We start from the raw sequence: 55,965 nt of genomic DNA, 5'->3' as shown, positions 1-55,965 counted from the left end.
TCGGCACCAACGGAGTCGAGATGCTGTGGTGTGCTGAGTGAGGCGTTGAGGATCTCCGCCTCGGGGAAGTGCGCGGCCGCCGTACTGGCCGGCGCGATCAGGGTGACGGGCACCGTTCCTGCTTTGTCGATGACCTCGGCGAAATCCCAGGCCGCGTCCGCGTCCAACGACGATGCGCACAGCAGCAGATAGGGCTGGTGACTGGTCTCGGGCAGTTGGTGCGCTTCCAGCAGCCGCTCGCTCAGATCGCGCAGCGCGTGCGCAGGCTGCCGCATGTGCGCGATGCGCGCGGTGGGCAGCAGGTGGGGCAGGTCCTCGCCGAACCCCACGGTGACGACTTCGACATCGCTCGCCCACGGACTCATCCCGAGTTCCAGGGCGAGGGAGATGCACACCTCGGTGATGTGGACCGGGTTGCCGTCCAGGAGCACGGCGGACACGCGGGCCAGGTTGAGCAGGACCAGGTCACCCGCTTCGGTACTGCCGATCGTGGCCAGCCCCGGATACGGCGCCGGCACCTGGCGGGCGCTTTCCTCGTCCAGGAGATCGGCGTTGGTGGCCAAGACCCACCAGCCCGCCTGCCCGGAGGTGAAGGGCGCCAGCGGCTCCTGGGAGAGGTCCTCGGGCAGCACCTCCACCGCGCGCGCACCGATGCGCGCGGCACGCAGCGGCGGCAGGTCCGCCTCGTCTCCCTCCTGAGCCATCTGGTAGGCCATGGTGCGCAGGGCCACGTCCAAGCGGACCGCGCCGCCCGGTTCGGCGGCCGCCGCCAACTGGGCCTCGGCCGGAGAGGTTTCCGGTGCGATGGCGATCGTCTCACCTGGCCTACGGCGGCGACGCTGCAGCGTCCTGCGCAGCGCTAGAGCACCGGTGATGGCGGCCGCCAACAGTGCGCCGGCGCCGAGAACGGTGCGCAGGTTCAGCGGATTGCCAGCCGGAGTCGATACCGGCGTAGCGGACGCCATGGCAGTGGGGGAGGAGGCAGCGGAGCTCGACGCCTCGGCCGACGCCGACGGAGAGGCAGCAGAGGCGGCGGAGCTGGTGCCGGGCGTAGGCGTCGCGGAAGAAGACTGCTCCTGCCCGGGCTGCTCGGCGGGACGGCTGCTCGGGATGCTGGAGGGCTTGGACTCTGGCGCGGGCGCCGTGGTGGTTCCCGGCGGTGGTGCCTGCTGCTCATCCCCCGCGTCATCGTCCGGCTTCTGACCGTCAGGCGTCTGGGTGGCCGGGGGAGTGACCTCCTGGCCGCCCGTCTTCGCGTCATCGTCCCCCTCGCGCGACGGTGCATGCTGGTCGGAGGGGACGCCGGGCACGGTGACCTGCTGCCCTGCGAAGACCACATCCGGATCGGAGATGGCGGGCAAGCCGCCCGGCTGCGCCTTGCCGCGGCTGGCCGCGTACAGCTGCGGCCACTCGTTGCCGTCACCGAGCACCTCCTGCGCGATCTTCGACAGATAGTCGCCCGGGTGGACCGTGACGACGTGCTCACTGCCGTCGACGGCAGCCGGGGCGGCGTCGCCCAACTGCGTACGGAGACCTCCTGCAGTGGCGGCGGCATGCGGCATCCTGAGCTGCCATCCGGGCTGCAGGAAGCTGTTCGCGCGGAAGACCTCGCCGTCCGCCATGATGCGGCCCTCGTTGAGGTCGGCGATCTCCCGCCACCGCTCGCCGTCGCCGAGTTCCTTCTCGGCGACGCTCCACAGGCTCTCCGCTGGCCGCACCTGGCGCACCGTGTACGTCGCGTCCTGCGTGTTGTCGGCGGCCGACGCCGAACGGTCTGCGTCGGCGCTCTGCGCGCCCATCTGCCCCGGCAATTGGACGGCTGTGGTGCTGGGCGCGGCCTGCGCGGGGGTGGCTAGCGCTGAGCCGGTCGGCAGCAGCACCAGGATCCCGCCGATCAGAACGGCCGCGGCGCGCTGCGAGACCCCCAGCCCGCGCGGGGCGTGCCAGGATCGCCCGCGCAGTTGCGCGCTCAACTCCCTTATCGCGCAGAACGCGAACTGCGCCCACCCGATCCAGCCCACGGCAACGAGCAGCAGCAAGAACGCCCCGCCGGTGTCCTGCCGGTCCAGCAAGTGGGTGAGGTCGTCGCGGCCAGAAGCCCACAAGAGCGGGGTCACCCAGGCCAGCAGCAGCGGCAGCCCGGCAACCGCGCCGACCAGGACCAGCAGGCTGCCGGCCGCCGTGACGATCCGGGCCGTCAGGGAGCGCGTGGCGGCGGGGGGATGGGGAGTGCGCATTCAGTTTCCTTCAGGTGCGGTGACGCCGTGCAGAAGAGTCGCTTCGCCGTGGCCGGTCACCGCGAGAGAGCCAATCCCGGCCACGGGCAGAAACTTCGTGGCATAGCTGTCGGTGACCGTCACGCTCAGCGTCTTGCCGTCCTCGGACACGCTGACCGATCCCGTCGCACCGGCCGAGCGTAGATAGGCCTGAGCGGCGGCCTGCGCATCCTGGGGGTCGACGACGATCGCCTTACCGGGGATAGCCTGCGCCGGGTCGATGGCCTGCCCGCCCGCGCGGGCGGCTTCACCGGCGATGTAGTCGGCGCGCTCGGTGGCGCGCATTTTGCTGCCGCCGTCGACGGAGATACCGATGATGCCGATCAGCGCGACGACACACACGGCCACGAACACGGTGACCCCGCCCCGGTCGTCCAGCCGCCCTTGATACCGGCCTGCCAGCCACGCGATCATCAGTCCCCCCGCTGCCGGTACTGATCGACGACCGACGTTGCCGTCGACGTCAGCGTCCGGGCGCCGGGCACTCCCGGAAGCAGAAGATCCGACAGATTCACCGTGCAACTCACGGTCACGGTGACCGTTCCCACCCGCCCTACAGGCACGTCGAGGCCGCCGGTGTTCACGCTCACGCTGGCGGACGCACACGTGATGCCCTGATCGTCCAGAGACTCGAGGGCGGCCGTGTGCGCGGCGTCCTGCGCGGCGGCGACGGTGCGGTGGATGGATGCCTCCCGCGCCGCGTCCTCGGACGCCGCGTCGATCTTCGCGCTGGACATGACGAGGCGTCCGCCGGCGATCGCCAGACACAGAAACATGATCAGCGGCGGAAGGACGATGGCGGCCTCGATCGCGACACTGCCCTCGTCCCGGCCGGCCGCCCGCTTCCAACGGGCCCTGATACGCAACGGATTCACCCCCCTGCAGTCGTCCAGCGTTCGAGGGGCCCTGACGCCGACTGCGTGATTGTGAGGCCCGACAGGCCGGGGATCATGGACAGGGCTGTACCAGACACCTGTATTCGCACGCGCTGGCCGTCGTTGCTGGCCGAGACGCCGTAGCCGCGCAGACTGTCACCGGCACTGCGCGCGAGGACCTCCTGCGCCCGGGCCGTACCGTCGGCGGGAGATGCCTGGTAGGCGCGGGCCGCGGTGAGGCCTTCGCGGGCCGCGGTCAGGGCGATCTCCCGGGCGTAATACCACATAGAGGCCTGGATGACGGCGATCGTGGTGAGCAGGATGAACGGGAAGACGATCGCCATCTGGATGGAGGCGTCGCCGCGGTCATCGCACCAGCGCCGCTCGTGCCACCAGGCCCGGATACGGGCGCCGCCCGGCATCAGATCCCGCTCAGGTTTCCGTTGTACTTGGAGATCACCACGGCGATGGTGCCGGCGATCAGCAGGGCGCCGGTGACGGCCGCGACCCAGATGATGACGGTGGTGATGCTGATATCGCCACGGTCCGGCTGGCTGGAGGCCTCCTCCAGGCGCGTGGCCAGCCAGCGGACGGCGCGGTAGGACCTAAATGCGGTGTACTTCATCGGGCGTGCTCCTCCACCAAGTTGAGCGAGTTCGAAGATCGAAAACGGGTCAGACGGTGAGCATGCGGATCACCGCGGGGAAAGCCATCAGCAACATGACCAAGACGGCGAGAAGAGCGCCGGGGGCGGTCATCTTCTCGCTGGCGGCGTTGGCTTCGGCGGCCTGGTCGGCGAGGAGTTCGGTGTTCAGTGCGGCGGTGCGGCCCCGCAGGGCTTTGTAGACGGCGGCGCCGTCGGTGGCCGAGCCGCGCATGATGTCGGCGACATCGCTCAGGACGGGCAGGTCGTACTCTTCGGCGAGTTCGGACAGTGCCTGGTAGGGCGGGATCTTCTCCAGCCGGGCCCGGCGCAGTGCACTCTGCAGATACAGGAACGGCCAGCCGCGCCCGACTGCAGCGGCTTTCTCCAGCGCCTCTGCCGGTCCGGCGTCGGCGGCCCGCTTGAGCGCCACCAGGTCGAGGTAGGCGGACAGGGCGTGCGCGAACTCCTCCCGCGCCCGTTTGGCCTGGTCACGTACGGCAAGGTCGGGAGTGATGAACAGCAGGGCGGCGATAGCCAGTCCGGCAGCTGCGGGGACGTAGAAGGGCAGAGAGACACCCGCGATGATCCACGGGACGGACGCCAGTACGGGGCACAGCAGGCCGAGCGCGCCGAGCGCAAACTTCTTCAGCATGAACTGGCCCGGCCCCTGACCGAGCAGGGCGAGGTCCTTAGCGGGAATCCGTACGCCGGGCAGATGCCCCAGGTGGGCCAGCAGCCACCTGCCCCACCGTTCCTCCTGGTCCAGTTCCGGCTCGGGCATGCTCAGGCTTGCCGGACCGGTGCGCTGCAGGGCCGGCGCCAACGCGGGCTGTGGCTGCAGCAGTTCACGGACCAGCAGGGCGACCCCGGCGCCCACGGTGCCCCCGGCAAGGAGTTCGGGAAGCAGATTCATTGTGCGACCCCTTCCAGCTCGCGTTCCCCGGCCGGTTCTGGAGCGGGTGTGGGCAGGCGGACGGCGCTGCGCGCATCGGTGCTGAGGAACCGGGCGATGTGCCGGAAGGTGCCGAGCGAACGCATCAGTGCGAGCGTGGCGAAGAATCCGGCGGTCAGGAACGCCAACACCAGTTGGCCCAGCAGGGTGTTGTAGGGGCGGGTGAAGGACGGCACGAAGAACCCGGCGACGACGATGCCTAGGGTGATAAGGGTCATCCACCGCACGGTCGTCCGCGACTTGGCTCGCTCCGCCTCGACCTTCCGCTTGCCGGCGACCTCTTCGCGGACGGTGCCCGCCAGGTCTTCCAGCCCCTGGGCGAGGCCAGGACCGCGGTCATTGACCGACAGGATCAGCGCGGCCGCCACCTTGTCGGCGGTGATGTCGTCGAGTTCGTCGGCGAACGCGCGTAGGGCCTCCTCGGGCCGCCAGCCAAGGCGCAGCCGGTCGGAGAGGTTGACGATCTGCCCGGCCAGCTCCTCCGGGGCACCGCGACGACTGGTGATCATCGCCTGTTCCAGGCCCATACCCAACCGCAGCAACCCGGCCAGCCGCTGCGTCCACTCGCTCAAAGCCTCCAACTGCCCGATGCGTTCCTTCGCGATCTGCGCCGGCGAGATCAGCCACGGCACCCCAACCACCGCCGCACCCAGCAGGGCTGCGGCCACGAAGTTTCCGGAGAGGAGCCACACGGCCACGAACACCATCACTGCCCCGATGGTCAGGGTGCGCCGCCGCAGCCGGACATCCCCGCCCTGCTCCGTTCCACCGCGCGCCGTCTTCCACCGCTCGCGCAACGGGGCCCAGCGCGGCGCCGTCGTCCCCACCACGCCGGCGAAGACGCCGATCAGACCGCCGATGACAGCCATGCCACTGAGAAGAGCCCACAACAAGATCACCGGCCCGCCCCAACCTTCAGCTCCAGCGGCTTCTCCCAAGCCCCGTAAGCCAGCTGGAGCAGTCCGGAGTCGAAGCCCACGCGGCGCAGGTCATCCACGCAGCCCGGATCCATCCGCGGCACCGCCCGCAGCTCCCCGAACTCCCTACCCGGAGCGAAGATCTCATTGGTCGCCGGGCGCCCCGACTCGCCGATCCCGGTCACCTCCAGGACGTGCGAGACGTAGCGGTGGCGGCAGCCGCCGATCTGCGTCTCATCCGTCATGTCAACGAACACAACGAAGTCCAGGCCGTTGGCGGTCTGCCGGTAGGCAAGCTGCTCGGACAAGTTGCCCTGGGCCAGCGCATACAGTTCGGCGATCCGGTCGAAGATGATGTCGGGGCGACGCGCGTGGATGGTGCACAGGTTGCCGCCCGAGCCGTTCGTCAGCGCCTGCATCATGGCGACGACTTCGGGGCCGCGGACCTCGCCGACCACGATCCGCTCCAGCGACATCCGCAGCGCGGGATGCATCAGGTCCAGCAGGGTGATCTCGCCGGCGCCGCGGCCGGTGACGTCCTTCTCCCCGTTGGACTCGCGCCCGACCAGGGAGACGACCTGGCGGTGGTAGCCGTTGTTGTGGGCGAACAGTTCGTCCTCGGTCTGGATGGTGGCGAAGCGGCACTCCGGGCCGAACTCGCGGAGCATGGCCCGCAACAGTGTGGTTTTCCCGGCCTTCTGCTTGCCAGCGATCATGACGTTCTTCTCCGCGCGCACGCAGGCGCCGAGGAACTCCCGCAGGATGGGGTCGATCGTGCCCAGTCGCACCAGATCGTCGAGGTTGGCGTGGGAGACCCGGTGGCGGCGGATGACCGCGTACGTCATCGGGCCGAGTCCGGTGATCGCCTGGAGGCGGGAGCCGTCAGGCAGTGAGAGGGCGAGGGTGGGGTTGGCGGTGGAGATGGTTCGCTCGGTGTGTCCGGAGTCGCGGGCTAACTCCCTGACCAGTTCGAGGAGTTCCTCCTCGGAGTCCGTGATCGGGCCGACCATCTGGCGTGAGCCGTCGCCGTAGTCGAGCCACACCTCGTTCGGGCCTTGGATGATGATGTCCTCGACCCGATCGTCGTCCAGATACGGCTGCAGCCGCCCGGCCCGGTAGAGCAAGTCGTAGACGGCACGCCGCAGCGTCCCGTCCTCCGCGGGCGTCATAGCGTTCGCGTCCGACCACAGCGCGACCGCCTCGTTGATCCAGTCCAGGCAGCGCTGCTCCTCGCTGTCCCGGTCCATGCCCGGCGCGGTCTTCAGCAACTCCTCACGCTGCCGAGCGACTTGGGCCGCGATGTCCCGTGCAGCCTGGTAATCGACGGTGATCTGCGGTGCTGCGGCGCCCACCGCGTGCGGACTCGAAGGAGTTCCGGCCGGAGTCCGTTTCGCCTGCTGAGGACGGCCGGGCGGGGGAGTCACGGAGGGATCGGGGTGCAGAGGCCTAGCGTCCACGGTTCACCTCCCCGCCGGCGAAGGGGCGGCGCTGATCGAGTCGGGCACGGCGTACGGCGGCCCGCTGCACCAGCAGGGCACTGCTCGTGCGGGCGGCCCTCATCAACGGCGACTTTGTGAAGCGGCGGGACTGCTCGGCGCCGTCGGACAGCACCCGGGCCTCCTGCGGCGCGTACGGCAGTGTCGCCACCACCGGCACCTGCAGCACCCGCTGCACCTCACCCGCAGGGTAGGGGCCTTCGTCGATCACCAGCAGGCCGACGTCTCCGACGCGTTCTTCCAGCGCCGTCACCCGGGCCTGCGCGGCCTGCAGGCTGCGCAGCGTGTTGCGCACGACGACGATGACCGCGTCCGCCTGTTCGGCCAGCACCCCGGAGAGGCCGAAGGCGCCGCTGCGGCCGAGATCGATCAGGACGTCGTGGCCGTGGTCGGTTTCGATGCCCCGGAACATGGCCGCCAGGCCCTTCCACACTGAGCCAAGGCTCGCCGCCTGGGCGGGGTCGGTGATGCCGGGCAGCAGCAGCCGGTCACGCGGTGACTCCGGTTGTCCGTCCTTGCCGTCCGTGCCGTTCAGGGCGATGAGCTGGCGCCAGAAAGCGTCGCCGAACTCCCCCTTGCGGGCCGCCACCGAGAGGTTGCGCAGCCCGTACCGGTCGCTGAGCGTGCCCTGGAGCAGTCCATGCAGCACGGCTCCACCGTCCGGGTCGCACTCCGCCAGGATCATCTTCCGGCCCGGCTCCAGCGGCCACGACAGCAACAGCGCGAGTGCACTGGTTGTCACTCCCGGTGCGCCGGTGCAGCCGGCCAGCGCGATGATGCCCATCAGCTGCCGTCCGGAGCGGTGAGGACCAGGCGTAGTGCGCTCGCCGACATCCACGCGGCGACGGTCGGACCGTCAGCAGCGGAGGTCGCGACGTCGACGACCACGATCCCCGTGCCGGGGGCGGCTGCGGACGCTTTCACGACGCGTCCGGTGATCGTCTCCGGAGCGGTGGACGTCTTGTCGGTGTCTGTGTCGCCCTGCGCGGGAACGTGAACCAGCTCGACTCTCTGGCCGGGCACCAGGCTGGTGGCGGGAACCTGTTCGGGTTTGAGCCCGATCGGCACCAACTGCTCGCCGGCCTTCACCAGCGAGTCCTTGGTCACCTGTGATCGCGTCAACAGTGAACCGGGCTTCAGCTCCACGGCAGCCCGCTTGCCCACCACCGCCTTCACGTCGTCCGCGTGTACGGCCTTCACCGCCGGGTCCAGGGAGATCGAGGCTGTCCCCAGGTCCTGTTCGGTGAGGACCTGGCCGACCTGTACATCGCGGACCACGGTGACCACCTGCGTGCGGTGGCCGACCTGAAGCAGCAGGACGGCCACCCCGGCACCACCGGCAGCGATCAGCGCCAGCGACAGGGCGATCACGCCCGGCCGGCGCCTGCGGGCCGACACCCGCGGCGGAGTGACCGGTGCGGCCACCTGCCCCTGCTGGGGAACACTGCTCGCGCTCGTTGCCCCTGTGAGTTCTTGGGTCTTGCTCAACGTTCATCCTTCCGATGGCGTTACCTGACGACCTGGAGCTCGCCGATCGCCACCTGCGTCTGGGTCTGCCGGATTTCGGTGAGCTGGCCGGTCTGTCCGCCGCCGGCCGTGACCTGCCAGTCGATCGTCCATGTGGAGGTCGCGGTCACCTGGTACTTGCCGCCGTCCGCGCCGGCCGAGGTCGTGGTGTAGAGGTGGTCGCAGGTCGGAGACTTGCTCATACCGGCGGAGGCCGCGTAGACCGTGCCGGGGCCGGTGCACGTCACCGTGGCGCCGTCCCCCATCCGCCATACGATCTTCGATACTTTCGCGGTCGCCGTGACGGTCACGGCCCCGGCCGTCGCCGTCGCGGACTGCGGTCCGTACGTTGTTGCGCTCTGGTTGACCCACATCCACATCGGAACCCCGATCGTGTATGTCCCGGCCGCACGGGGGTTGGCGATGTCCGGGCCGCGCAGCGTCATCTTCTTGACGGCCTCCAGGGCCAGCACCGCGGGGTCCACCGCCGGGCCTCCGGCCGGTGGTTGGGCGAACCAACTGCTGTTCATGTTCGGGTTGTCGGGGCAGTACGCGTCGTAGACGGCGCCGTCGGCGGGGTCATGGCCATCCCAGCGGGGATCGCCCGCGGCCGGTTGGGGGTCGGCCTGCTGGAAGTAGCAGTTGCGGCCGTTGGCCCAGTAGCCGTAGTTCTTCAGATAGCAGGGGACTTCCTGGTTGCCGACGAGGCTGTCGTAGCACTTGGGCTTGGTGGCAGTGCCGTCCGAGGCCTGTTGGCCGCCACCGGACTGGCCCGGTGTGGAGACGGTGTCGTCGGCGACGACACGGCACAGGCCTCTCTCATTGCAGACGACTTTGCCGCCATCCGCATACGCGGTGGCGCCTCCAAACGCCAGGACGAGTGCGGCTAACAGGGCGCCTCCCTGGGCGCGTCGGCTCAGCATTTCTTCGCCTTGTCTGCCTTCTCGTCGGTCACCAGCCACCGGGAGCCCTGCTTTTGAAGGCGAGCGACGGTTGTGTACCGCTTGACCTGGTTGGGCGGGGTGACGCTCTTGCCCGTCTTCTTGTCGACCGACTCCCACGTGTTCAGGTCGAAGCACACCGTGAGGGTTGCCCGCTTGCCGCTGGTGTCGATCGCAACGTCGTCCTCGGCGATCGTCAGCTTGGGCTCACCCTTGACGATGATGCCGTTCTGGAAGTTGACGAAGACCGTGTCCTTCGTATCGCGCAGCGCGGCACCGGTCGCGTACTTGGTGATGTTGCTTCCGTCGAGCGAGGACTTTGCATAGGCCTTGACCTGCTCATCGTTCATGCCTTGGTATGCGGCGATGGCGTCCTTGCGGGCTTGAGCCTCGGCAGCGGACACCGTAGTCGTGGGCGACGCGGTAGTCGGGCTCGGCGACTTCTTCGCCGAGTCACCGGCGCTGGATGAACAGCCTGCTGTCACAGCGATCGCAGTGAGTGCCATCAGGGCCGCGGACACCGTGCACCGATTTCGGATGCGAAGGGCCGTGAGCCGTGGCATGCGCTGATCTTCTCGTGTCATGTGGTCTCCCCGAACGACGCGATGTGCGTGGAGACCGCAGCCGGGATCTGTTCGCCCTGCCCAGCCTGCGGCCTGGTCGAGCTGCGATGGTGCGTTTGCGCAGCGGCAAGAATACGCATATGCCAGTCAACTTCCCAATGAAATAGGCGAGTTCAATCGCCGCACTCGGGTCCGGGCGGTGATTTCCTGTAGCGAATATGGATTCGTAGTCCCGGGTCTTCGCCCAGCCCAGCCCCCATGCACCCACGTCGGCTCCGACCTCACGGTTGCCAGCTCCCTGTCCGTGCGAAAGAGATCTCTACGCGCCGGTTCTGTCTCCGGCCGGCCTCCGTGCTGTTCGACGCGACCGGATACCGCTCGCCGCATCCCCGGGTTTCGAAGACGGCCGTCGACGGGAGACCGCCGGCCAGAGCGGTCCGCACGGCGTCGGCACGGCGCAGGGACAGGACGTCGCCGTGCGCGGAGGAGCCGAGATCGTCGGTGAACCCGACGACACGGATCGTCGTCGGCCGCTGCTGACTGATCTCCCTGGCGATCACGGCGATGCGGGCCCGGGCCGAAGTGCCCAGCTGTGCGCTGTCCTTGGCGAACAGCACCTCGGCCTGCAGCTCGTACGTCACGTCCTCGTTCGTGTCCCTGCGGCGTTCCGAGCCGTCCTGGTCCCCGACAACCTGGCTGAGAGCGGCAGGATCCGAGCCGATACCGAGAATCCGGGGCGGCGCGAGGACCCCGCCGTCACGCAGCGCGAGGCCGGAGCCGCTCCCGTACGGGCTGGCGGCTGCCTGCTCCATTCCGGGCGGGACCGCGCTGAGCACCACGGTCAGGCCGGTCAGGGCGAGCACCAGAATCGCGGGGCGGGGCCGGATCGGGCGCATGGTCACCTCACCTCATCCGGAGATTGTGATGGTCGCGGTGTCGAACAGGGGCAGTTGGAAGCCGACCTTCGTCGTGCTCGCCGGCGGCGCGGGGAACTGCATGAAGACGTCGACGTCCTCACCGGCCTTCAGCGTGGTCAGCCCGGTCATGGTGAGGGGGTGGCCGCTCGTGTCCCGCAGCACGTAGTAGCGCTTGCGCTGCGCGAAGTCGGTGACGGTGGCCCCAGCCAGTGACGGTCCGGTCTTTAGGACGGCGAGTTCGTCGCCGCGCAACTCGGCGGGCACGACAGCTGGTTGGGACCCGTCGTTGCGCAGATCGCCGCGGACCGTGAGGTATCCGGCCGGATCCCGCTCGGCCGAAGTGATCGTCAGCGTGAGGTCGTTCTGGCCCTGGAGTTCAGCCAGCGGCGTGCTGGCCAGACCCTGTTGCTCGCGGGAGGCTGAGCCGCTGACCGCCGTCATCACGCCACTGCGCAAGGTGCCGTCGTCCGTGCATCCAGCGGCCGCCAGCATCAGACCCACCGCGACGGCGGGTATGAGGAGCCGTCTGGTCAGCGACATGGCCGACTGCGTTCTGGTCTGTTCCTTCTGGCAGATGGGCCTGCGCGCGGGCACTAGGCACCCCCGCCAGGCCAGAGGACAAGAACGTTGTCGTCGAGCGTGATGTGGCGGCCGGGATGGCTCGTACGGACGTCAGTGAAGTCCTTCTCGGAGATTGCCCCGTGCACAACGACCGCCGTGTTGATAACCGTGGCGCTCTTGGTGGTGGACTTCGCGGCGACGGTTTCCAGCGTGCAGCGCCCTTTGTGTGTGGATGCGGGGCAGGTGAAGGCGGCCTTCGTCTGCGGCTGGCGGGAACGGAACATGGATTCTCCTCAGCCCGTGAATGCGGGGGCCTGGCGCTCGATGCGTACACGTACAGGGCCGGCGTGGCTGCCTAGCCAGCCACGCCGGCCTGCCTGTGGCTCCCGGTCCCGACCGGTGCGGGCGCCGTGCGAGCCGGGAGCAGTCAAGGAGGCCTCTCAGACCTGTGCGGTGCAGGCGAGGGCTACGACGGGCTGCAGGCCCGAAGGACCGCTGGCGCGACCGCATCCGAAGACGGCGGCCCGGGTGACCGGCCGCGTACATGCGCCGTCGTCAACTACGTGCGCAGGGCGGATCTCTGACGCCGCGCTGCCGTCCGCCGTCGGCGCAGTCGGATGTGCAGGTCCGTCGTAGCCACCAAGGACGATCGTGTAGTCACCACAGGCGAGGGGACGCACCTCGTTGCGCGTCCAGCCGGCACCGATCGTGCCTAGTTCGCCCTCCTTGAGTCCGAGATCGAACGCGGTCGGCTCTGCGGAATCCGGGCTGCGGAGCTGTCGTTCGGCGACGTCGCGGTCGGCTCGTCCGTTGACCTGCACGAGCGCGTAAAAGACGCCGTTGGGCCTCAGCCAGCGCCCCACGTCCGTGAGGAGTCGGCCCGGTTCGAGAAACGGCAGGCCGTAGCGGCATGTGACGACATCTAAGCTGCCGGGTGCCAGATCGCGGGGGATCGGGTCGGCGACGATGTCCCAGAGCGCGTACGACGGGCTGTCGCAGGGGGCTGCCGCTTGGGCCTGCCGCAGGGCTTCGTCGGAGAAGTCATAGCCGGTCACCGTGAGGCCCCAGGAGGCGAGCTGGCGGGTCCACTGGCCCGTTCCGCACGCGAGATCGACGGCGGTCATGCCCGGGCGCGGGTCGACGGCCTCGCAGAAGCGCGCGCTCTCGGCGGGATGGACAGCGCCCGGCGGTACAGCACAGGCCCACGCGTTCCAGTCCGACGCCGACAGCCTGTGAGTTCTCAACGCCATGCTGTTCATGGGCTGTTCTCCGGCGGGGCGTCGGTGCAGCGGACCCGGCGGAGCCGCTTGAGGTCGAAGGCGGGGTTCGTGACCTCGCCCGCGGCGACTCCGAACAGGTTCACCGGCTCGGGCTCCTCGGGCAGGTCCGGTACCAGGGCGGACAGGGCGGCCTGGGGTTCCCGCACTGGGAGGTGCTCCTGGACCGGCGGTATCCGGGGCGGGGGAGTCTGGGTGGCCGGGAAGGCGCGCCACCGGCTTCTCCGGTGGCCTGGCCTGCGGCCGTTCTTCAGTGGGAACTTGCTCACGAGCGCTTCCTTCCTGGAGTGGGGCGGCGGGAGAGGCGCATGAGGCGGTCCGGCGGCCGGTCTGCGATGCCGGACGATGCTGCACGCGCTGTCTTCCGGGCGGACTGACCGCTCGGTGACGCTGGCGCATACGCGGATGGGGCCGGATGCGTGAGCACGGCTGGCGGAGCAGACGACGGTTGTGTGGCCGATGGCGGGGGCCGGTCCTGCGACGCTGGACGGCCCCCGCCCGGTACTCCTGGGCGTTCCCTGGTTAGGGGGAAGGGACGCCCAGGAGCAGTAGAGGGTGCCCGGCGGTGTCCGGGCAGGAACGGCACTGCGTGGGGCGGGTGCCGCTCGGCGCGCGTGGCGCGTGCAAGGGGTGTCTCCCTGTGGTGGAGGCATGGTCAGGACAGCACCGGCGATGGTGATCACGCCCGGTAGCCGGACGATTCACCTCCGCCGTCCGGTGATATTGCTACGCGCAAACGCCGGGTGTCAACGACAGTTCTGATTTTCCGAACGATCGTTGGTGTAGCCCGTCGGGTGCAAGGGGCCGTCTCGCCGGAGTCTGGGCGCGGGTCTGCCCCTATCTGGGGGGAACGCTGGAAATCTAACGATCGCGTGCAGCTGAGAAACGATCGTTGTGAACCGGGGGCGTTTGCACGTACGCTGCCCTGCACATGTGCGGGAGCCGCCGCCCCCACGGGCCCGTAGGGAGAACCTCGTTGGAGCCATCCACATCACTGCCTGAGACGCTGCGACGTCTGAACGAGCTGATCACCGACCGGGGCCTGAACCGCGCGGAGGTCTTCGACGTGCAGACTCTTGCCGCGAAGACGGCCCTGCCGGTCACCGTTGTCAGACGCCTGGTGAAGGGCGGTAAACCGACGCCCGATACGGTCTCCGACCGTGTCTGCGCTCGTATGAAGGTGGTCAGTGACGCCTATCTCGCCGACACCGGCAAAGAGATGAAGAACCTGGCCGCTGATCTCCACAAGGCGCTGGGGATCTCCGACGTCTGGGCGCGCAGCGTCTGCGAGGGCAAGAAGATGCCCAACGTCGATCTCCTGCACCATCTGGCGGCGTACTTCCGCGTCGACGGTGGCGAGCGTTTCTTCACCGCGCCGGCCGACGAGGCGCTCAACCGCGTACTGCTTCCCGTGCTGCAGAAGCTGGAAGGCCCCGACACCGATCCTCTGTCGCAGCTCATGCGCGAGTACGGAGTGGAAAGCGCGCACATGAGGCAGGACGGCGACCTGACGCGGGATCAGCTGGAACGGGTCCTCAAGGGAGTGCTGCAATCGGTGTTGCCGCAGAAGGGTGAGTCCGGCACATGAGCACCAGGGCGATGAAGGCGCTGCTCAGCGACTTAGGGGAGGAGGTGTCGAATTCACTTAAGCGTCCGGCCGAACCCCGGGCCGTGATGGAGGAGTTCTGCCGGGCCATGAGTGTCCGCAAAGGCCGGCCCATCGAGCTCAAGTTCCACACGTTCCCTCCGGAAGCCGGGATGTCGGGCGTACGCCTGGACTTCGGGGGCCGTTCCCTCATCGTCGTCGAGGCAGCCACCGCTCCCGCGGCCCAGTTCGTCATCCTCGGCCACGAACTGTGGCACGAGGAGGACGGCAACGCGGGCCATCACACGGCCGGGATGCCCGCGGCCGCCCGCACGTTAGGCGCCCCGCAGTCGCCCGAAACTGTGCGGCGTGCTGTGGAACAGATCCTCGACCAGTACGACGCGTCGAGGGAGTCCGTCCTCACGGTGACGGCCCGGGCCCACTCCGCCGACGACCACGAAGTGGACGCGGAGACCTTCGGCCTCCTCTTCGGCCGGGCGGTGCGCACCTGGATGACCGGGGAGTACGCGCAGGGACCGGTCAGCGACGCGACCATCGAGGGCCGGATAAACCTCTCCCTCCTCAACCGCGGCGGGCGCCTGTCGTGAGTGCGTACTTCCACATCCCGTACGCCCTCCCCACCGCGTTCCTCGCGATCGCCCTCCTCCTCAAGCTGCCCACCATCATGCGGGCCTGGCGAGATCCCAACGTCAAGGCCACCACGCTCCTGCTGTGCTTCGCCACCGCCGTGCTCGTCGTCATCACCCCCGTCAACATCGAACGCCTCAATCAGTGGACCGGCGTCCCCAACATCGCCTCGCCCTGGGCCTACTCGTTCCTGACCGCGTTCGGCGCCACCGCCCTCACCATGATCATGCGATGGCGGGAGGAGCCTTCGGCCGGGCGCCAGCGCCGGATGCGCCTCATCTATTGGATCTACACCGGCATCATCGTGATGCTGTGGGTGACCTTCCTGCTGGCCCGCGTGCCCGAGCCGAGGATCTACGACCTCGACACCTACTACGCCAGCACCCCCTGGATGAGCGAGCACATCCTCCTGTACCTGGGCGCCCACATGGCGACGTCCCTGGTCGCCACCTACATGCTGATCAAGTGGTTCCCCGAGGTCGAGAACCGCTGGCTGAGATCGGGCGTCGTCTTCCTACAGCTCGGCTTCGCCTCCGGACTCGTCTTCGACGTGGTGAAACTGATCGCGATCGGCGCCCGCTGGTCGGGCCGCGACTGGGACGTACTCAGCACCAACATCGCACCGCCCTTCGCGCTCCTGTCGGGCATCCTCGTTGCCATGGGGTTCATCGTTCCCCAGGCCGGCCCCCTCCAACAGAAATGGGTCCGTGACCGGCGCGAGTACTGGCGTCTGCGCTCCCTGTGGCGGGCCGTGCGCGAGGTGACCCCCTCCTCCGCCCCCGCCCGGTTCGGCCTCTGGATGCCGCTGGACCTCCGCCTGGTACAGCGCCAGCAGCGCATTCACGACGCGCTGCGTGTCCTGGTCCCCTACTTCGACCAGGGCCTCTACCAAAGAGCCCACCAAGCGGCACCCTCCAGCTACACCGAGGAGAAGGCCCGCGACGTGGCCCGCGCCGTCACCGTGCGCGCGGCCATCGACGCCCACCGCGCCGGTGTGCCCCGCCCCGAGACCCTCACGGACCGGCAGCTCGAGTTCGGCACGGACATCCACGAGCACATCGACACGATCGCGCAGGTCCTGCACCATCCTCGCCTAGTCGACGGCATCCGCCAGCGGGTGACCGGCACAGAAAGCGCCGATACACATGCCTCGTAATGCCACCAACAGCCGACCCACCGCCGTCGTCATCGGGGCAAGCGCAGCCGGGCTCTTCGCGGCAGCCGCCCTGGCCGAGTTCACCGACGTCACCATCGTCGAACGCGACCTGCTGCCCGACGGACCCGAACCCCGCCGCGGCGTCCCACAAGCCCGCCACGCCCACCTGGTGTGGAGCGGCGGAGTACAAGCCTTCAACGACCTGCTTCCCGGCGTCACCGACGACGTGGTCGCCCAGGGCGGCCGGCTGATCCACATCATGGGCGACATGGTCTCCCGGGCACCCAACGAAGTCTGGTTCCGGCGCTTCACCGCGACCCATCACCGCAATCTCGTCTGCTCCCGCGACCTCCTCGACTCCGTACTGCGCACCCGCGTCCGCGCCCTGGAGAACGTCACGTTCCGCGAGAACACCACCGCGCTCGGACTCGTCGGCGATGCCACCCGCGTCACCGGCCTCCACGTCAGCACCGGCGAAGACGAACTCACCCTGGACGCCGACCTCGTCGTCGACGCCTCCGGCCGCGGCTCCCACACTCCGGCATGGCTCGAACGCCTGGGCCTGCCCAAGCCCCCCGAACGGGAGGTCAACGCCGGCGTCGCCTACGCCACCCGCCTCTACCGAGCCCCGGGCACCACCGCCGACCGTAACTTCCCGCTCATCAACGTCCAGGCCAACCCCGCCAAGGCCCCCGGCCAGGGCGGCATCATCCTGCCCATCGAAGACGACCAGTGGATCGTCACCCTCGCCGGAACCCGCGGGGGAGAGCCGACCGGCGACCTCAGCTCCTTCGAAGCCTTCGCCCGCAATCTCGGCGACCCCGTCATCGGCCGGCTTCTTGAGCACGCCGAACCGCTCGGAGACATCGCCACCACCCGCAGCACCGCCAACCACCGCCGCTACTACGAGAAAACGCGACGCTGGCCCGACGGTTTCACCGTCCTCGGCGACGCCATCGCCGCCTACAACCCCGTCTACGGCCACGGCCTGACCGTCGCCGCCCAATGCGCGATAGCCGTCCGGGACATCCTCAACACCACCAGCATCACCGCACCCGGCACCGCCAAACTCCTCCAGCGAGCCGCCGCCCGCCCCGTCGCCGCCGCCTGGGACCTCGCCGTCGGACAGGACGCCCTCTACCCCGGCGCCACGGATACACCACCCACCGCCGTGGAGCGGATCCTCGCCCGGTTCGTCGACCAGGCCGTCTCCACCGGCGCCCGCAACCCCCGTGCCCTGAGCGCACTGCTGGACGTGATGAGCCTGGAAAAGCCAGCCACCCGACTCTTCTCACCGGACATGCTCATCCCTATGCTCCTCGGCCCGAAGAAACCGCACCTGCCCAAGGCACCTCTGAGTGAGCAGGAATGGAAAAGCGCTTCCTAGCTGCCGAGTCAGGCCACCGAGCCCATGGGGAGACGAACGTGGACCACGACAGAGGATCGACTACCGGCGCTGCCGTCCACGTCACCGTTGCGACCCTTACGGCCGGCGCCACTTATGACTACCGGGACCGTCCGTGCGCCCAGTGCCTGTGGCGTACGGACAGCGACCTGACCGCCACAACCGAACACGACATGCAAATGCTGGCCCGCGCCGACGGCCGACCACGCGAGCTGGCGTCCTTCACGGCCCCTGTCGTGGACTGCCCGCTCGACCGGCCGGACGGCGCCCAGCCGCTGCCCTGGTGCGCTGGCTGGCTCGCAGTGGTCGGACAACACCACCTGGCGGTTCAACTGGCGATCGCGTTGAACGCGCTGCCCCCCAACGCCTTTGCACCACGCGGTACTTGGCCTTCCCTGTACTCCAGCCTGGCGGCGCTTCTCGAAGCGCGTGAAGAGCAGCTACAGCGCCGCCGAGCCGGCCGCGAAATGCAGGGCTGACGGGCGGTGGCGAGCCGCGCCCGGAGGAACTTGCAGCTCCCGTGATCAGCCACTTCACGACGCACATCGCTCAGTGGCCCGAACTGGTGCGTCGACAAAGGCGGGTCTATCGCGGTCGAAAGACACGTGAACCGCGTGGAACACTCAACGAGGCCATGTACGCGGCAGTCGGCCCAGGGGTGCGTGGCTACCTTCGGTCTCGGCCTGAACCGATCATCTGTCTGTCCTCGTGGGTGCCTGGGGCGAGGCGGTGAACCTCTGCCAGACCGGGGCATCGTGGTCGACGCCGAGGAAGTTCTGGAAGTCCCAGTAGACGCCTCCCTCAAGGCGGCCGTACGCATCGCTCGGACGGACGGGGCTGTTGAGAGGGTCGTGCTCGTCCTCCCAGTCGATGTCCTCGTACCCGGGGTCGTCGATGCTGTAGTGGGTTAGATAGCCCCGGGCATGCTCGATGTTCAGGTCCAGAGCCGGGAACTGGGCCATTAGAAGTTCGGGGCGCCCCTGGCACGGAAGATCGCCGAAGAACGAGCCAATGATGTCGGTCTCCTGCTGGAACTGGTCGATCGCTCTGCCGTGATGGAAGAGCTCGCAGCCCCAGAAGTCGTCGTCGTAGATGAAGACCAGCAGCCCCGGACAGTCGTAGGCGCGTGAAACGTGAAGCTGGGCGCGCCGACGCAGGTCCCACTCCCAACCTCGGGTCCATTCCAGCACGGTCCAGTCGCCGCGCCGCTCGCGCAGCGCGTACGAGTCGAGGTTGAGGTCGTGGACGTCCTCCAGGTCGAGCGTGTGCTCCTCCTGATGCCAGAACTCCTCCAACGCGGCGTACACCTGCTGGTGGTCGACGCCGTAGAACAGATTGACGCGCTTGAACGTCCCCATGTGCGCCCCCGAGGCATGTGGTCGGCGCCGGCGGCTGGCGCTCTCGCCTGGCAGTGTCGCAGCCGCCCAACTCGAACTGGTGACCGGCCCGTTGGCAACGTCGGCCGACTCTGGGGACGTCGAGACCCGCTACGCACCCATGAACTGCACAAACGCGCCTGCGGAGAACGGCCTGCGCAGCTACTCCCTCCGCGGCAACGAAACGGACATCACCTCACACGCCGCCTTCTAAGGACCAGCTTGCACGGGGTGTTGTCAGAGGTATCGGGCACACTGCGCCGTATGAACTCGGTGACTGCGCACGACTATGCCTGGATCCGCACCTCGCCGGTCTTCCGCCACATGACGGGGAGCGGGTACACCCTGACACTGATACGGGGGTGGGCCCCGCGAGAGGTGCTGCGCGTGATGGAGGCGGAACCGCGCGGCATCGGGGAGGGCACGGCCGGGCTGATCGAGGCGGACGACGCTCACAGCGCCGAGGTGGACGATTACTGGGACGAGTCGCACGTCGCGGGGGCCTTCAGCGTTCCGGGCGAGAGCGGCGACTGGACACTCGTCCTCGGGTTCGACGGCGGTCTGGGGATCGCGGCGCCGTGCGTGGAGACGCTGTCGAAGGGCGGCCGGGTCGTGGCGCACTCGACCAACGGCGGCAAGCCCATCGACCTTTTCCACTGGTTCGAGGATGGTGAGCTCCGTACGACGTTCGAGGGCCCCTCGGCGCGCGATGGCAGGACCCCTGATGAACTGGTCCCTCTGCTGCGGGAAGTCGGCTTCCCTCTGACTTTCGAGGGAGAGCACGACGAGAGCGCTCCGGATGTCGACCGGAAGGCGGCGGTCCTCGCTCTGGCCGAGAGACTCACCGGCGTACGCATCACCGAATCCCTCCTCCAGGACGCTACATACGAGCTGGGGCTCGTCCCCGAACAGCCCGCCGAGGAGTGGACCAAGGTGGTCATCGACATCACCGATGCCCATGGGGAGCGCTTCTACAGGGAGTGGACCTACGAGGAGGTCGCGGCGGCGTCGGACCGGGCACGCGCGGAGGCAGACGCGCCGGTGGTGATCACCTACAACGGGCCGTCGCCTATGGATCATTCGGAGCACGAGGCAGATGAATAGCGAGCGAGCGCGTGCAGGGTGGCAGCTGCGGAGCTGCGACCTTCAACCGGGACGGGCGGTGCGTCACAGACCGGTCCACGGCCGACGCTCGCCGCCGACAAGAGGCACCCAGACGTCACCGGTGGCTCCGTGCTCTTCGAGGTCCTCCAGGACCGCCGCGCCCATAGGAACCTGCCGGGCCAGCGCGCCCACCAGAGGGTGCTCCGCGACCATGGCCTTCAGATCATTGATCCGGTTGCCCAGGACGTACCCGGAGGCCCCGGTCAACACGAACAGGACTCGAGGGAACACGGGATACCAGCGCAGCCACACCGGTCCAGCAGCAGCGGGCTGCCGCGAGCGCGGGCGGCCGATGAGCTGCGGCTCGTAGGCCCACAGCCGCGCGTACTCAATCAATTTGGAGGCGAGCCGCTCGCTGCCCATGGTCGTCCGGTCGACCTCGACGAACGCCCGCAGCTTCGTCCGCTCTCCGCCGGCGATGAAGGTGTAGTGCATCACCGCGTCCGCGATGATCCGCTCGCCGTCGCTGAGCGGGTGAGCCACCTCCGGTGTCCAGTCCAGGTGGCCGTGCTCGTCGCCGCGCCGCCGGGCGTCGGTGACGAACGCGAGATGGCTGCGGAGCACCGTCAAGGTGTGCGGCGTCTTCAGCGAGGCAGCGGTGGCTGAGCTGATCGGGTACGGGGGCCGTCCCCGCAGAGCGGGGAAGTCCCGGGTCAGGCGGGCGCCATCGCCGGTGAGGAACCAGACGCGGGACCGGTTGGACCGCGGCAGCACGGTGTAGTCGACCAGGCCGTCGCGGCGCAGCTTGTTCAGCGGCGCGGAGAGAGTCTGGTGTGCAACGCCGGGCCGCAGCAGTTCGTGGAGCTGGTTCGTGGTTGCCATCCGGTGCTGGCCCAGTACGGCCAGGATCTGATGCGGCAACGGTTCGACGGGGCTCGGCTTTCCGGCGGTCGTCACGGTCTTGAAAGTGGCGGTCACTTGTATCCCTTCTTGGTCAACTGAACGTTTGACGGGGTGGCGTTGGCGTGCTGGGCGAGGAAGCCGCTCACGCGGGCGAGCTGGTCCGTGGCCCGGTCCGTGAGCGTCGTAAGCGGTGCGGCGCCGGCCGTGGCCCGGGCGGCGCGCTCCAGTGCCGCAGCCCGGCCTGGACGGGCGAGGTCGGCGAAGACCTTGTCCAGGTGGGGACCGGTGATCCGGACGGGACCGACACGACGGCCCTCGACGGTCAGCGACATGTAGTGCTCGAACCGGTCCAGGGAGGCGACCACGTCCGAGGTGGGGCGGTCGCCCCACTCCGCGGTGATCGGTGCGATCGCGGACTGAGAGCCCGCAGTTGACGCCAGGGTGGAGGCGTTCTGTACCAGGGAAAGCCGCACCGGGATGGGAAGTCGGGCCAGCAACTGGGTCATGCCGTGGACGTGAACCCGGTATTTGCGGAAGTCCTCGAACATCGCGGCGATCGTCTCCGGGGCCGCACCGGTGAGGGTGATCAGCTCGTCGAAGTAGGGGCGGAACGGAACCCGTTGACCTTCCGGGGTGTCCCGGCGGGAGCGCACGGCACGCAGCAGGTCGCGGGCAAGAAGCGCGGTGATGAGCCGGTCGGTGGGCCCGTTGCCGCCCGGGCACACCCACACGACCATCCGGGAGTCCATCGCGGCCCGGATGTTGTAGACGCCCGCCGGCTGCCCCAGGAACGCCCGGGTCACCGGGTTCGCGGACAGGCGCGCGACCGGGTTGAGGACGACGCCGAACGCGTCGGCCGGCAGGGTCGGGAAGACCGTCTTCCACCAGGAACGGGTCTCCTCGTCCAGGCGCCCCTCAACCGCGGTGAGCGCCGCGACACGGAAGTCATGGTCGGTGAGCAGCGAGCGCAGGTGGAAAATGGTGGCCTGGTCTTCAGGCATCCCGGCCTGGCAGGCGGCCTCGTTGACGGCCACCAGCACCGTCAGGGCGGCGGTGAAAATGGTGAGCGCGCGGGGAGCGGTGGCGTCGTCCCAGCCGAGCACGGACGCGTACGCATCCGCGGTCGCCTCGACGACCTCGTGCGCCACCTGTCCCTGGTGCATTCCGATCGGATTCCAGCAACTGAGCTGCGGGGCAGGCCCGTTGGCGTTGAGGTCGATCAGGGCGATGCGCTGCACGAGGTGGTCGTGGGCGAGGAACGGCAGGGCCCGTGGCCAGGAGTCACGGTGCGGGTCGACGAACATCAGCCCGCCGCCGGCGTGCGCCCAGCCGATCGCCTGGGCGAGCGCGCGTTCAGTCTTGCCGCCGCCCGCCTTGCCCACCCCGACCTCGAACAGCGTCTCCTTCGCGTAGGTGGCGACCAGGCGTCGGCGGCCGTCGGGTCCGCGGTAGATGCCCTGCAGCAGCAGGTCGGGATTCCCGTGCTCGAACGTCGGCAGGTCTCCGGCGAACAGCGGCAGACGGCAGTGCACCGTGGGCGGCTTGAGCAGCCCGGTCAGCTCATCCAACCGGACCCAGTTCGGGCGAGGCGGCTGGCACTGACCCAGATTCCAGCGGCGTTCGAAACTCCGCCTGGTGGGCCAGTGATCGGCGCCGAACCGCCACGGCCCCGCCCTCCAGCCGCGCATCGCCCAGCGCGATCCGCCGCCGAACACGTCGAGCCCGGCCTGGAGTTGAGCCAGACGGGCCTCGGCACGCCCTTCCAGGTTGGACGCGCACATCACGAGCAGCTGCACGCGCACCAAGTGGTCGTCCTCGAAGAGCTTGCCCAACGCCTCCTGCGGGTCCACCCGGCGGGGGACCGGCGGCATGACCAACCGGCGCCCGCCCCCGCCCTGCTTCCCGGCCACCAACTGCTGCAGCTGCCAGGACAGCGAGTCCTCGATACCGGTCGCGTCCTGCCGTACCCAGCGTGCTGCCCGCGAAGCCTCGCGCCGCTCCGCACGCCGCGCGTCCGTCATCAGCTGCAAGCGACGTGCTCGCAGCGTCCACTTCGGCGCGCGCTGGATGTCGAGCCGGATCTCGGCCAGGTCACCCAGCTCGGCGCGGAGGTCGGAGACGGCGTCGATCAACGGCTGCAACGGGTCGGGGGCCAGCGGGACTTCCCGCAGCGGTGCGGTCGGCTTGCCGCGCAGGACGAACTCCGCCCGCACCACATGGTCACGGCGCTTGTCGGACAGAGGACGGACCCGGTTCACGGTCACGGCGGGACCGAACGGTGTGATCGACAGCAGACGCTCGCCGCCCGCAGGGCCCTCGATCCGGTACCGCAACGGGCTCGAGCCATCCGCGCGCAGCCGGACCTGCACCGACTTCGACCGGCGCGGCGCCCACCACGGCATCGAGGTCGAGGCCCGGGCGAGCTGAACACCCCGGCGGAAGATCTCCTCGAATCCGGGGTCGAAGTGCCGCGACGGCACGAGCTCCAACGCCATCCGCTCAGCGGAGGCCTTGCGCGCCAGGCGGCGCACCACCATCTCGACCGCCGTCCAGATGACGACGACGGCCGCGGCCACCACCCACCAGTAGGTGATCAGCCAGCCGACGGCGTGAACGATGCCGACCACGAGGCCGAGGACCTGACCGGATGCCGCATGGTCTGTCTGGCCGGTCAGGTGCGGGGCTGCGGAGTCCACGTTGTTGCTCCCTTCTTGATGGTGCGGGTGAAGTGCCAGTCGGTGATGCGGAGGTCGGTGAAGGTGCCGCCGCGGTCGGTGCCGGCCCACACCAGGTGGACCACTGCCTTGTCGGGGCTTCCGTCGCGGCGGGCGATCGCGGCCTGGATGCGGAAGCGGACGGTGGAGAACGCCGGGGCCACCGACCCACCCGAGTCGGGAAAGACCGTGGGCCACCTCGCGCGGCCGATGCCCGTGGCGTCCGCGCGCAGCAGTCCGCAGCCGGCGGTGAGCAACTCCTTCTCGTCGGCGGCAGGCAGGTCGGCGGGCCAGGACGCTGCCAGGTTCTGTTGGACAGCCCGGTCGCCAGCGGCGCCCTCGCCGTGCGGCGCCAGAGCGGATTCGGCGACCGAGGAGGGCGATGCGGTGGGCATCGTGGAGGGGGCCGTGTCGGCGACCGGTTGACGGGCAGGAGTCACAGCGGCCGCGGATGCCGGATCCGTGGTCGCGTGCACGCCCGGTGCTGCTGGAGGCGCCGGCGGTTCCTGACCGTGCGGCACGCTCAGCAACACGATCCCGGCGACGGCAAGGATGACGGTGCTCAGCAACAGCAGACGCGGTGAATGCAGGGCGGGGGTCACAGCATCCGGGCTCCCCCCGCGTAGCCGGACATCGTGCTGACGGCGTCCAGGCGCACCACGGTGCCCGGGCGGGGGGCGTTGACCATCTGTCCGCTGCCCAGGTAGATCCCGACGTGGTAGATCGTGGAATCGTGTCCGGGTGCGGTGGCGAAGAAGACAAGGTCTCCGGGCTTGAGGACGGACGGTCCCAGGCTGGTGGGGATCCGCTGTCCGGTACCGGCCTGCGCGGCGGCGACGCGCGGCAGAGTGATACCTGCCTTCGCGTACGCGTACTGGGTCAGCCCGGAGCAGTCGAAGCCCTTGATGTTCGCGCCGCTCTTGCCGCTCGGTGAGCAGCAGATGCCGTATGACCTGCCGCTCGCGTTGCCTCCGCCCCACGAGTAGGGGACACCCCGCTGGGAGAGCGCGGCCTCGATGACCGTGCGGACTGTGCCCGTGACGTTCGTCAGGTCCGGGTCCTTAGCGGCCGCCGTGTACTGGTCGATCCACCCCATCACGTCGGCCACGTACTCGCTGGAGTGGTTGTACTGCAGGATCGCCGCCTTCAACTGCGAACTCTGCGTCAGATCCCGGCCGTTGCCGCACAGGTAGACGGCGGCGCCGAGCGCGGCGTCATCGCCGTTGTGCGGGTCGGCGACCTTGTCGCCGTTGCCGTCCTTCCCGATCGACTCCCAGGTGGAGGGCAGGAACTGAAACGGCCCGACCGCACGCTCCCCGCTCGCGGTGCCGTCCCATCTGCCGCCGTCGGTGTCCGCGACGGCGGTGGTGTTGCCGCCGGCACCGGAGCCGTTGAGGAGAACCCCGTAGATCTTGGGCGTGATGTCGCCGCCTGCGGAGATGGCGTGGCCGATGGCGTGGTTGGACTCGACCTTGGCGATCCCGGCGAGGATCTGCCAGCGCATGCCCTGACATTTGGGCGCGTACTGGCCGACTTGCTGGACGGCCTTCTTGTAGGCGGTGAGCATGCGCGGCGGGATGTCCGCGGCGCTGCCGCCCTCGGCGATCCCGCCGTCGTCGCTTATCCCCGTCTTCAGCGCCACGTAGGCGCCGACCGCGCCCGACAGCGGAGCGGCGCAGCACACGGCGGCGAACATCAACAGCGCTACCACGCACGCCCACCGCCTGATCCGCTTCGTAGGGCGCCCAGGCCGGCTCACCCGTCATCACCGTCCTCGATCTGCCACCGTTCCCGCATGGCGCGCAGTGCTTCGGCCTGCCGCATCCGCTCTAGCAGTCGGTCCTGGTTGCCGGTGCCCGCGTTGCCGCCCGCGCTGTTGCCTCCGGTCGGAGTAGCCCCGGTCCCGCCCGGTGGACGGGCCGTGGGCCCGGGGGCGAGGCGGGATATCCGTGAAGGTGCCGGAGCCGGGGCTGGCGGGGTAGTGGTGCCGCCCGCACGGGGTGGTGTGCTGGGGCCGGTGGCGCCTGGGCCTGGCTGGAGTGGGCGGCCGCTGGCCGTCATCGGCCGTGGTGGTGCTGTCGGGCGGGCCGGCGCGGCCGGAGGCATTGCGGTTGCCGGGCGACGGCTGAGGAGCCGTCTGGTCTGGCCACTGACCCGGGCCACGGCGCGGCCTGTGTCGACCCAGGCCCGGGCGTCCTCGCGCCCGGTGTTGGCCCACACACGTAGCTGCTGCCGTGCGTCCTGGGTGTAGCGCGAGCCGCCCGCCCGGGCGCGGCGGACGTTGGCCGGCAGCCCGACCGTCCCTCCGTACGCGGCCCGGCCACCCCGGTTGAGCATGCGGTAGCCGCGGAAGCGGACCAGCCGGTTGTGGGCACGCGTCGAGAGCAGGGTGCGGTCGGAGTTCTGGTCGTGCAGCACCTGCCCGGTGTTGCGGTCGACGATCTGGCCCTGGTCGTTGCGGTACCGGTCGGGCGGCCCTCCGGGCCTGTGCGGCCCCCCACCGGACCCGCCCGGTGCGCCGTTCGGCGGCCCGCCGGTGTTCGGGTCGCCGTCCGCGGTGGGCTTGCGCCACCTGGCCAACTGCTCGTGGTCCGGGCGCCTGCCGATCAGCAGCCCGAACGCGCCCCTCGCACCAAGCCGCGCCCCCAGGCCGCCTACGGCCGCCGCCGCGGTGAGCGGGGCCAGGCCCCGACCGGCTTCGGCGGTGGCGTCGGCGAGCAGTCCGCCGGTGTCCATGGGCATGCCCGCGCCGTCGGCGAGGGAGGTGAGTGCGCCCATCAGCCGGTGGCGGGTGCCGAGCAGCCCGAACCGGCCGCCCCCGCCGCCGGTGAACACGCGCAGCCCGCCACCGTAACCGCCCATCGCGGCAGGGGAGTTCATGGCGAGGGCGGCGCCGAGCTCGGAGGAGTCGCCGGGCAGGTGGGTGCCGCCGACCTTGGCGTAGCGCATCCGCATCGCCGATCGCCGGCCGAAGGAGGTGATGCCGGCCAGCAGGCGGCGGTGCCCGGCCGCGCCGGCGATCGCGAGGACGTCGATGAGCAGGATCCGCTCGACCATGAGGTCGGGGCCGTTGGTGATCGTGGCGTCGATGGCGATGCCGAAGAACGGGATGAACGCGCATTCCGCGACGAGCGCGAGGATCGAGATCCCCCACAGCGACACCCATTTCCACACGCTCTGGCGGGGTGGCCCGGGCAGCATGCCCGCGATGAACGTGACGCCGCCAGCGGCCGCAGCCGCGGCGCAGATGCCCTGGGTGGCGAGCAGGACGATCGCGGCGGACAGCAGCATGCCGCAGATGAACAGGGCGGCGACCAGCAGCAGTCCGGCGCCGCCGACCCGCCACCAGGTGGGCTTCTGGGCGTAGGCGGCGCACGCCTTGCCGACCGGGCCCGCCTTCTTCATGTCGTCCAGGAACAGGGAGAACGAGCGGTCCTCGTCGGTGACGAGGGCAGGGGAGGAGGTGTCCAGGAGTTCGCTGCCGGAGGTGAGCGGAGGGAGGTTCGCGTCGCCGTCCGAACCGGTCCACGCCTTGTCGTGATCCTTCTCGCAGATGTCCTTCGCGTCGCCGATGAGGAGCCTGCAGGCGTGCTTCGCCTCGTCGGAGGGGGTCCAGTCCGGGTTGGGCAGGTATCCGCCGGTGACCCACTTCAGGTGGACGGCGTAGGCCTTGCGGTCGGCGGCCTTGCCCGGGTCGAGGATGCGCCCGTACTCCAGCAGCATGTACGGCTTGACGATCAGCGCGTTGGTGATCGAGTCCTGCAGGGGGCGGGCCACGTCCGCCGCGGAGACGGGCGTCTCCTCCTCCCGTTTCAGGCATCTGAGTTCGGCGTTGCCGGCCATTCCCGTGCAGGGGTCGGTGGAGGCGATCTTCCCGCCCCAGTCGTAGGAGTTGACGCTCTGCTGCGCGACGGACGCGGCCACCTGCTGCGCCTGGCCGAGCGGGCCGTCCTGGCCGAGGAGGTAGTCGGGGCGCACGAACGTGGAGGCGGCGAGCGCACCGATCAGCAGCGTCAGGAAGATCTCACCCAGCCCGCGGCCCACTTTGCCGCGCACGATCATGAAACCGGCGAAGACGAACGCCCAGGCCAGCAGCAGCCCCTTCAGCCCGAGGGAGTCGACGACGACGTGGTCGTAGGCGTCGGCGACCTTCTGCGCCGGGTGGATCAGGACCTTCAACAGGGGGAAGCGGAAGGCGAGTTCGACCGACCACCCGGCCAACCCAACCAGCAGCCGGATCACGGTGAACAGGCCCGACAACGCGAACGCGAGGGTCTGACCCTTGAAGTCGAGGATGGAGCCGCCCTCGGCATTCAGGTCGTAGCCGTTGATCGGCACACCCTCGGAAGAGGTGATGTTCAGCGGCGCCAGGAGATCTCCCGACTCGCTGCTGCTGCTCGCCGCGTACACGACCTGCGTGTTGACCATCACGAACACGCCGGTGAGCAGCAGCACGAACCCGGCCGAGCGCAGGGTGTCGCGGTCTGGGCGGCGCATCTCAGCGCCGCCTCTGCCCGGCGCGCCGCAGCCGCCACACCACGAGGGCACTCCCACCCGCGAGGGCGGCTACCAGACCCCACGCGGCGCCGGTCGTGCTCTGCCGGCCGCTGGCGGTGGTGCCGCGTTCGCAATACACCTGTGCCCGGCCGACGACCGAGGCGCAGCGATCGTGGTGCGCGGGGTGGCTGCCAGCGGCGAAGGCCTGCCCGGTGTGCGGCCACCAGGCGTCCGGGAGGCCCACCCCGAGGGCGAGGACGGCCACTGCGGCGGCGACGGCGATCACCGTGAGGACGCTCATGGCCGCGGCGATGCGCCGGGAGCGGGTCCAGGAAGAAGTGGTCATCAGATGTGCTCCTTGGGACGGGTGTTGGCGGCCTCGCCGGCGCCGGGCACGGACGGCGGGGCGTCGCTGATGCGGCGTCCTGGCGTGGTGGTGATGGAGTGGGTGATGCGCGCAATGCGGGGGATAGAGACCTTGACGCGGCCGGTGTTCTGCCGCGGGCAGGTCAGCAGGAACTCGCCCTCCCGGCCCTTGTGTCCGACGGGGGAGAGCCCGGTGGTCACCAGGCGCAGCAGGTCTGGGTCGTGCGCGTCGAGGCCGACGAACTCCAGGCCGCGGCGGGCGCGTTCACGGTCGGCAGTGCGGGCCAGCGCCCGGTAGGCCATCAGGCCGCGGTCGGGGCCGAGTTCCTCGGCGTCGTGGGATGCGCCGAGCAGGCCGGCGCCGTGCTTGCGGCCGTCGTGGAGGATCTCGTGGACCAGAGCGGTGCCCTCGGCGGACGAGGTGAGCCAGTACAGCTCGTCCAGGACCACGGCGGTGAACCGTTCGGGGTCCTCGAAGGCGGTCTGGCGGGCGATCGCGGCGATCAGGTAGAGCACCGCGCGTCCGATCAGCGCCTCCAGCGGCTGCTGGTGAAGGACCTCCGGATTGGCGAACGCGGCCTTCGGCGGCAGCTTCAGACCGGTCGTGGTGATCACGATCATGTCGGTGCTGCTGGAGGCGTTCAGCCGTACCGGCGGCAGCGTGGGGTCGAACACCATCTGGGCCAGGGAGTTGGTGGCGACGACGCGGATGAGGCCGGCGAGGGTGGCGGCCGCGTCCTGGCGTTTGCCTGCCTCGCTCGTGGCCATCTCCTCGAGGACCTGAAGGACGCGGTGCATGGACGGCTCGGGGCCGGCGGCGGCCTGTTCGACGGCGTGGTGGAGGACCTCGCCGCCTGTGCTCATCGGGCCGATGCCGAGCTGCAGGGTGAGGTAGGACAGGGCGTAGTGGCGGCCCTCGGGGCCGGAGAACATCCGCAGCGGGTCGATGGACACCTCTGCCTGGGCGGCGTCGATGATCTGGACGCGTCCCTTCGCGGCGGTGCGGGCGAAGGTGGCCCACTCGCGGACGGGGGTGCGGTCGATGCAGATCGCACAGCCGCCACGTGCCCACACCGCTTCGGCGATCAGTTTCTGGAGCACGCTCTTGCCCGCGCCGAGGTCACCGACGATGCCCATCGACGCGGAGGCGTCCACCTTGGGCGCGTCCGCGACATTGATCATCACGGGGCGGGTGGTGCCGCTGTCCAGGTCGATACCGAGGAACATTCCGTTGGGGTCGCCGACCTCGGTGGCGGTGAACGCCCCGCCCAGCGCCCAGTCCTCGGAGACCTGGTGCTGGGTGAACTCGCGCACCACACCGGGCCGTACGGTGCCGGGCAGGCCCAGGGTGAACAGGGCTTCCTGGAGGCCGGCCGGGCGTACAGCGCGGTAGTCGGCGCCGCCGAGCAGTGCGGCCAGAGCGCGGGCGCGGGCGTCGCAGACGGCGGCGGTGGGGCCCCACACCGTCAGCACGGTCACTGACTGGACCTCGACCTCCACGCTGGTGCGTGAGAGGCGGGCGTCCAGCTCGCCGAGGTCGCGGGCGGCCTCGGTGAGCGAGGCGGGCATGCCGGTGGGGCGGGCGTCGTACTGGTCGGCCTGGTCGATCAACTCGTTCTTCTTGCGCCGCACCTGGTCGCGGGCCTTCTCCGCGGGCACGAGGGTGAGGTCGACGGTGTAGTCGACGGGGAAGTCGAGCAGCTCCAGCTGGGCGAACAGATCCGCGGCGTCCTGGCCGACGGCGGGAGGGCACTCGGCCAGCGCCAACTGGGCCTGGTAGCCGACTCCGGCATCCGTCTCGACCTGCAGCCACCGCCGGCCCAGCGGCGAGCCGGTGTTCAGCCGCCACCAGGCCGTGCGGCCCGACCGTGTGAGCTGGCCCGCGCTCTTGAGGTCGTCGACGTCGTCGAGCTCGGGGCCGATTCCGCCTTCCTGGAGGCGGACTTGGCCGAGGTCGGCGTAGCTGGGGGAGCGAAGTACGCCGTCTTGGATGTGCCCGCCGTACAGCTCGCTGCTCTCGGCCTCGGCCAGCAGCGGCTCCGCCAGGCCACGGTGGAGGGCGTGCTGGACCATCCACACGATCTCCGCCGGTCGCGCGGGGCGGAAGGCTATGCCGCCGGCGAGGGCGGCCTCCACGCGGGAGGCCTGCTCGCGGTAGGCGCTCACCTCGCGCCGTGCCACCGGCGCCGGACGCATGCCCAGCATCGGGGACAGCTCGGCCCACGCCGCACCGAGGGACGCCGACACCTGCAGGCCGGCGCTCTCGGTCTGCAGCGGCACCGCCAGCCACAGGCTGCGGCGGTGCATCTCCTGATCGTCCAGCAGGTCGAGGGTGGCCTCGATGTTCTCCACCCACGGGTGTGCTCCGGCACCGGGTGCCTGATCGGCCGGCTCGATGCCCTCGATCATGCGCAGCGCGACCTCGCCCGGATCGACCTGCGCGCAGATCCCGAACAGCCGCGGCGACCCGGACAGGGACCGCACCAAATGTGTGATCTTGGCGAGGTGTTCGTCACGGACGACAGCGGGCACGTACGTGCCCTGGACGGTTTCCTCGACCCGTCCCTGCGCGTCCGGGCCGGGGTGAAGGCGGTAGAGGGACCACACGCTGCCCTGCGTCGACCACACCAGGTGCCCGGCGATGTGACGGATCGGAACCCTCACCGCGCACCCCCGCTCTGTGCGGCGAGGGCGAGCAGCTGCTGCACACCCGACACCGGGCGGACCGGAGCCGCAGGAGCGGCCGGCTCCGCGTGGTCGCGCACGGCCGGACGGCCCGCGGCCGGGCCTGGCCGCGGGGCCCGGCGGGGACGGCGGGCTGCGGCACGGGAGGGTGCGGCCGCCGCGGCGAGCGCGGGCGCGTCCTCGATCGTGAAACCGCCGAGCAGCGGGTGAGGAGAGCGGTCCCGGGCGGCCCGCCCGCCGATCCGCCCTCCGCGGGGCTGCCAGCCCAGCAGCACCCAGCCCAGGGCCGCCTGCATCGGGGCACGCCCCCGGATCTTCGGCCTGCGCACGGCCCAGATCGTCAGCAGCCAGGCCGCGATCGGGACCGGGCCCATCCACGACCACCAGCCGATGGTCTTGACGAGAAGGAAGCCGCCGACGACGGCGACAGCGATCTGCGCGGGGGTGTACGGGCCGAGAGGGATCTTCCAGTCCGCGACCTTGCCCAGCACCCAGGGGTGACGGCGCGCGGACGTGTAGAACCGGCCCACCCGGCCGGCGGCCTCGGTCACAGCCAGCCTCCGGCGCCGGACGAGTGCACGCGGGAGGCCGGGAGTTCGGACTGAACGATGCCCGGGACGGCGGGTGCGCCCTTGGAGGGGTGCTTCACCTCGTCCTCGAACATGCTCGCGAGGCTGTCGCGCGAGTTGTAGAGGCCCAGCGCGATCACCATCAGCAGCAGGGCGCCGATCCCGGCCTTGAGGCTGAACTTCTGGACCATGGTGACGACGACTAGGACGAGCAGACCGGCCGTCAGGCCCTTGGTCGCCCACTCCTGGAACATGCGGATCCAGCTGTTGCCGAGGTCGTCGAGCTGCCCGGCGAGCATCAGGTGGTGCACCGTGTTCACCGCACACCGCCGTCCCGGACCGTGCCGGACTCCAGTGCCGCGACTTCCCACCGGCCCGAGCGGGCCCGGAGCGTCAGCTCGTAGGCCAGCGGCCACCGCCCGCGCGCGTCCTGGGCGTTCACCTGCGCGAGGATGTGGACCGTCGTGCCGTCGCCCGGCACCTGCCCGGCGGTGGCCGCCTGTTCGACCGCGGACACCTGCTGCACGGCGGCAGCCGTGTACGGGGCGGGGGAGACCGCCGACAGGTTCACGCCGGGTGCGAGGTAGCGGTCGACCTCCCCGGCGCCGGTCAGATACGCGGCGAAGAACTCGCCGACCGCGGACGTCAGATCGCCGTCGGAGACGGTCACCCGGTACGGGGACGCGGGTACCGTCGCGCGGGCCGGGCCGGCCACCACTCCGGGGGCACCGGTCACCGTGAACGTGCCGCCGGTGCTGTCCGACACGAGCGGGACGGTGTAGTAGCGCACCGAGCCGTCGGCGTACTGCGCAGCCACCGTGACCGACCACGCATCGTCGTCGTGCTGCGCAGTGCGCACCGGGACGACGGACTCCGGCTTCGCCTGCCTACCGGCCACCGGGTCGGGCAGGTCCACGTCCGGTGCGAGTGACTGCGCAAGACGGGCCTGCGCACTGCTCTCGTCGCTTCCGCTGCTGCGCAGCCACGCGCCGACGAACACCTGCGCATAGCCCCCCGGATCGGCGGCGGTTGACGTGGTGCGCACGGCGGTAGATGTAGTCGCCGTGGCGGCCCGGACGGTGGTCGGGCCGGAGGCGATGGCGAGGCCCAGGGCGATGGGACCGGCCGCGATCGCGGTCCACGCTGCCAGGCGTGAGAGGCGTACGCGGCGCCGCATCGCCTCGAGCCGGGCACCTGCGGCCATCGGTGCGGCGGCCCCGCTCTCCGAGGCATGCTTGCCAGGAGACATGGTCAAACTCCCAGGTCAGAACGTTTGCTTGCTGACCTTGAGAAAACCCGCCGGCCCCGACCCGACCACCGACCATGAAGGCCCGACCACGGTCACGATGGGGACACGAAGCCCGTGGTCGGGGTCATGGTCGGCCCGACCACAGGCCCAACCACGGGATGACCGGGGACGGAGCATCGCGTCCGCCCGCGGTCTCCTGGCGGGAATTGGGCGACCACGTGCCCTGCAGGCAACGGACCCGCACGCCCCTGCGCAGCTGCGTGTCATCCGGATCTCGTGAGGCACCTGCGCAGTGCGCGCCCCGGCCGTGCGCGGCAGAAGTTCAGGAGTTCTCGCGCCGGTTGCGCAGCCGCCCGGCACAACCCGACTGCGCACGATCCTCGGCTGGTTGCGCACCCCGATCGCGCACCGCCCGTCCGGGGCTGCGCAGTGGGATGCCCAACCGTTGCGCACCGGGGGGAAGGCGGCGTGGTCGGCCCGACCATGAGCCCGACCACGGCAGCTGGGCGGCTGCGTTGCCGGATCGTGACTGATGGTCGGGGCTCATGGCCGCCGGTCTGGTCGGGGTCGGCGGATGAGCTGACGGCATGGAACACATGCACGTGCCCGCCGCGTCCGGCCCCACCGGCTACCCCGCCCCGGTGGGCCTGTGCGTGCTGCCCTGGCCGTCGCACGCGGCCTGCGCCGGGGCGGCGCGGTGAGCCGTTTCGGGGCGGGGATCCGCCGTGGCGTGATGGCGGCCGATCAGTTCACCCAGATCGCCAACGGGCTGTTCCGCGACACCCGCCTGTCGTACAAGGCGAAGGGCGCCTTCGGGTACGTCAGCACGCACCGGGACGGCTGGCAGGTGACAATCGCCGATCTGGTCCGCCTGGGCCCCGACGGCCGTGAAGCGGTACGCGCCGCTCTGGTCGAGCTGGAGAGGCACGGCTATCTGGTCCGGGAACGTCTGCGCCGCCCGGACGGCACTCTCGGCGAGGTCGTCTACTGCATCACCGACCGCCCCGCCATCCTCGACTCCGCGCTGCTCGAGGCCGACGCGGTGAGCACGGCCCTCACCGCCGGACAGGGCAGCACTTCTCCGGCGGGGATCCGCCGCGGGGTGATGGCGGCCGATCAGTTCACCCAGATCGCCAACACGCTGTTCCGCGACCCTCAGTTGTCCCTGAAGGCCAAAGGCTTGTTCGGGCTGCTCTCCACCCACCGGGACGGCTGGCGGATGACCGTCGCCGACATCGCCCGCCGCGGCCGCGACGGCGAGGCAGCCGTGAAGAGCGGGCTGAAGGAGTTGGAGAGGCAGGGCTTCCTGGTACGGGAACGCGAGCGGGGGAGCGACGGAACGCTCGGCGCGGCCGCGTACTACCTCACCGATCTCCCGACCCTGCAAAACCCGAGGTCACAACCAGAGTCGGGTTTTCCACCAGTGGATAACCCTACGTTGGCTGATCGGCCCACTAAGAACACCATCAGTAAGAAGACCAACAACCAGGACACCAGCCCCCTCCGTCCGTGCAACCACACCGACGCCGCGCGAACGACCACAGCGGCCGGACGGACCGACATCACAGCAGTCCCGGCACCCCCTCCTCCGGCAGACGACATGCACCCAGGAATCCGTCTGCTGCTGGAGATCGGAGCCCACCGTCCCGAACTGCTGCTGACCGGGAAAGCGTTGACCGATCAGGGCCGCGTGGCGACCGTGATGATGGACGCCGGCTGGAGCTCCGCGCAGCTGCGCCACGTCATCACCGGTCGGCCCCTGCCGCACCCGGTGCGGACCTCCGTCGGCGCGATCATCGCGGCCCGGCTCCGCGCCGCACAGGCCTACCCGCCGCCCGCCACCGCGACGGACCACCACACCGGGCCGGTATTCGGCGAGCCGCTCGCGATGGTGGACACCGGGCAGCCGTCGACGGGATCTACCCCCCGCAGCGTGCCCGAGGCCCTGACCTACCGCGCCCTCGTCGAATGCGCCGGCTGCGGCGTACCCGCAACCGCCCCCGGCGAGGACCTCTGCCCGGCCTGCCTCGGCTGGCCGCCCTGCCGCACCTGCCCAGGCCCCACCCCGCGGCGCGCCCACCCCGACGGCGACGGCCGCTGCACCACGTGCGCCTCCGCCGTGACCAACCCACTGGAAGGGACCACCACATGACGGAACCGCTGCGCCCGCCGCCCCCGGCACGCCTGCGGCCCTTCGCCGACAACCCGGCCCGCTGGGACGCGGAACGGGCCTACGCCCTGCAGGAATCGCGGATCGCGGCCGACACCGCCCCCTCCAGCGCGGCCGACGAGCCCTACCTGGTGCACGAGCGCACCGGCTGGGGCTGGCTGGCCTGGACGGTTCCCGCCGACGGCGGCATGCCCGAACAGCCCCACCAGATCGGTGTGCTTCCACCCTCCGCGACATGGGCGGACCGACTGGCGGCCCGCTGGCTCACCCGGCGCCCAGCCGGCCGCATGGCCCTGCACGCTACGAGCCGCGGGTCGCTGCGCTACTCCGCGGTCGTGGTCGCCGTCATCGGATGCTTCGCCGCCGTCGACGCGATTGCCCGCGGAGTACCCCTCGGCATCGCCGTGCCGGTAGCGCTGCTGGCGGCCCCGCTGCTCGCCGACCATCTGCCTGACCGGCTCGACATGCGCGCCCGACGGCGTGTCCGGATCGTCCAAGGCGCAGCTGCCACCGGCTACTTGCAGCGCCTCGCCGTCCTGCAGACCGGTCTCCTCAAGGCCGCCTCCGGCACCGACCGCTACGAGGTGCGCCGCTCGGCCGAGATCGGCCAGCAGCTCCTGTGGGACGCCGCCGACCTACTCCAGACCCAGGACACCCGCTCCGTGTCCCCCCAACTGATCGCCGGCGAGAAGCTGATGCTCCAACTCGCCCACCAGGTCGCCCAGATCCTCACGCCCGCCACAGGCGACAACACACCCGGCGGGAACCATGCAACCACCCCCGTGCCGGCCACTATCCCGTGCCCGGCCGGCGCCCGGACGACGACTCGTCCGCTACCTCATCACACACCGCCCCCTCCGCCGCAGAAGGGAATCTTCCCCATGCCTCAGCCCGACCCCGGCCAGGCCGTCCCCAACGTCTACCTGCTGTTCGCGCACGAGCCCTACTACCCGGCCCCCGCACGGGAGATCAACACCACCGTGGTGTCGGCCGACTCCCTGCTGCACCCCCGCCTACCGCAGCCCGACGGCGCCCGCATCCACGCCCTCCTCACCCACGCCCGTCAGCAGGGCGAGATCGTGCCGCTGTCCACGCTCACCCACGAACTGGACGGCGGCTCGCGCTGGAAGGAGGTCGGAGACTGGGAGGCCGTCACCGAGAGCCTTCTGCAACTCGTGCGCGACCGGGACTGTGACGCCCTCAGCCTGGGCCTGCCGGAACTCTCCCGTGCACTGCTGTGCGCTGCCCCGCACACCGAGGTCCGAGCCGTTGGCCCGATATACGGGCCCACCGACCGGACCGAGGTTCTCGCCCAGGTCGGCCGACAACTGGCCTGGGCGGAAGCCGGATTCCCCCTGTGGCCCGGCGACAACCTGTTGCCCCCCGTCAACTGCGCGGATGCCAGCTGACGTTCGGCCGTGACGCGCACACGGTGGGGGCGGACTTCTGTCCGCTGCCACCTGAGCACGGACACCGAAGGCGCCGTGGTCACGGCGGTCCCTGCCGTTGCTGTCCGAGCGGCCGGTCAGGCTCCGCTCATTCCATCCCCTTTTCCGAAAGGACACGATCACCGCGGCGATGGGCTTCCTGATCGGTGTGGAGGGAGCCCTGACGGCAGGCGGCGCGGCTCAGGCCGGCCGATGACTTCGTCCGTCTGCGCCGGGAGCAGGGACTGCCCAGCATGCCCCACCACCGCACCTCGTCCCGCTGAGGCGCATTCCCTGAGCTGGTCCTCAGTCCGTCTCCGGCTCACAGATCGAGCTGGGGACGGACAGGGTCGAGGAGGTCGGGGCCCTGGCGGACGAGGAGGTCTTCGAATGCCGGCCAGCCCTTGGCGCGGATGAAGGCGGTCTCCTGATCAGTAATGGGGATGAGCCACACGATGGTGACATCGCTGCCGTTCTCGACGGTGACCGAGAAGAAGTCGTTGTCGAAGTAGACAGGCAGCCCTGCATAGAGGGATGTCATGGTTCCGTCGGGCAGCGGTGCGGGAAGCGGCACCACATCGCCGCGCAGGATCGCCTGGCCGCTCGCCATCAGTTGCCCGGCGACGTATTCGAGCACCTCGGGAAAGTGGCCGTAGCCAGTGGTCCGGTTGGCGTTCTCACAGGCCAGCAGTTCCAGGTGGAAGTGGCGGGCCGAAGCCGAGTGCTCCAACGAAGCCCGGGATAGGCCGATCGTCGCGAACGCCTGGACACCTGGGAGCCGGCCCTCGCGGAAGCACGCCACCTGGGGACGGCATCGGCGGGCGGCGACCAAGCGCCGATCATCCTCCCCAGGCTGCTCTCGAAGTGGTCTGTGAGCTCCGGCACCAGGTTCTCCGGTCTGACCTCCGAACCCGACGGGGCTCAGCGATGACCAATGGTCCCCGGACAGTAACGGCGGCAGCCAGGTCGGAGCGAGCCACCCGCGACCCAGCAGTGTTGCTGAAACTCACCGACGCTGCAGATGCCGACTCCACCCAGTCGTTGCTGGAACTTGGACTGTCGGCGTACAGGTGAACGTGCTCAGGTGTGTACGGATGAACATGCCCAGGAGAGCGGCGCGTCGTGTCCGGAGCCAGGCGGTCGCAGCAACACTCTCGCCTTAGCGGGTTTTCACGGGACGGCGGCTACATCGGGAATCTGAGGAAGATGCTTGTTCTTGGGCGCTCACAGGTCGAAGACCTGCTTGACGTGGGCCGGCTGATCGACGCCTTGGGCCCGGCGATGGCGGACCTCAGCGCGGGCCGGGCTTCTGTGCCGAACCGCATCGCCGCGTTGGTGCCGGAACGGGAGGGGTTCCTGGCGGTCATGCCGGGCTATGCGCCGTCGGCTGGGGCGCTGGTCACCAAGCTGGTCTCTCTTTTTCCGCGCAACGCCGGCACACTGCTGCCGACCCACCAGGCGCTGATTGTCGTGTTCGATCCGGACAGCGGCGAGCCGATGGCATTGCTGGACGGTACGGCCATCACGGCGATGCGGACCGCGGCTTGCTCGGCGCTGTCTGCGCGGCTGCTGGCCCGTGAGGACGCGGCGGTACTGGCGATCCTGGGCACGGGCGTGCAGGCCCGCTCTCACGCCCGTGCGATGTGCAGGGTCCGCCCGATCCGGCAGATTCGGGTGGCCGGCCGGGATCCGGCGAAGGCGGGGGCCGTGGCCAACGAGCTGTCGTCCGAGCTGAAGACCGACGTCCGAGCGGTGTCCACCTATGCCGAGGCGCTGGACGGCGCGGACCTCGCCTCAGCGGCCACCCACGCGCTCGAACCCGTCGTCCGCCGCGCCTGGCTGGCGCCCGGGGTGCATGTCACCTCGGTGGGTTTCAATCCCGCGGGCCGTGAGATCGATGACGCCACGGTCGCCGAGGCGCTGGTGTGCGTCGAATCGAGACAGGCCGCGCTAGCGGCATTCCCAGCGGGCGCCAACGATCTGCTGATGCCGATCCGCGACGGCGTCATCACGGCCGGACACGTGCACGCTGAGTTGGGTGAAATCGTCGCCGGTAAGCGACCTGGACGCACTTCGCCGGATCAGATCACCCTCTACAAGTCGGTTGGCGTGGCAGTACAGGACGCCGTCGCCGCGGCCCTGGTCGTCGCCGCCGCCCGCGAACAGTCGATCGGCGAACACGTCACGCTGCACTGACGCTGATGTTCGGCCGAGAATGACCGCCAGGCCATGATGCTCCGGTGGATCCGCAACACCGGTCAGCTGCGTATGTTCGCCCGTACGCGGCTGTACATCAAGGTGTACGCCGACATGGACAGGCGTGCAGCCCGTCATCGACACACTCAGGAGTCCGTAGCGATGGCCGGTTCCGCGATGCCGTGTGGCTTCGCGGTGGAGGGGTGGCTGGCCTCTCCATACCGGCCATCGTGCGGCGTTCTGGTCCGCCGGGAGTTCGTCGATCCCTTAAACCAGAGGCCGCGGTCTTACGGTATCCCGCCTGCGACGCACTTCCGCGCGCTGCAGTCAGGACGTCGAGGACCGGCGGGCCGCCAGGTCCTCGAGGCGGGAGCGTTTCCAGCGCTGCTGACGGGGGCGGCCGGCGCTTCCGCGCCGGTACTCGAACCCGTCGGGCTGATCGAGGTCGGGCAGGAGCCCGTGCCCGAGTGCGCTGATGAAGCTGTCGGCGCTGCTGTATCCGAGGATCTGGGCTGCTTCGGCCGCGCCGACCAGGTCCGCGTTCTCGTCCTGGTCGGCCGGCGGCAGCACACCGCGCTTGCGGGCCGCAGCGACGATCGTGGCCCTGCGCCACTTCTTGCGTGCCGGCCCGCGGCTGCCTTCTTCCTTCTCCAGAGAGTCCGGCTCGGGCAGTTCGGAGATGCGCCCCTGATACAGGGCGCTGGAGAAGGAAGCTGTACTGCTGTAGCCGAGCAGGACTGCAACCTCGGCCGTGCCGAGGAGCTCGTCGGGATCGCCGTCCGCCGAGACCGCGGGCCGCGCTGCCGGCGGCGCGGAGGCGCGCCGGCCCTTGCCGGGGCGGTTGGCCACCCAGGCGACGATCGTGCCGCGGCGCCACATCTGGCCGTCGGCGTCCTCGTCGGGTTCGGGGAAGTAGCCGGGCCTGTCGCGGAAGTAGGCGTCGATGGTCGAGACGCGGGTGTATCCCAGGAGCTGGGCGACTTCCCGCTTGGTCAGCAGTTCGTCTTGGTCGGCATCGAGTACCGCGGCCGGCAGCGTGCGCTTCTTCGGCGCGCGCTGCGCGAAGAACGCGGCGACCTCGGCGTGGTGCCAGAACCGCTTGCGGCCATCGGTGTGTGCGACCTCGGGGAAGCCGCTGTCCGGGTTGTTGCTCCACTCGCTGACCCGGGACTTGCTCGTGCCGAACTCGGACACGATCTGCGTGGTGTCCACGAGCCGGTCGGCGGAAGTCATCGGGTCCCCTCTGCAAGGATCAGCACGGCGGCGCCGGCACTCGGACGAGCGCGACAGGTTCGATAATGCCAAACAGGGTGGTTTGCTGTCCAGCCTGGCGCCAAATTACCTACAGGGTTTCCTCGCCCAGCAGGCACACTCCGGCGCGTGCCGCACGCTCCGCCAGGTCCGTGTAGGCCATGGCGGCGGGCGCGGCGTCCCAGGTTGCGAACGCGAGAGCGGCGACCGCCTCGCCGCGCAGCATCCCCTCTTCCCAGGGCGCGCCGGCAACGGCACACCACTCGGCGACCTCGGCGTCGGACAAGGCCGCGGCCTCCCGGCCGATGCCGGCCTGGACGTCGGCGACACCCTCGCACCAGGCGCGGTGGCCTGTGGACAGTACGTCGCGCAGCGCGTCCGGGTCGCTCATGTTCCGGGCCTGGGCGGCGAGTTCGAGCAGCAGAGCGGTGGGGTTCATCTCCATGGTCATCTCCTCTATCCACTGTAGGGGGTGTCCGCCGCGCCGTGGGGGAGTGTCGGCGCGGCGGACGGCGGTCATCAGCTGTGAACGGTGCAGCCCTCGCACATGGCGCGGCCGCGACGGCGGGCCAGGTCGGGTTCCTTGCGGGGTTCCTTCTCCAGCGCCGCCCGCACCTGGTCCTGCAGAGCGGTGAACTCCGGGCCGTCGTCCGGGCAGACGACGCCGGGGTCGGGCGCCTCGCACTGCTGGGCATGCCGGATCAGGTCGGTGATGCGCCAGTCGGCGCGGAAACTGTCGCCCCGCACCTGCTCGACCTCGGCGTAGAGGGCAGCAAGCCGCGGACGCCGGCCGACGGAGAGCAGTACGTCGCGCTTGGAGGCGAAGACGCACAGCGAGCACGAGCAGCGCGAGGTGCCCGCCCAGTCGCCGGCGCCGGGCGCGGAGTCGTACGTCCAGGAGTACGGCACCGGCGCGTCGGCGTGCCACTCCTTGACCGCGGCGGTCGGCCAGTCCTTGACGGGCAGCCACTCGTCCACGATCCGCGCCCTGTTGGCCTGCACGGTACGGAACGCCGGGCGCTTCTTGCGGTCGGGACCCTCATCGCTGCGCAGTCCCATGACCTTCAGGATCCGCACCGGGCGGCCGAGCTCGCGCCCGAGTTGGCGTACGAGCGGGGTCCAGGCGCTGGAGACCACGCTCTCCTTGGCGCTCTTGCGGCAGTACGGGCTGCCCATGCGGGGGAAGCGGCCGTACGCCGCGATCTCGGTGAGCAGACTGTGCGGCATCCGGGTCCCGTCCCGGCATCGTGCGGGTGACCTCCATGTGCCGGTCTGCGGGCACCCCGAACGCGGCACTCTGCAGGGCTGCGAGCTCGGACACCCCCGGGTGGCGGACGCCGTCGAACACGACGGACGGCCACTCCAGAACCCCCAGGCTGGAGTGGTAGGAGATCACGCGGTCGGCCACGCCGGCGCTGAGGGCGGCATCCATGAACACGGCCATCATGACCGCGCTGTCCTTCCCTCCGGACAGTTGGGGCGCGAGCAGTTCGTACGAGGTCAGATCGGGTGTGCCGGGCGGGCGGTCGGTGGGACGTGAAGGCATGTCAACTCCAGTGAGGAACAAGGCCGGTGGGGAACTCGGGCGGTGGGTGGTCGGTGCCGCCGGCGATCAGGTGGCCGGCGGCTCGGGGTCGGGCTGCTTGGGATAGGGCTGTTGGGCGGGGAGGCCGAGTTCGATCTCCTCGCGCTCACGGCGGTGCGGCCGAGGCGGAACACGAAGCGGTGCGCGCCGCGGTGGCGGATGTTGCGGGCCCCGACCGCGGCCAGGGCCTCGCGCAACCAGAGGGCTGGGTCACTGCCGGGCCGCGGCCGCGGCGCGCCGAGTGCGATGAGCTGGGCGGTGGCGTACTCGTGTCCCTGCTCGCGGCGGCGGATCTTCTGCGCAGTGCGGGCGTGGAAGACGGTCCCGTCCGGCAGGAGTTTCACGGTGCGGGCGGTTGCCCGGCCGGCGTACACGGCGTTCGTCGCGGCGTAGATCGTCCCGACGTGCCCGGGCATCACCAGCATGCCGGAGGCGGTGCGGCGTGGGACGGGGTCGGCGAACGAGACGACACCGCGGACTCCGTCGTCGAGCAGGGCGGCGAAGCACCGGGCGAGGAACCACGATTCGGAATTTCCGGGGCATTCTTCGAGCAGGACGAACCGGGAGCACTCCAGCGACTGCGTGTAGGGCTCCAAGTGCGGCAGCGGGTTGGTGAGGACGGCCGTGCTGACCGGCGCCCCGAACACGGCCACCCCGCACAGCCGCCGGTGCCGACCGGAGACGTCGTAGAGACCGAACTGCACCTTCACCGCCGGGTACGAGCGGGAGTAGTGGTGCGCGAGCACGAACGCTTCAGCTGGCTGCTTCTCGGCGATGACATCCACGCGGTAGGTGCGGGCGTCGAAGCCGCCGTCGCGGACGTGCGACCAGGAGTGCGTTCCCTGGCGCCACCGCTGGCACCAGACCGACGCGGGCGGGATCTCCGGCAGGTCCTCGAAGGGGAGCGACTCCTGGCGTGGGACGGTCATGATGTCCCGCCATCCGCGGAGTCCTCCGGCACACCGGCGCCGGTGAAGAAGGAGAGCTGCCCGCCCGGGGACGGCACGGACTTCGCGGGACGCATCGTTGGCTGGCGGGCGGTCGGCTGCGCGCGGACGGCAGGGGCGTCGACCGTTCCGGCCTCGTCTGCTTCTGCGTCGCGGGGGTGCGTGCAGGGGCAGATCCAACGGCATGGCTGCTGGCCGGGCCTATGCCTGATCACGGCGACGACGAAGCCGCCGCGGTCGGTGATGGTGCCGGCGTGCTCGTCGACGCGCGGGCCGTTGCGGCTGATGCACTGGTCGTGGTGGCCGGTCCGGCAGGAGTGGCAGGTGCCGGCCTCGCACGAGCACCACCGGTGGAAGCCGTGAGGGTACGCGTCGTCGATCTTGCGTAAGGCCTGGGTCCAGGCGTGCGCACGGACCCAGGAGCCCTCCTCCTCGCTCATCAGGGAGGGCACGGGGGAGGGGATGGGCTTGAGGATGCCCATGATCGATGCGCCTACGTAGCGCAGCCAGGTCGTCATGTGTCGTCTCCGAACAGGGTCGGGTTGGCGTGGAGTTGGTGCATCCAGGCCAGAAGGCGGGGGAGGTTGGTGTCGGGGCCGAAAGCGAGATAGGTGCCGTCGGCGGTGGTGCAGCCGAAGGCCTGCGCGATGCGCAGTCGCCGGCGGGAGTTGACGCGGCCCATGTGGACGGCCAGGCCGCGTTCGCCGGCCTCAAGTGCGAGGCGGTGGGCCGCCGTTGAGGTCTTCCACCTGGTGGAGCCCGCAAGGAACAGCACGTCGGTCGAGTCCCAGGGGATGAGGCCGTGCTCGCTGCCGTCTTGGGCGGCGAACGCGACCGGGATGCCCAGGGAGCGGATCGGCTGGAGCCAGGGCAGTGACTCGGCCAGGGTCGCCGCGGCGTCCAGGGGGACGTCGGGGGCGACGGCCCACAGACAGCGGCCCGGGCCGTAGCGGCCGACGGTCGACTTCAGCCACGCGAACCAGGCCTGCTCGCCGGGCCAGCCCTTGCCGAACTTGCCGTTGTCGCAGGCGTACAGGCAGCCGGGCGGGATCACGTTGCCCTGGGCCGGGGTTGTCATGCAGCCGAGCAGTCCGGCCTGCATGGCGGCCCGTACGTCAGCGCCGGACGGCGTGGCCAGGTACAGCACGGCGGGGACGGGGCGACGGGTCAGGGGGTATGGCCAGCAGAGCGCGCACGACGGGTCCTTTCGGAAGGCGAGGGGTGGAGTGGTTCAGTCGAGCGGGAGCTGGGCGGCGGAACCGGAGACCAGGGCGTCCCATGACAGCTCGAAGCTCTTGTCCTGCTTGTTGATCACACGGGCGGGGGCCGTGGTGAACAGCTCTTCCGCCATCGGCCACGTCTCGCGACGCGGGCGCACCCAGGACCGGGCGCGCCCGTACACCGGGTCGTGGTCGACCTCGATTCCGTGCCGCTCGGACACCGAGATCAGCCGCCGGCTCAACTGGCGTGCGCTGCCGAGGTCGACGCGCTCGGTGGAGCGCATGACGGGGCGCCGCTCGCCGGAGGCGGACAGCAGGAACAGGCGGCGCACGTGGTAGAGGGCCCACGGCATGTCGAGCTCACGCTCGAACGCGTCCAGGCAGGCGCGATCCCGCGGGCGGGCGGGGTCGAAGAACTCCAGGAGAGTGCGCTTGCCGTACAGCTTCGCCTTGGGGTTGAGGCTCATCGCCGTGTACTCCAGGCGCAGCACCTCACCGGCGATGTCCGGGTGGGTGCGCATCCGTTCCAGGTGGGCGGGCAGCGCGCCCATGGAGACAGGGAAGCAGCAGAACGTGCAGTACGACTTGGGCCAGTGCACGCCGAACCGCTTCCAGAGGTAGTCCTCGCACTGCTGCCGGCCCCAGCCCCCAGTCGATGAGGGGATACGTTCCGGTCCGTCCGGGGATCTTCGAGGCGATGATGTCGGTGAAGCGGCGGCCTTCCTCGTCGGCGTTGAAGCCCATGATCTGGCGGAACGGGCGGCCGCCCATGGCAGGGGCAATCCACCGGTCGCCGACGTCGCCCTTCGCGCGCAGGCTGCACTTGCGGGTGCCGGCCTGCTGCGGGACCGTCCCGACGGACTCCAACTCGTCCCACAGCGTCCACGGCCCGCGGGCGAAGAGCGTCTCGGGCTGGCGCGAGTCGTCCAGGACCGTGTTCCGTCGGCCTTCAGGTGCCCGGACCTCGACAGCTGGACGAACCGGACGCCGTGCTCGCGCAGCAACGGCAGCATGAACTCCTCTACCAGGAGCCGGGTTTCGGGCCACTCGCTGCCGGTGGCCATGTACAGGACTGCGGTGCGTTCCAGGTCGATGCCGTGGGCGGCGGGGTCGGTGAGCATCTCCGCGAGGTAGGCGGTGGAGTCGGCGCCGAGTCCCCAGTTGATGACGGTGTCCAGGCCGTCGGTGGTGCTCAGGCCGGGCAGGGACGGGGTGTACGCGGTGCGGGGCATGGATCCGTCACTCCTTCCGGGGACCGTGCCCGGCCGGACGGCCGGGCACGGGAGGGCGGTTGGGCAGGTCAGTTCAGGAGGGCGAGGGCGTGCGCGGGGCCTGGGACCAGGACGGCGCGCTGCTCGGCGAGCAGACGGACGTTGCCGTCGGCGCGCACGTGGCCGGTGGGCGGCGGGACGAGGACGGGCCGGTGGAGGTCGGCGGCGACTTCGGCGGTGTGTATCGCCGTTTCGGCGCAGTCCAGGGCCTCGATCAGGATCACCGCGCGCACGAGTTCGGCCAGGAGAGCGGCGCTGGCCCGGAGGGTGGCTCCGCTGGTTTCGGTGCCGGGCGGGAAGAGGCTGACGACCGCTCCGCCGCTGCCGGTGATCGAGTTCAGCAGTTGGGCGTGGTTGTGGGGGTGGGCGCGGTCCAGGCCGCGTGGGAGGACGGCGAGCGTCGCCCGTCCGGCCTGGGCGGCTGCCCGGTGGGCTGTGGAGTCGACGCCGTAGGCGAGCGTGGCGGTGACGGTGTGTCCGGCCTCGGCGACGGCGGTGGCGAAGTCGTGCGCTCGGGTGAGGGCCTGCGCGGTGGCGGCCCGGTTGCCGGTCACGGCCACGGCCTGGTCGGTCAGCGTGTCCAGCTGCTTGTGTCCGCGCACCCACAGTCCGAGCGGGCAGCCGGTCCCCAGGTCGGACAGGGAGGCGGGCCATGCGTCGTCGGAGGGGATGACGAACCGGCACGTCAGCTGGGCGTTGGCGAGTTCCTCGCGTGGCCGGTACTGGGCGAGACGGCCGCTGGCGTCGTGGTCGACGCCGTACTGCCAGACGTCCTCGGCGCTGTGCTGCGCGAGTTGGGCGGCGACCTGGTCGGGGGTGAAGTGGACGGCGAGCGCGGCGCGGGCGGCGCGCTCGGACAGGCGGGTACTGGGCACGGCGTACCTCCGTGAAGGGGGAGGGGGCGGCCGGCGGGCATGCCGGGGCCGCGATGGGCGGGTTGCGGATCGTGGGTGCGTTCAGCGGCCGGGCGCGGTGACCGTGTCCCGCGAACTGCTCGGCGAGCGCCACCAGTCGGCCGGTGCGGCGGCGGGAGGCGCGGCCGGGCCGGGCTGGGCGCGGTATGCCTCCTCGGGGGTGGCGGTCGTACGCGGTGGCTGTGCGGGGCCGCGTCCGGCGAGGACGGCGGGCAGGGTGTCGTCGATGTAGGCGACGTGGTGGGCGAGGTCCACACCGACCTGGGCGGAGTCGAGGTGCAGCAGGCCCGCGCGCAGGGCGAGGTTGCCGGTGGCGATCACGTGGACGGTGTCGGTGAGGCACTCGGCGACGTGCCGGGCGAGCGGCCCGGTGACGGTGCAGATGACCGGGACCGGCTCGCCGTCGTGCCACTGACGGCGCGCGCGGTCGTACTCGCGCGGGACCTGCATCACGGTGAACCGGGCGGCGGGTGTGCCGCGTTCGGTGTGGCGCAGCTGCACGGCCCCGTACACGCGGCCGCGGATGACAGCGGTGGTCTCTCCGCTCATGGAGGTACTCCTCGATGCGACGAACGGTCTGGCGATGCCCGGGAGCCACCCAAGCGAGTTCCATAATACCTATACCGGGGGCGGGTGTCATCCCCTTTTCCCACCGTGGAGGCACCCGCCCCATCGAGGCCGGCTTCGGCCTACGGCTCACGCGGCCCCGCCTCAACTCCTGAGGCGGGTTGGGGGGTTCGGCAGGGCCCGGGCCCCTCGCAGCAGGTTGCCGCAGCCGGGTTGTCCCACTGGCAGGCCGAGCAGCGCCACAGGAAGCCGGCGGCCAGAGCGGCAGCGAGGATGGGCTCCCGCTGTATCCGTACGGCGTCGGCCGCGCTCAGCAGCGCGTCCAGCAGTGGCGGCCTGGGTGCGCCTTCCGCGGTGCTGTCATCGAGCACGATCGTGTCCTCGACCTTGACCCGCAGTGGCACTGTGTCATCGGGCCTCACGAGGTGGTCCGGAGCGCTGTCGAGGTGGACAGACACCCGAACAGCGCCGACCTGGGCGTCAAGATAGGCGAAGACCAGGACGCCGTCGACCTCCAGACAGGGAAGACCGCCGTGGATTCCTGCGTGGAAGACTGCGGCGCGGTTGGCACGCTCGCAGTCGGCAGCGTCGGGGAACTGGAAGGCGAGCGGCACGATCCGTGGGCGGCCTCGCCCGCTCATGGTGTCGGCGTACAGCGAGTAGCCCTCGTCCGGGCGGTTGTCGCGGTCGGGCCCGTAGTAGAGGTCCACAGCCGTGCGGTCGTCGGTGGGTGGAGTGTCGGGGACGTCGTCGTCGCCGAGAAGGTTCTCCCAGCTTCCACGCACGTGCCGGGCGAGCTCGGCCAGCGCGGAGTCCTCGTCGGTGAACAGGTCGATGCCGTCTTCGTGCCGGTCCCAGCGGCGCAGCACCCAGACCTGTCCCGGCGGACGCGGCGCAATGTGCGCGACGGCCGGTGCCGGGGCGGTGAAGTCGAACTGCTCCAGCCAGTCGCTGAGGATGTCCACGACGTCCGCGCCGGGCCATTCGTCCGTGCGCTCCTCCAGTTCGGTCAGCTGCCTGTGCAGCGCGATGACGGCCTTGCCAACGGGGGTGTTCCGGTCGACAGGGGTCTTCGGCTCGGGGGTGGTCACGGTGGTTCCTCTCTCTGGTAAGTGGGCGTGCGGGGCGGTGCAGGGCACGCCTGCCTCGGGCTCAGAATTCGCCGAGAATGCGCAGGCTGACGTGCCACTGATGGGGGCCGGCTTGGTGCTCGGCGGTGGCCGTCGCCTGGCGGAGGTCGTCCTCGTAGCTGTGGTTGATCCACGCCAGGACACGCAATTCCGCCTCGGCCGGGCTGGAGGCGTCGATCGCGAACAGGGTCGTCGCGGAGGGCCACCCCTCTTCCGGCCGCTCGAAGACCGTGTCGCTGATGCGCTGGGCGTGCCAGGCGGTCTCCGGGTCGACGGGAACGGGCGACAGGGTCACGGGGTACGCGGTGGGCATCCAACTCTCCTTCGGGGTCACGCAGATGGGGGCGGCTTACCGGGCTGTGCCCGGGACGTACGGGCTAGGGCTGCTCCAGTCCCAGGGCGGCGCGCAGCAGGTCGAGCAGGGCGGCGTGGTCGGCGGGCAGAACGGCCTCACGCAGGACGCGCTTACGCAGGATGGGCACGTCCAGGCTGATCCCGACCGGGACGTCGGGCGCGTCCTGGCGGAACACCAGCTCGTAGTGCCGGGCAGCGATCATCCATGCCTCGTACCGGTCAGCGGGCCGTCCGCTGCGGGCGGAGTGCCCCTCGTCCGGAGTCAGCTCAGGGCACGGGCACGACGGGTCCGAGCAGGGACGAGCCGCAGGATGGGAGACGAGTACCGGCCGGGAGCGGTAGTGGCTGGCGGTGCCGTTGAGCATCGGGCAGTTCGCCGCGGTGTAGGGCTGGCACTCCGGGTGGAGCGCGGGTTCGGGGCAGTAGCCCTGCTGCTGGTCGGCAGGGCGGACGATGACAAAGAACCGCTCTTCAAGGGGTTGGGAGCAGATCTGGCACAGGCGCTCAAGGAAGGCATGCTGGGCCCGGTCGGCGTCGAGGCTGCCGAACACGGCGTGCCCGTTGTGAAGCAGCGATACGTACGGCACGACCAGTCCGCCGGCCAGCGGCCGGGCGAGGCAGCGCACGGGGATCGCGCGGCTCATCGAAGTCACGCTCCCTTCCCGGGAGTTCAGGGTGAGGACGGGATGGAGGGGCCGGGGGCAGCGCTCGTGCGCTGCCCCCGAATCTCCGGGGCGGTCTAGGAGTCGGCCGCGGTGTCGGTGAGCTCGATGCAGGAGACCGGGACCTTCGCGAGCCGGTAGCGCTTCTCGTCCTTGGCGATACGGAACCGGGTGCCGTTGGTCGGGTCCAGGCGCAGCCGCTCGGTGGATGCCTCGTCCAGCAGGAAGTCGAAGCGGGTGCCCGTGCGGTTGGGCTGCTGGACGGTGCCGGTCAGCAGGCGCAGGCAGGCCGGACGGATCGTGGCGTTGATCCGCGCGGTGCGGCCGGGCGTGATGACCGGGCGCTGGTCGGCGTCCAGCTGGAGCAGCCTGTCCGTGGCTGCCTCCTGGACGACGGCCACGGACACGACGTCGGGCAGTTCGCGGATGAAGGCACGGACCTCGGCAAGGGTGGGCATGGGAGTGTCCCCTCTCCTGTTGCGTGGGATGGGCCAGGCATCTGTCACGCCCGGCGGGAACCGGTGCCTGAAGGCGGGCCGGGGGCGGGCACCGGCTGATGCGGTGCCCGCCGGGTGCACGGCGGTCAGCCGAGCGGGTAGAGCACCAGGGCGGCGCGGGCGTTGGCCGGGATCTTCGGGAACAGCTCGCGCAGCTCGGCGTCTGCCGCGAGCTCGCTTTCCAGTGGGTAGACCTCGCCGGTCAGGTCGTAGGCGGGGGAGTAGCGGCCGTGCGCGTACGTGCTGAACGGCGAGTAGAGGTTGCCCTCGGTGTCACGGGAGAGCACGACCAGGGTTTCGCCCGGCAGACTGGCCCATTCGTTGCCGACGAGCTGGCGCAGCACGTCGAGGGTGAGCGGCTGGTCTCCCTGGTCTTCCCCGCCTTCCGGCGGCGTGGGCTCGGCAGGGCCGGAGTTGGGCATGGCGGACTCCATGGGGGATTGAGCGAGTGTGATCCGGGGGCCGGGCACCGTCGGTGCCCGGCCGCGTCGTGCGTGTGAGGCATGGCGGGAAGGTCAGGCGGCGGGTTCGCCGTCGGCGTCGTCGCCCCGGTGCGCGGCGACGGCCTGCTCCTCGACCTCGGACAGCCGGTAGCTGCCCTTGTCGTCCTGGCCGAGCTTCTCCAGGAGCAGCAGGTAGGCGGCCTGCTGGGGGGTGGGGTCCTCCCACAGGAAGCGGACCTGCATGCGGGCGTCGTTCCAGCCCTTCGGCTCGCGCATGTCGCGCTCGAAGGCGGCGGCGACGTGCGCGAACAGCACATGCGCCGTGCGGGCCTTGGACAGGGTGACCAGATCCGACATCCGCACCCGCTCGAACGGCCTCCTCTCGGGCAGCTTCACGCCCAGGAAGCTGGCCACGTCCTCGGCCTCCTGCCGCTGCGCCCATTTGCCGTAGAAGGAGGGCAGGTCCAGCAGCACCCCGAGGGCGAACCGCCAGGCATCCTCCGGCAGGGCCTTGCTGCCGCGCACCAGCCGGGTGACGAACTCCTTGCGGGGCCCGGCGGCGGCCTTCCAGGCCCGGTTGCACGCGGTGGTGCGGGCCCGCTCGGCGGCCTTCTCCTCGTCCTCGGCCGTCTTGGTCGGCTTCGGCTTCGGGCGCACCTTGTGGCCGTACTCGGCCGGGTCGGCGCAGTACCAGACCGGCCGGTTCTCGTCGTCGAGCCGGGCGCTGTGGCCGGGGCATCCCTTGTGGTTGTCTTCCTCCAACGGCCTGCCCAGCGGCGTGGTCAGCTCCGACAGCGGGTGAGCGGTGTCCTTCTCCCCGTACGCCAGTTGTGTGGGCAGCAGGGGGATGTCCGCCTTCTCTAGGGCCGCGACGGCCTCCTTGCGGGCGGTGCGGTCGTCCTGTTCGGCCTTGAGCAGCGCGAGTTCCTGGTCCCAGTGGCCGCGCCCGCCGCCCTCCTCCGCCTCGTCGCGGGCCAGCGCTTTGAGAAGGCGGTCCTGGGCGCGGGGCACGTCCTCGACCTCGGCGAGCTGGGCGATCTGTTCGAGGTCCATGCCCCCGGCGGAGGCCCGGCGCAGGGTGGCGTCGTCGAGCTGCTGGGCCCGGCCGAGCCGCTTGCCGGTGCCGCGCTTGAGGCCCAGGGCGCGCGCGGCCTTCTTCTGCTCGACCTCGTCCATCCCGATCAGCGACAGTTCGGCGGCCTTCAGGGTGTCCTTGGGGGACATGCCCTGGCGCTGGTGGTTCTCGATCAGTGCGTCCAGGCGTCCCGGCCGACCAGGTCGGCGCGGACGTACGCCTTGAGCTGCCGCTTGGCGTGGCCTTCCGCCTCGGCGGTGGCGTTGGCGATCTGTGCGGCCTGGGTGCGCCGCCAGCCCTTGAATGCGCCGTACGTGCCGTTCGGGCGGGGGCGGACGCTGACCGGGTCCTGGACACCGACGGCCTTGACGGAGTTGATCAGGTCGGCGTCGGGCTCGGTGTCGTGCTCGCGGGCGTTGAACTCGTCGCGCACGATCGCTTCCGGGTCGAGCAGGACGGCGGTCAGGTTCTCCTCGTCGGTGTCGACCGGGACGGATTCGGCCGTCTGGTCGGCCGTGATGGTTGTGGCCATGTCTGGCCTCCTTGTGCTGGGTTGACGGACGTTCAGCGGTGCCGGGAGAGAGCCACCCTCTCGACATGTTCCATAATACCGTATTCGCGAAGTGGGGCAACTGAATTTCTCGGCGCTGCTCCACCCGTAAATGTGCAGGTCAGGGTCTCCGGCGGCGCAGGGCCGCGTGTACGGAGCAGGCGTACACAGCGCGCGTTCCGCCCTCGATGCGGGGGAGGGATGTCACCTGCTCGGTGCAGGGCAGGCCGCAGTCGACGCACCTGCGGTCATCATCAGCCGCGGGGGTCGGCGCGGGCGGCGGGGGCAATACGGATCGGGGCATGACTGAGCCTCTTTCTCCTTCGGGACGGGGGCGCTGTAGGCACCCTGCGTAGGCGGGGTGTCGGCGGTTACGAGGGTTCGCCGCTGGTGGCTTCGCGGCGGTGCTGCTCGGCGAGCGCGCGAGCGCCCAGCTGCGATTCGGCCGTCACCCTCCAGCCGCAGGAGCAGGACGCGACGGTGGAGCCGTCGTACATCTGGCCGCCCTTGCGCTCGCGCCCCAGCCCGGCGGAATCGCTTCGGTCGAACGGCCGGTGCCACCCGGAGGGCTGGCCGGTGCGGGTCAGGTGGCGGGCCTCGGGGGCGCACAGCAGACGCATGCCTGCGTCCGCCACGGCGGCCACCTTCCAGTGATCCCAGTCGGAGCCCTCCAGTTGGCCGGCCAGCTCCGCGCCGGTGGTGCTGCGCAACTCGATCCGGCCGTCCGGCCAGACTCGCGCGGACACGCCGGGCATGCTCCAGCCGACGGACCCGTCGGACTGCCGGGGGATGCCGTTGCGGTGATCCGGCGTCATCCTCGCGAGCAGCCGGACCGAGGACATGGCGGCGGACGGGTGCCGGTGGTCGGCCGTCTCCGGCGCGGCCTCGGCGATGGCGGCCAGCCAGGCCGGGGCGAGCGGGTAGGCATCGGAGCGAAGGGTCAGCAGCGCGGCGCGGTCCCGGCCGTTGCGGGCGCGCACGGCGGCCCGTACGAAGTCCGAGGAGCGGGCGTACCTGCGCACGGCCACCGGGCCGTGCCCGGTGGTGAATCGGGCCTGCTGGCGGTCGGCGAGCGTGGACAGGTCGGCGGTGTCCAGCGGGGTGTCTGCCTGGGGCACGGCGGCGGTCCTTTCGTGTGCGGGATCTCCCGGAGCGGTCGCGTCAGCGGTGGGGGCACTGGTCGGCGAAGTGCCAGGTGAAGGTGCGCCCCGAGGTCATCCCGTGCGTGGGGCAGCCGGGGGACAGGACGGAGCCGCCGCAGCGCAGGAGCGTGCAGATGCAGCGCGGGTCGGCGTCCAGGTGGGCGTGTACGTCGGGTTCGGGGTCGGGGAACACGGGGGCCTCCTTCGCCTCGGGCTGGCTTGGCTGGGGGCGGTCCGTCATGTTCCATAATACCTAATATGAAGGTTGGGGCAACCGAATTTCTCAGCGCTGCCCCACCGTCGAGGGCGCAGTGGCAGGCAGCGGGCCGCACGCACGGAGCGCGCTCAGGCGTCGCGCTGGTCCTGCGCGCTCGTGGGATCGGTTCCGCCTGGCTGCGCCTTCTCCTCCGCCTGGGCCAGCACCGCCCGCATCTCGTCGGCGCTCACGCGACCGGTGACCTTGTCGTACGGGAGCTTCCCGTTCCAGGAGTACCGGCGGTTGGCCTTCGACACGATCGGTCCGGCCTCGGGCCCGCCCGGCACGGTGACCGTCGTCTTGTTGACCCGCAGGACCTCCAGCAGGCGGCTGCCGGAGCGCACGAAGTCGCCCGGCTCGAAGTCGGCCGGCCCCCACAGCTTCACGCCCTCGGCCTCGGCCTGCTCGATGACCCGCTCCCAGTCGCCGATCTCGTCGCACAGGTCGGCATGGTCGGCGTCGAGCCGGATAAGGGCCGCGATCAGGGCCTCAACGGTGAGCTTGCCCGCTTCCGCGTCCTGGACCGTCCGGGCCTGCTGGCGCTCGACTCGGCGCCGGTCGGCCTGCAGGCGCTCAAGGCGGCGCAGCGTCACCCCCGGGTTCCGTCTGTGCTGTTCGTAGTGCTCGGCCGTGACCGCGCGGTCCGCGCAGCGGTCGGCCTCCGCCTGCTCCTGGACGGACTGGCCGAATAGGCGGTGCGCGCGCTCCAGGTCGCGCATGTGGCGGTTGGCCGAGTAGTGGTCGACCTTCACCGGCTCGCCCGCGTACCCGCGCGTGATCTCGCGCCCGCGCTCCCACTTCGCGTCCGACGACGTCTGGTAGCGCTCGGCCCGCGCCCCGAAGTACTCGGCGCGTCCGGCCGCCCGGTCGGCGCGGTCCTCCTCGGCCTCGGCGAAGGCCCGGCGCTGGGTCTCGTCGATCTCGACCGTCACCTGGTGGCCGGCCTCCCGCAGGGCGTCGGCCGCCTGGCTGATCAGGTACAGGTCGGCACGGCGGTCACGGGAGCCGCGCAGGTAGATCCCGATCGAGGGAGAGGCCCGGAAGCGGAACGGCCGGAGCAGCTCGTACGCGCCGTCGCCCTTCACCGAGCCGGACAACAGGGTTCCCTCAGGCGGGGTGTGGGTGAGGGTCAGGGGGGCCTTCGCCGGACGCCCCTGCGCTTCGAGGTCGGCGACCAGTTCGGCCGACGGATGCAGGACGGCGCTCCAGCAGGTCGGTTCGGTGCAGGTGTACCAGGTGCCGGTGAAGCGCTGCGTGGGGGACTGGTCGCCGGTGTGCAGCGTCATGGCGCCGTGCTGGCGGCACTCGGGGGTGCTGGGAGCGTCGGTCACGTAGGTGTCCTCTCTCGGTGCGGGTGTGGTGGCGGGGAGGCGCAGCTTTTCCGTGGCGCGTTCGGTCCGGCGGGCCGCGATTGCGGTGCAGTCCACGGGGGGCTGTCCCCGCCCTGTTTCGAGTTCCATAATACCTATTGCGGCGGGTGGGGCAACCGATTTTCATGACGCTGCCCCACCCTGAAGCGAGCAGATCAGGGCCTGGTCGGCGGGTCGTTGTACGCGACCTGGATGCCGTCCAGCATGACGGCCACCGTCCGGCCGGGCCTGGCCAGGAGCCTCGCGTAGGCATCCATGTCCTTGTCGTAGCGCTCGACTTCGCGTTCGGGCGCCTCGAAGCGGGCGCCGGGCCTGGTCGCTCCCCAGGGCTCCAGCAGCCGCGCCACCTTGGCCATGCCCGGCTCCCCGCTGGGGTAAATGTGGAATCCCGGCGTCTGCGTATAGTCGACGTCGTTCAGGCCGTAGGGCACGTGCCCCGCCGTCGCCAACTCCACGGCCAGGGTCCGGAATTGCTCGTCCTCAATTAGGTCTGCAGACAGCCCCGGTAGGTCCATGGACACGACTTGGGCGCGCCGGGCGACGTCCTCCTCAGCGTTCGCGATCTCGGCGATCCACTGGGCCCGCTCCCGGTCGTTGTACGTCCGCACGCACGCGCCGGTGAACTCGTCGACCAAGTCCCACCCTTCGCCCCCGGCGGCAGGGGCGATCCGGAACCGGGTGCCGGACGGCTCGGCCGGGGGCCCGGCGAAGAACACGTAGCCGCTGCCGTGCGGCTCCGTTGTCGCCAGTCCGGCCCGGCGCAGGGCGTCGGCCATGAACGGTGCCACGGCTCGGGAGGGGCCGTCGAGCGTGTGCCACCAGGCGACGGCACACCGGGCGGTCAGCCCCAGCGGGCGGCGTACCGGCTGCTCGGAGATCGCCACCCCGCCCCGGGGGCGGTCGAGGAATCCGGCAAGGGCGGATTCGGCACGCTGGAACGTGGCCACCTGGGGGGCGGTGCGCTCGCGCAGTTCGGCTAGGGCGGCGGTGTGAGCGGGCAGCAGCCGCTGACGGATGTGATCGGCCGTGTGCCGCGCGGTGGCCTTGGCCTGGCTCTCGCTGGGGCGCGGGCGGGGCAGGGCGGTGACCGTGATCGCCTTGACCTCGATGCCGTGCGCGGTGGCCTGCTCGGGCAGAACCGCGGTGACGGTGATCCGGGTCCGGGGGCGGTTGGGGGTGAGTTCCAGGGCGCGGCCGTCGGCGTAGACGACACGCACGCGGCCGGTGTCACCGTCCTTTTCGGTGCGGTCGGCGCCGAGCTGCTCGGCAACCGCGCGTGCGAGGGACTCAAGGTCGGCGGGGGTGGACAGTTCCATGAGGGGTCTCCTTGGAGGAAGTGGGGGGCGGGGGAGTCGGGGCGTTGCGCCTACGGCGCAGGGGGCTTGGCGTCACGCTGGGTGGCGTGGCGCTCGGCGTCGGCGCGGGCGTCTTCGGCGGTGTATCCCGTGTCGCACCAGGCGTGGCAGAGCTGCCCGGGCGGGGCGTTGCAGGTCTAGCACCGTTCTTCGAAGTCCTCGGGCCTAAACGGCGGTGGTGGGCTGCTCATGCCGGGACGTCCTTGATGTGCTCCGCCACCAGGCGGGCGGACAGCACCGGGGTCCTCGTCATCAGGGCCACGCAGCTGGCCTGCCAGATCTGCCCCGGACTGGACGGGGAGATCTAGTGTCCTGCGCCAGAGATCCGTCGGCAGAGGCGGGCGAGGGAGTCGAGGATTTCTTCGGCTGTCTTGGTCCAGATGAACGGCTTGGGGTCTT

Annotated in this window: 58 protein-coding genes (1 of these 58 only partly in view); 9 read left to right on the top strand and 49 right to left on the bottom strand. The window is 70.4% G+C overall.

Going from position 1 to position 55,965, the window contains the following annotated elements:
• The 17 genes from ABZT12_RS32990 to ABZT12_RS32910 all read right to left on the bottom strand — a co-directional run.
• Positions 1–2,117, bottom strand: partial view of a hypothetical protein gene (locus ABZT12_RS32990; protein ID WP_356391412.1) — the 5' portion only. It extends 1,186 nt beyond the left edge of the window; only the first 2,117 of its 3,303 coding nucleotides appear in the window; its start codon is at positions 2,115–2,117; its stop codon lies off the left edge, out of view.
• Between the two features lie 120 nt (positions 2,118–2,237).
• Positions 2,238–2,690, bottom strand: coding sequence for a pilus assembly protein TadG-related protein (locus tag ABZT12_RS32985; protein WP_356391410.1), 453 nt, complete (start codon positions 2,688–2,690; stop codon positions 2,238–2,240).
• A complete protein-coding gene (locus ABZT12_RS32980) occupies positions 2,690–3,142 on the bottom strand; it encodes a TadE family protein (RefSeq protein ID WP_356391408.1) in 453 nt (150 codons plus the stop codon). The genes ABZT12_RS32985 and ABZT12_RS32980 overlap by 1 nt, the downstream gene beginning before the upstream one ends.
• Before the next feature lie 5 nt (positions 3,143–3,147).
• Positions 3,148–3,573 carry a TadE family protein gene (locus ABZT12_RS32975; protein ID WP_356391406.1) on the bottom strand — a complete coding sequence of 142 codons (426 nt, stop codon included), beginning with the start codon at positions 3,571–3,573 and terminating at the stop codon, positions 3,148–3,150.
• A complete protein-coding gene (locus tag ABZT12_RS32970; protein WP_356391404.1) occupies positions 3,573–3,776 on the bottom strand; it encodes a hypothetical protein in 204 nt (67 codons plus the stop codon). Before ABZT12_RS32970 ends, ABZT12_RS32975 begins: the two co-directional genes overlap by 1 nt.
• A 49-nt stretch (positions 3,777–3,825) precedes the next feature.
• Complete coding sequence (locus ABZT12_RS32965) at positions 3,826–4,710, bottom strand: type II secretion system F family protein (protein WP_356391402.1); 885 nt, start codon at positions 4,708–4,710, stop codon at positions 3,826–3,828.
• Positions 4,707–5,648, bottom strand: a complete 942-nt coding sequence (locus ABZT12_RS32960; protein ID WP_356391414.1) for a type II secretion system F family protein — start codon at positions 5,646–5,648, stop codon at positions 4,707–4,709. Before ABZT12_RS32960 ends, ABZT12_RS32965 begins: the two co-directional genes overlap by 4 nt.
• Positions 5,645–7,123, bottom strand: coding sequence for a CpaF/VirB11 family protein (locus ABZT12_RS32955; RefSeq protein WP_356391401.1), 1,479 nt, complete (start codon positions 7,121–7,123; stop codon positions 5,645–5,647). The genes ABZT12_RS32960 and ABZT12_RS32955 overlap by 4 nt, the downstream gene beginning before the upstream one ends.
• Entirely contained in the window at positions 7,113–7,946 is an 834-nt protein-coding gene (locus ABZT12_RS32950) for a hypothetical protein (protein ID WP_356391400.1), read from the bottom strand. The genes ABZT12_RS32955 and ABZT12_RS32950 overlap by 11 nt, the downstream gene beginning before the upstream one ends.
• Positions 7,946–8,650 (bottom strand): SAF domain-containing protein, encoded by a 705-nt coding sequence (locus tag ABZT12_RS32945; protein WP_356391399.1) that lies wholly within the window; start codon positions 8,648–8,650, stop codon positions 7,946–7,948. Before ABZT12_RS32945 ends, ABZT12_RS32950 begins: the two co-directional genes overlap by 1 nt.
• 20 nt (positions 8,651–8,670) lie before the next feature.
• A complete protein-coding gene (locus ABZT12_RS32940) occupies positions 8,671–9,591 on the bottom strand; it encodes an ATP/GTP-binding protein (protein WP_356391397.1) in 921 nt (306 codons plus the stop codon).
• The gene (locus ABZT12_RS32935; protein ID WP_356391395.1) at positions 9,585–10,115 is read right to left on the bottom strand and encodes a hypothetical protein; all 531 of its coding nucleotides are present in this window, start codon (positions 10,113–10,115) and stop codon (positions 9,585–9,587) included. Before ABZT12_RS32935 ends, ABZT12_RS32940 begins: the two co-directional genes overlap by 7 nt.
• 338 nt (positions 10,116–10,453) lie before the next feature.
• Positions 10,454–11,068 carry an OmpA family protein gene (locus ABZT12_RS32930; RefSeq protein ID WP_356391393.1) on the bottom strand — a complete coding sequence of 205 codons (615 nt, stop codon included), beginning with the start codon at positions 11,066–11,068 and terminating at the stop codon, positions 10,454–10,456.
• Positions 11,069–11,080: 12 nt separating this feature from the next.
• Positions 11,081–11,629, bottom strand: a complete 549-nt coding sequence (locus ABZT12_RS32925; RefSeq protein WP_356391391.1) for a hypothetical protein — start codon at positions 11,627–11,629, stop codon at positions 11,081–11,083.
• Between the two features lie 53 nt (positions 11,630–11,682).
• On the bottom strand, positions 11,683–11,934 hold the full coding sequence (locus ABZT12_RS32920; RefSeq protein ID WP_356391389.1) for a hypothetical protein: 252 nt from the start codon (positions 11,932–11,934) through the stop codon (positions 11,683–11,685).
• A gap of 156 nt (positions 11,935–12,090) precedes the next feature.
• On the bottom strand, positions 12,091–12,909 hold the full coding sequence (locus ABZT12_RS32915; protein ID WP_356391387.1) for a class I SAM-dependent methyltransferase: 819 nt from the start codon (positions 12,907–12,909) through the stop codon (positions 12,091–12,093).
• Positions 12,906–13,196 (bottom strand): hypothetical protein, encoded by a 291-nt coding sequence (locus tag ABZT12_RS32910; RefSeq protein WP_356391385.1) that lies wholly within the window; start codon positions 13,194–13,196, stop codon positions 12,906–12,908. Before ABZT12_RS32910 ends, ABZT12_RS32915 begins: the two co-directional genes overlap by 4 nt.
• A gap of 707 nt (positions 13,197–13,903) precedes the next feature.
• On the opposite strand from ABZT12_RS32910, the gene ABZT12_RS32905 reads away from it, so the two are divergent.
• Genes ABZT12_RS32905 through ABZT12_RS32885 form a run of 5 tightly spaced genes read left to right on the top strand, consistent with a single transcriptional unit; the run spans position 13,904 to position 18,200 of the window.
• A complete protein-coding gene (locus tag ABZT12_RS32905) occupies positions 13,904–14,515 on the top strand; it encodes a hypothetical protein (RefSeq protein WP_356391383.1) in 612 nt (203 codons plus the stop codon).
• Entirely contained in the window at positions 14,512–15,120 is a 609-nt protein-coding gene (locus ABZT12_RS32900; RefSeq protein ID WP_356391381.1) for a toxin, read from the top strand. Before ABZT12_RS32905 ends, ABZT12_RS32900 begins: the two co-directional genes overlap by 4 nt.
• On the top strand, positions 15,117–16,316 hold the full coding sequence (locus ABZT12_RS32895; RefSeq protein ID WP_356391379.1) for an MAB_1171c family putative transporter: 1,200 nt from the start codon (positions 15,117–15,119) through the stop codon (positions 16,314–16,316). The genes ABZT12_RS32900 and ABZT12_RS32895 overlap by 4 nt, the downstream gene beginning before the upstream one ends.
• Entirely contained in the window at positions 16,306–17,703 is a 1,398-nt protein-coding gene (locus ABZT12_RS32890; protein ID WP_356391377.1) for an FAD-dependent monooxygenase, read from the top strand. Before ABZT12_RS32895 ends, ABZT12_RS32890 begins: the two co-directional genes overlap by 11 nt.
• 38 nt (positions 17,704–17,741) lie before the next feature.
• Positions 17,742–18,200, top strand: a complete 459-nt coding sequence (locus tag ABZT12_RS32885; protein ID WP_356391375.1) for a DUF6283 family protein — start codon at positions 17,742–17,744, stop codon at positions 18,198–18,200.
• A 213-nt stretch (positions 18,201–18,413) separates the two neighbouring features.
• On the opposite strand, the gene ABZT12_RS32880 is transcribed toward ABZT12_RS32885, so the two are convergent.
• Positions 18,414–19,079 carry a hypothetical protein gene (locus ABZT12_RS32880; RefSeq protein ID WP_356391373.1) on the bottom strand — a complete coding sequence of 222 codons (666 nt, stop codon included), beginning with the start codon at positions 19,077–19,079 and terminating at the stop codon, positions 18,414–18,416.
• A gap of 282 nt (positions 19,080–19,361) precedes the next feature.
• Between ABZT12_RS32880 and ABZT12_RS32875 the strand changes: the two genes are divergently transcribed.
• Positions 19,362–20,201: a DUF6461 domain-containing protein gene (locus ABZT12_RS32875; protein WP_356391371.1), complete on the top strand. Its 840-nt coding sequence runs from the start codon at positions 19,362–19,364 to the stop codon at positions 20,199–20,201.
• Between the two features lie 63 nt (positions 20,202–20,264).
• Here ABZT12_RS32875 and ABZT12_RS32870 read toward each other — a convergent pair whose 3' ends face one another.
• The 10 genes from ABZT12_RS32870 to ABZT12_RS32825 form a co-directional block, all read right to left on the bottom strand.
• Positions 20,265–21,179, bottom strand: a complete 915-nt coding sequence (locus ABZT12_RS32870; protein ID WP_356391369.1) for a replication-relaxation family protein — start codon at positions 21,177–21,179, stop codon at positions 20,265–20,267.
• Positions 21,176–23,800: an ATP/GTP-binding protein gene (locus tag ABZT12_RS32865; protein ID WP_356391367.1), complete on the bottom strand. Its 2,625-nt coding sequence runs from the start codon at positions 23,798–23,800 to the stop codon at positions 21,176–21,178. Before ABZT12_RS32865 ends, ABZT12_RS32870 begins: the two co-directional genes overlap by 4 nt.
• Entirely contained in the window at positions 23,776–24,213 is a 438-nt protein-coding gene (locus ABZT12_RS32860) for a hypothetical protein (protein ID WP_356391365.1), read from the bottom strand. The genes ABZT12_RS32865 and ABZT12_RS32860 overlap by 25 nt, the downstream gene beginning before the upstream one ends.
• A 203-nt stretch (positions 24,214–24,416) precedes the next feature.
• The gene (locus tag ABZT12_RS32855; RefSeq protein WP_356391363.1) at positions 24,417–25,529 is read right to left on the bottom strand and encodes a bifunctional lytic transglycosylase/C40 family peptidase; all 1,113 of its coding nucleotides are present in this window, start codon (positions 25,527–25,529) and stop codon (positions 24,417–24,419) included.
• A gap of 44 nt (positions 25,530–25,573) precedes the next feature.
• Positions 25,574–28,315 (bottom strand): hypothetical protein, encoded by a 2,742-nt coding sequence (locus tag ABZT12_RS32850; protein ID WP_356391361.1) that lies wholly within the window; start codon positions 28,313–28,315, stop codon positions 25,574–25,576.
• Position 28,316: 1 nt separating this feature from the next.
• Entirely contained in the window at positions 28,317–28,661 is a 345-nt protein-coding gene (locus ABZT12_RS32845) for a hypothetical protein (RefSeq protein ID WP_356391359.1), read from the bottom strand.
• Entirely contained in the window at positions 28,661–31,345 is a 2,685-nt protein-coding gene (locus ABZT12_RS32840; RefSeq protein WP_356391357.1) for an ATP-binding protein, read from the bottom strand. The genes ABZT12_RS32845 and ABZT12_RS32840 overlap by 1 nt, the downstream gene beginning before the upstream one ends.
• Positions 31,342–31,917: a hypothetical protein gene (locus ABZT12_RS32835; protein ID WP_356391355.1), complete on the bottom strand. Its 576-nt coding sequence runs from the start codon at positions 31,915–31,917 to the stop codon at positions 31,342–31,344. Before ABZT12_RS32835 ends, ABZT12_RS32840 begins: the two co-directional genes overlap by 4 nt.
• The gene (locus ABZT12_RS32830; RefSeq protein ID WP_356391353.1) at positions 31,914–32,255 is read right to left on the bottom strand and encodes a hypothetical protein; all 342 of its coding nucleotides are present in this window, start codon (positions 32,253–32,255) and stop codon (positions 31,914–31,916) included. Before ABZT12_RS32830 ends, ABZT12_RS32835 begins: the two co-directional genes overlap by 4 nt.
• Positions 32,252–33,184, bottom strand: a complete 933-nt coding sequence (locus tag ABZT12_RS32825; protein WP_356391351.1) for a conjugal transfer protein — start codon at positions 33,182–33,184, stop codon at positions 32,252–32,254. The genes ABZT12_RS32830 and ABZT12_RS32825 overlap by 4 nt, the downstream gene beginning before the upstream one ends.
• A 697-nt stretch (positions 33,185–33,881) precedes the next feature.
• Between ABZT12_RS32825 and ABZT12_RS32820 the strand changes: the two genes are divergently transcribed.
• Complete coding sequence (locus ABZT12_RS32820) at positions 33,882–35,336, top strand: hypothetical protein (protein WP_356391349.1); 1,455 nt, start codon at positions 33,882–33,884, stop codon at positions 35,334–35,336.
• Complete coding sequence (locus ABZT12_RS32815) at positions 35,333–36,763, top strand: hypothetical protein (RefSeq protein WP_356391347.1); 1,431 nt, start codon at positions 35,333–35,335, stop codon at positions 36,761–36,763. The genes ABZT12_RS32820 and ABZT12_RS32815 overlap by 4 nt, the downstream gene beginning before the upstream one ends.
• 340 nt (positions 36,764–37,103) lie before the next feature.
• Here the strand turns inward: ABZT12_RS32815 and ABZT12_RS32810 are convergent, their stop codons facing one another.
• On the bottom strand, positions 37,104–37,613 hold the full coding sequence (locus ABZT12_RS32810; protein ID WP_356391345.1) for a suppressor of fused domain protein: 510 nt from the start codon (positions 37,611–37,613) through the stop codon (positions 37,104–37,106).
• 374 nt (positions 37,614–37,987) lie between these two features.
• On the opposite strand from ABZT12_RS32810, the gene ABZT12_RS32805 reads away from it, so the two are divergent.
• Positions 37,988–38,977: an ornithine cyclodeaminase family protein gene (locus ABZT12_RS32805; RefSeq protein WP_356391344.1), complete on the top strand. Its 990-nt coding sequence runs from the start codon at positions 37,988–37,990 to the stop codon at positions 38,975–38,977.
• 327 nt (positions 38,978–39,304) lie between these two features.
• Here the strand turns inward: ABZT12_RS32805 and ABZT12_RS32800 are convergent, their stop codons facing one another.
• From ABZT12_RS32800 to ABZT12_RS32705, 20 genes are all read right to left on the bottom strand, one after another.
• A complete protein-coding gene (locus ABZT12_RS32800; RefSeq protein ID WP_356391342.1) occupies positions 39,305–40,210 on the bottom strand; it encodes a hypothetical protein in 906 nt (301 codons plus the stop codon).
• A gap of 109 nt (positions 40,211–40,319) precedes the next feature.
• Entirely contained in the window at positions 40,320–40,673 is a 354-nt protein-coding gene (locus ABZT12_RS32795) for a hypothetical protein (RefSeq protein WP_356391340.1), read from the bottom strand.
• Between the two features lie 74 nt (positions 40,674–40,747).
• Positions 40,748–41,455, bottom strand: coding sequence for a phosphoadenosine phosphosulfate reductase (locus tag ABZT12_RS32790; RefSeq protein WP_356391338.1), 708 nt, complete (start codon positions 41,453–41,455; stop codon positions 40,748–40,750).
• Positions 41,456–41,728: 273 nt separating this feature from the next.
• Positions 41,729–42,742: a hypothetical protein gene (locus ABZT12_RS32785; RefSeq protein WP_356391336.1), complete on the bottom strand. Its 1,014-nt coding sequence runs from the start codon at positions 42,740–42,742 to the stop codon at positions 41,729–41,731.
• Positions 42,739–43,278, bottom strand: coding sequence for a DUF6248 family natural product biosynthesis protein (locus ABZT12_RS32780; RefSeq protein WP_356391334.1), 540 nt, complete (start codon positions 43,276–43,278; stop codon positions 42,739–42,741). The genes ABZT12_RS32785 and ABZT12_RS32780 overlap by 4 nt, the downstream gene beginning before the upstream one ends.
• Positions 43,275–43,907, bottom strand: coding sequence for a hypothetical protein (locus ABZT12_RS32775; protein WP_356391332.1), 633 nt, complete (start codon positions 43,905–43,907; stop codon positions 43,275–43,277). The genes ABZT12_RS32780 and ABZT12_RS32775 overlap by 4 nt, the downstream gene beginning before the upstream one ends.
• Before the next feature lie 84 nt (positions 43,908–43,991).
• Positions 43,992–44,579: a hypothetical protein gene (locus ABZT12_RS32770; RefSeq protein WP_356391330.1), complete on the bottom strand. Its 588-nt coding sequence runs from the start codon at positions 44,577–44,579 to the stop codon at positions 43,992–43,994.
• Between the two features lie 701 nt (positions 44,580–45,280).
• Positions 45,281–46,126, bottom strand: coding sequence for a DNA-processing protein DprA (locus ABZT12_RS32765; protein WP_356391328.1), 846 nt, complete (start codon positions 46,124–46,126; stop codon positions 45,281–45,283).
• An 81-nt stretch (positions 46,127–46,207) separates the two neighbouring features.
• Positions 46,208–46,714, bottom strand: a complete 507-nt coding sequence (locus ABZT12_RS32760) for a single-stranded DNA-binding protein (RefSeq protein WP_356391326.1) — start codon at positions 46,712–46,714, stop codon at positions 46,208–46,210.
• Positions 46,715–46,854: 140 nt separating this feature from the next.
• Positions 46,855–47,823, bottom strand: coding sequence for a hypothetical protein (locus ABZT12_RS32755; RefSeq protein ID WP_356391324.1), 969 nt, complete (start codon positions 47,821–47,823; stop codon positions 46,855–46,857).
• 61 nt (positions 47,824–47,884) lie between these two features.
• Positions 47,885–48,175, bottom strand: a complete 291-nt coding sequence (locus tag ABZT12_RS32750; RefSeq protein WP_356391322.1) for a hypothetical protein — start codon at positions 48,173–48,175, stop codon at positions 47,885–47,887.
• A gap of 64 nt (positions 48,176–48,239) precedes the next feature.
• Positions 48,240–48,860 carry a cell envelope biogenesis protein OmpA gene (locus ABZT12_RS32745; protein ID WP_356391320.1) on the bottom strand — a complete coding sequence of 207 codons (621 nt, stop codon included), beginning with the start codon at positions 48,858–48,860 and terminating at the stop codon, positions 48,240–48,242.
• A 95-nt stretch (positions 48,861–48,955) separates the two neighbouring features.
• The gene (locus ABZT12_RS32740) at positions 48,956–49,336 is read right to left on the bottom strand and encodes a hypothetical protein (RefSeq protein ID WP_356391318.1); all 381 of its coding nucleotides are present in this window, start codon (positions 49,334–49,336) and stop codon (positions 48,956–48,958) included.
• Between the two features lie 125 nt (positions 49,337–49,461).
• The gene (locus ABZT12_RS32735) at positions 49,462–49,797 is read right to left on the bottom strand and encodes a hypothetical protein (protein ID WP_356391316.1); all 336 of its coding nucleotides are present in this window, start codon (positions 49,795–49,797) and stop codon (positions 49,462–49,464) included.
• 93 nt (positions 49,798–49,890) lie between these two features.
• A complete protein-coding gene (locus tag ABZT12_RS32730) occupies positions 49,891–51,042 on the bottom strand; it encodes a hypothetical protein (RefSeq protein ID WP_356391313.1) in 1,152 nt (383 codons plus the stop codon).
• Between the two features lie 23 nt (positions 51,043–51,065).
• A complete protein-coding gene (locus ABZT12_RS32725) occupies positions 51,066–51,425 on the bottom strand; it encodes a ParB/RepB/Spo0J family partition protein (protein WP_356391311.1) in 360 nt (119 codons plus the stop codon).
• A 389-nt stretch (positions 51,426–51,814) separates the two neighbouring features.
• Positions 51,815–52,561 carry a hypothetical protein gene (locus tag ABZT12_RS32720; protein ID WP_356391309.1) on the bottom strand — a complete coding sequence of 249 codons (747 nt, stop codon included), beginning with the start codon at positions 52,559–52,561 and terminating at the stop codon, positions 51,815–51,817.
• Positions 52,562–52,604: 43 nt separating this feature from the next.
• Positions 52,605–52,826, bottom strand: a complete 222-nt coding sequence (locus ABZT12_RS32715) for a hypothetical protein (RefSeq protein WP_356391307.1) — start codon at positions 52,824–52,826, stop codon at positions 52,605–52,607.
• 104 nt (positions 52,827–52,930) lie between these two features.
• Positions 52,931–54,268, bottom strand: a complete 1,338-nt coding sequence (locus tag ABZT12_RS32710) for a DUF3560 domain-containing protein (protein WP_356391306.1) — start codon at positions 54,266–54,268, stop codon at positions 52,931–52,933.
• A 98-nt stretch (positions 54,269–54,366) separates the two neighbouring features.
• Entirely contained in the window at positions 54,367–55,527 is a 1,161-nt protein-coding gene (locus tag ABZT12_RS32705) for a hypothetical protein (protein WP_356391304.1), read from the bottom strand.
• Between the last annotated feature and the right edge of the window lie 438 nt (positions 55,528–55,965).

Source organism: Streptomyces sp. NPDC005423, assembly GCF_040606415.1.
In the GTDB taxonomy this organism is placed as follows: domain Bacteria; phylum Actinomycetota; class Actinomycetes; order Streptomycetales; family Streptomycetaceae; genus Streptomyces.
Note: the sequence above shows the minus strand (reverse complement) of the source record. Positions and strands in the feature narration are given on the sequence as shown.

Excerpts from the sequence above, each read along its gene's own strand:
- ABZT12_RS32985 (WP_356391410.1), bottom strand. The coding sequence starts at position 2,690 with ATGATCGCGTGGCTGGCAGGCCGGTATCAAGGGCGGCTGGACGACCGG.
- ABZT12_RS32975 (WP_356391406.1), bottom strand. The coding sequence starts at position 3,573 with ATGCCGGGCGGCGCCCGTATCCGGGCCTGGTGGCACGAGCGGCGCTGG.
- ABZT12_RS32970 (WP_356391404.1), bottom strand. The coding sequence starts at position 3,776 with ATGAAGTACACCGCATTTAGGTCCTACCGCGCCGTCCGCTGGCTGGCC.
- ABZT12_RS32965 (WP_356391402.1), bottom strand. The coding sequence starts at position 4,710 with ATGAATCTGCTTCCCGAACTCCTTGCCGGGGGCACCGTGGGCGCCGGG.
- ABZT12_RS32950 (WP_356391400.1), bottom strand. The coding sequence starts at position 7,946 with ATGGGCATCATCGCGCTGGCCGGCTGCACCGGCGCACCGGGAGTGACA.
- ABZT12_RS32940 (WP_356391397.1), bottom strand. The coding sequence starts at position 9,591 with ATGCTGAGCCGACGCGCCCAGGGAGGCGCCCTGTTAGCCGCACTCGTC.
- ABZT12_RS32935 (WP_356391395.1), bottom strand. The coding sequence starts at position 10,115 with ATGGCACTCACTGCGATCGCTGTGACAGCAGGCTGTTCATCCAGCGCC.
- ABZT12_RS32930 (WP_356391393.1), bottom strand. The coding sequence starts at position 11,068 with ATGCGCCCGATCCGGCCCCGCCCCGCGATTCTGGTGCTCGCCCTGACC.
- ABZT12_RS32925 (WP_356391391.1), bottom strand. The coding sequence starts at position 11,629 with ATGTCGCTGACCAGACGGCTCCTCATACCCGCCGTCGCGGTGGGTCTG.
- ABZT12_RS32920 (WP_356391389.1), bottom strand. The coding sequence starts at position 11,934 with ATGTTCCGTTCCCGCCAGCCGCAGACGAAGGCCGCCTTCACCTGCCCC.
- ABZT12_RS32915 (WP_356391387.1), bottom strand. The coding sequence starts at position 12,909 with ATGAACAGCATGGCGTTGAGAACTCACAGGCTGTCGGCGTCGGACTGG.
- ABZT12_RS32900 (WP_356391381.1), top strand. The coding sequence starts at position 14,512 with ATGAGCACCAGGGCGATGAAGGCGCTGCTCAGCGACTTAGGGGAGGAG.
- ABZT12_RS32890 (WP_356391377.1), top strand. The coding sequence starts at position 16,306 with ATGCCTCGTAATGCCACCAACAGCCGACCCACCGCCGTCGTCATCGGG.
- ABZT12_RS32880 (WP_356391373.1), bottom strand. The coding sequence starts at position 19,079 with ATGGGGACGTTCAAGCGCGTCAATCTGTTCTACGGCGTCGACCACCAG.
- ABZT12_RS32875 (WP_356391371.1), top strand. The coding sequence starts at position 19,362 with ATGAACTCGGTGACTGCGCACGACTATGCCTGGATCCGCACCTCGCCG.
- ABZT12_RS32860 (WP_356391365.1), bottom strand. The coding sequence starts at position 24,213 with ATGCCCACCGCATCGCCCTCCTCGGTCGCCGAATCCGCTCTGGCGCCG.
- ABZT12_RS32850 (WP_356391361.1), bottom strand. The coding sequence starts at position 28,315 with ATGCGCCGCCCAGACCGCGACACCCTGCGCTCGGCCGGGTTCGTGCTG.
- ABZT12_RS32845 (WP_356391359.1), bottom strand. The coding sequence starts at position 28,661 with ATGACCACTTCTTCCTGGACCCGCTCCCGGCGCATCGCCGCGGCCATG.
- ABZT12_RS32825 (WP_356391351.1), bottom strand. The coding sequence starts at position 33,184 with ATGTCTCCTGGCAAGCATGCCTCGGAGAGCGGGGCCGCCGCACCGATG.
- ABZT12_RS32815 (WP_356391347.1), top strand. The coding sequence starts at position 35,333 with ATGACGGAACCGCTGCGCCCGCCGCCCCCGGCACGCCTGCGGCCCTTC.
- ABZT12_RS32805 (WP_356391344.1), top strand. The coding sequence starts at position 37,988 with ATGCTTGTTCTTGGGCGCTCACAGGTCGAAGACCTGCTTGACGTGGGC.
- ABZT12_RS32800 (WP_356391342.1), bottom strand. The coding sequence starts at position 40,210 with ATGACTTCCGCCGACCGGCTCGTGGACACCACGCAGATCGTGTCCGAG.
- ABZT12_RS32795 (WP_356391340.1), bottom strand. The coding sequence starts at position 40,673 with ATGGAGATGAACCCCACCGCTCTGCTGCTCGAACTCGCCGCCCAGGCC.
- ABZT12_RS32790 (WP_356391338.1), bottom strand. The coding sequence starts at position 41,455 with ATGCCGCACAGTCTGCTCACCGAGATCGCGGCGTACGGCCGCTTCCCC.
- ABZT12_RS32785 (WP_356391336.1), bottom strand. The coding sequence starts at position 42,742 with ATGACCGTCCCACGCCAGGAGTCGCTCCCCTTCGAGGACCTGCCGGAG.
- ABZT12_RS32780 (WP_356391334.1), bottom strand. The coding sequence starts at position 43,278 with ATGACGACCTGGCTGCGCTACGTAGGCGCATCGATCATGGGCATCCTC.
- ABZT12_RS32760 (WP_356391326.1), bottom strand. The coding sequence starts at position 46,714 with ATGAGCGGAGAGACCACCGCTGTCATCCGCGGCCGCGTGTACGGGGCC.
- ABZT12_RS32750 (WP_356391322.1), bottom strand. The coding sequence starts at position 48,175 with ATGCCCACCGCGTACCCCGTGACCCTGTCGCCCGTTCCCGTCGACCCG.
- ABZT12_RS32745 (WP_356391320.1), bottom strand. The coding sequence starts at position 48,860 with ATGAGCCGCGCGATCCCCGTGCGCTGCCTCGCCCGGCCGCTGGCCGGC.
- ABZT12_RS32740 (WP_356391318.1), bottom strand. The coding sequence starts at position 49,336 with ATGCCCACCCTTGCCGAGGTCCGTGCCTTCATCCGCGAACTGCCCGAC.
- ABZT12_RS32735 (WP_356391316.1), bottom strand. The coding sequence starts at position 49,797 with ATGCCCAACTCCGGCCCTGCCGAGCCCACGCCGCCGGAAGGCGGGGAA.
- ABZT12_RS32730 (WP_356391313.1), bottom strand. The coding sequence starts at position 51,042 with ATGTCCCCCAAGGACACCCTGAAGGCCGCCGAACTGTCGCTGATCGGG.
- ABZT12_RS32725 (WP_356391311.1), bottom strand. The coding sequence starts at position 51,425 with ATGGCCACAACCATCACGGCCGACCAGACGGCCGAATCCGTCCCGGTC.
- ABZT12_RS32715 (WP_356391307.1), bottom strand. The coding sequence starts at position 52,826 with ATGACGGACCGCCCCCAGCCAAGCCAGCCCGAGGCGAAGGAGGCCCCC.
- ABZT12_RS32705 (WP_356391304.1), bottom strand. The coding sequence starts at position 55,527 with ATGGAACTGTCCACCCCCGCCGACCTTGAGTCCCTCGCACGCGCGGTT.